A 49,860-nucleotide genomic window follows, 5' to 3' on the forward strand; every position below is an offset into this window, starting at 1 on the left:
CCTCAAACGCCGGCGGGGCTGGAGGGTGCCGGCGTTTGAGGCGCGGGGTCTGGGGTGGAGCCCCAGCAGCGGCGCCGCACCAGACCGGCCTCCTACCGGCGGAGCCAAGCGGTGGAGCCCCAGCAGCGGCGCCGCACCGGCCCGGCTACGCCGCCTCCAGCAGCGGGCTCGCGTGGTGGTGGAGCCAGGCTCGGTACGGCGGGGTGAGGAGGGCCACCTCGCGGTACGCGGCCCGCAGGTCCTCGTAGAGTTCCGGATGCGCACCGGGCCGGGTCGCCAGGAGCAGCCGTACCGCCAGGGGGTCGCCGGACAGCGGCCGGATCGCCATGTCCTCGCGCGGCCCGGACGTCGGCTGGCACGGAGCCACCGCCTCGCCGGAGACGATCAGCGAGCTCGCGGTGTGGTAGTCGGCGTGCAGCACCGGCGGGTCCAGCCCGGCCCCGGCGAAGACCCGCCGCAGCCCGTCCCATTCGCCGTCGACCGACGGGTCCACCATCCAGCGGTCGTCGGCCAGGTCCCGTAAGGACACCACCGCGTGCCGGGCGGCCGGGTGGTCCCGGGACATCGACACGAACTGCGGCTCGCGCTCCATCAGCACGCGCAGCTGCAGCCCGGCCGGCACCCGCAGCGGGCTGCCCTCCACCTCGTGCACGAAGGCCACGTCCAGCTGCCCCGAAGCCGCCATCCGCAGCAGCGCGTTGGCGGACACGTCCACCACCAGCGAGGTCTCGGTGTCCGGCAGCCGCCGGTGGATCCGCCGGAGCCAGCCCGGCAGCGCGCGACTGGCCGTGGAGCCGATCCGCAGCCGCGGCCCGTGGGCGAGAGCCCGGGCCTCCGCGACCAGCGCGGCCATCTCGGCGAGCAGCGGACGGGCCCGGCCCAGTACGGTGCGCCCGAAGGGGGTGGGCCGGCAGCCGGTGCGGTCGCGCAGGAACAGCTCGCCGTCCAGGGCCCGTTCGATCCGGCGCAGCTGGGTCGTGAGGGAGGGCTGGCTCACACCGAGCTGCCGGGCCGCTTTGTGCAGACTCCCGGCGTCGGCGATGGCGCACAGTGCGCGCAGGTGCCTGACCTCAAGCTCCATGACCCGAGAGTAGGCCGCGGCCGGTGGACCGCACCAGCCACCTATAGCCCCCCGAATCCCGCCATTCTCACACCAGTTGATCTGTCGAAATCTTCCCGATAGCCCCGCGCTATCGGGCAGTGACATCATCCGCAGCGCACTTCCGCTCCCTCAGACTCCGGTGCGAACGACCCACCCCCCACCGCACCGGACGAGTAGGAGCTCCCCCACATGCGCCACTCCCGTAAGGCCGTGCTGGCCGCCACCGTCGGCCTCGGCATGGCCGCCGCCCTCGGCGGCGTCGTCCCCACCGCCAGCGCCGCCACCCCCGGCAGCACCGCGAGTTACGCCGCCTACGAGCGCTCGCCTGAGAACCAGGCCGCCAACCAGGCCTTCTTCGAGGCCGTACAGCGCTCGGTCGCCGAGCAGCGCGCCGCGAACCCGGGCGCCCTGGCCGTGACCGTCACCTACAACACCCGCAACGCCCCGAGCTTCCGCACCCAGATAGCCCGTTCCACGCAGATCTGGAACAGCTCGGTGACCAACGTCAAGCTGCAGGAGGTCTCCTCCGGCGGGAACTTCTCCTACCGCGAGGGCAACGACTCGCGCGGTTCGTACGCGAGCACGGACGGCCACGGCCGGGGCTACATCTTCCTCGACTACCGGCAGAACCAGCAGTACAACTCCACCCGGGTGACCTCGCACGAGACCGGCCACGTGCTGGGCCTCCCGGACCGCTACTCGGGCCCGTGCAGCGAGCTGATGTCGGGCGGCGGCCCGGGCACCTCGTGCCAGAACGCCACCCCGAACAGCGCCGAGCGGGCGCGCGTCAACCAGCTGTGGGCCAACGGCCTGGTCGCCTCCGGCCTGGGGTCGAAGAGCTAGGACGAGGCCCGGGACGGACCCTTGCCGGAGCCGCGTACCGCGTGGCAGTCCCGGTTCCGGCAGGGTCCCGCCGCCCATTCGGGGACGAACACCCCGAGGGACTTGCGCCGTCGGACCACCGTCTCGACGGGGCTCCCGCAGGCCGGGCACGTGCGCTGCTCGTGCCCGGCCCGCGGGGCGACCGTCTCGTGCGCCTGCTGCTGTCTCACACCGGCCATACCTCCACGGTAGGCCGGTTTTCCGCGTCCCGCGGGTCAGCGCCTGCGTACGTACGTGCTCACGACCTGCCCTCCGCCGTAGCGCTTGAGGTCGGTCAGCTCCAGCTCGCGGGGGGCGAAGCCGGCGCGGGACATCGGGATGCCGGATCCGGCGAACACCGGGTACGTCTTCACGACGAACTCGTCGATCTCCTCGACCAGCTGCCCGGCCAGGTCGGCGCCGCCGCACAGCCAGACGCCCAGGCCCGGCTGCTCCTTCAGCCGCCGTACGCGCGCGGCCACGTCGCCCGAGACGATCTCGACGGCCGGGTCGGGCGAGGTGCCGAGGGAGCGGGAGGCGACGTACTGGTCCAGATGCGCGTACGGGCTGGTGATCCCCACCCGCAGCCCTGCGTCATAGGTGCCGCGCCCCATCAGGACCGCGTCGAAGTGCTTCCCCACCGCGCCTTCGAGCCCGAGCTCCGCCCGGACGTGGGTGGGCACCGTCTCCGGGAACTCGCCGAACATGTCCTCGGCGTAGCCGGGCTCCACCCAGCGGTTGAGGTAGTCGCCGTCTCCGTCCGGGTCGGCGATGAAGCCGTCGACCGACGTCGCGACGAAGTACGTGAGCTTGCGCAAGCGATTCTCTTCCGTTCGACAGTGCCACCGCACCGGGGCACGTCAATCAAAGTACTTCAGGTGAAGTGGTCACGCAAACCGCTTTCGCCCGCCCGCCTCCGCGCCGCACCCCGCAACCACCCCCGCCGCCGACCCGTCTCCGACCCGCCGCCGACCCGCCTCCGGCCCGCCTCCGACCCGCCGCCGACCGCGCGACTACCCCTGCGGCTTGCGCCACATCGGCCACATCAGCGGCCCGTCCGGCAGCCGGACCGCCTCGCCCTTGAACTCCCATCCGAGCCGCTCGTACAGCCCCTTGCTGCGCTCGCTGCTCGCCTCCAGGTACGCCGGCAGGCCCTCCCGGTCGCAGCGCTCCAGCACGGGCCGCATCAGCTCGGTGCCCAGCCCCTCCCCCTGCCGGCCCGGGTCGACGGCGATCATCAGCAGGTACTCGTGCTCCTCCGACGTCGGGTGCACCGCGCCCGTCAGCCGGCCGACCAGCTCGCAGCGCTCGTTGTCCGGGTCGGCCACCGCCCGCATCTTCGCGGGGATCTCGTCCTCCCCCTCCGGCTCGCCCGCCGGGATCCGCAGCCACAGCGCTGCCGCCGAGCCGTCCGCCGCGTAGTCGATCCGGCCCTCGGCCAGCGCCAGGTCCACGAACACCCCGAGGAACTTGCCGTGCACCGCGGCCCGGTGCTCCGGGTCCGGGAAGACCCAGCTGCTCACCGGGTCGGTGCGGAAGGCCTCGTCGAGCAGGCGCGCCACCGCGTCCCGGTCCGACTGATCCGCCTGACGTATGTCCAGCCCCATGGGCCACACCCTTCGCTCAATCACCAACAACCTTGAGCGATCCTAGAGTTGGGCCCAGAACGCGGACAGTCCGGTTCCGGCACCGAGGGGTGCCGGAACCGGACCGTCTACCACCGCGTACGGAGGCTCACCGCCCGCGTCGCGCCACCGCCCGCGTCGCGTCACCGCGTCCGGCGCCTCACCGCGTCCTGCGCGTCACGAACTCCGCGAGCGCCAGCAGTCCGCCCGCCGCCCCGAGGTCCGGTACGGCCCGGGACAGCTGCTGCACGGCCCGGCCCATCCGGTCCGCGGCATGGGCCTGCGCCCAGTCGCGCCCGCCGGCCCGGTCCACCGCTTCGGCCGCCCTGCGTACGCCGTCCCCGGTCATGGGACCCGCGTACAGGGCCGCCAGCTCCTCCCCCGCCTCGGTGCCCGAGGTGAGGGCGGCCACGACCGGGAGGGACTTCTTGCGGGCGAGCAGATCGGCCCCGGCGGGCTTGCCGGTGTGCCCCGGATCCCCCCAGATGCCGATCAGGTCGTCGATCAGCTGGAAGGCCAGCCCGGCCTCCCGCCCGAACGCGTCCATGGCGTCGACCTCGTCCGGCCCCGCGCCCGCGTACAGCGCGCCCAGGGCGCAGGCGCAGCCCAGCAGGGCGCCGGTCTTGGCCGTCGCCATGGTCAGGCACTCGTCGAGCGAGACGTACGCGCGCTGCTCGAAGGCGCAGTCCGCCTGCTGGCCCGCGCACAGCTCGATGACACAGGCCGCGAGCCGCGCCGAGGCCGCCGCCGACGCCGGGTGCGGGTCCTCCGCGAGCAGCCGCAGCGCGAGCGCCATCATGGCGTCGCCGGCGATGATCGCGTCCGGTATCCCGAAGACGGTCCAGGCGGTGGCCCGGCCGCGGCGCCGGGAGTCCTTGTCGATGACGTCGTCGTGCAGCAGCGTGAAGTTGTGCGCGAGCTCCACGGCCGCCGCCGCCCGGACGGGGTCCTCCACCCGCCCGCCCGGCCCTTGCAGGGCCTGGGCCGCGGCCAGCACCAGGGCAGGCCGGATGGCCTTGCCGGCGTTGCCCGCGGCCGGTGTGCCGTCCGCGTGCTCCCAGCCGAAGTGGTACATCGCGACGCGCCGCATCGAACCGGGCAGGCTCTCGACCGTCCGGCGCAGTTCCGGGTTGACCGTTTCTCTCGTCCGCTCGAGCAGGACCGAGGCCTCCTGGCCCTCGCCGGTCGTGGTCGCCTCGGTGGTCGCCATGGCGTGTCCGTGTCCCCGTCGCTCTTCGGCCGGCCGCCTCAGCGCCAGCGGCCGATCTCGACGTTCTCCAGCACGCCGAGCGCGTCCGGCACCAGCACCGCGGCGGAGAAGTAGGCGGTGACCAGGTACGAGATGATCGCCTGCTCGCTGATCCCCATGAAGCGGACCGACAGGCTCGGCTCGATCTCGTCCGGGATGCCCGGCTGGTGCAGGCCGATCACGCCCTGCTCCTCCTCGCCGGTGCGCATGCACAGGATGGACGTGGTGCGGGCGTCGCTGATCGGGATCTTGTTGCTCGGGAAGATCGGCACCCCGCGCCAGGCCGGCACGCGGTTGCCGCCGATGTCCACCGACTCCGGGTACAGGCCGCGCTTGTTGCACTCGCGGCCGAAGGCGGCGATGGCCTTGGGGTGCGCGAGGAAGAACTTGGAGCCGCGCCGCATGCTGAGCAGCTGGTCCATGTCGTCGGGGCTCGGCGCGCCGTCGTGCGGCTGGATGCGCTGGTCGTAGTCGGTGTTGTGGAGCAGGCCGAAGTCGCGGTTGTTGAGCATCTCGTGCTCCTGGCGCTCGCGCAGCGCCTCGACCGTGAGCCGCAACTGCTGCTCGGTCTGGTTCATCGGCTGGTTGTACAGGTCGGCGACGCGCGTGTGCACCCGCAGGACCGTTTGTGCAATGGAGAGTTCGTACTCGCGCGGGTGGGCGTCGTAGTCCACGAAGGTGCCGGGGAGCACGGCCTCGCCCTGGTGGCCGGCGGACAGGTCGATGGCCGCCTCGCCGTACTTGTTGGTGCGCTGGGCGGGCTGGGTCCGCACCTGCTCCACGTGCTCGCGCAGCGATTCGACGCGGTCGGCGAGCAGCTGGAAGTCCTGCCGGGACAGGACGAGCGCGGTGCCGGAGGTGGCGGCGCGGGCGGTGTACTCCCAGATGGCCTCCTCGTCGACGAGCGAGTCCTCGCCGAAGTACGCGCCGTCGGCGACGGTCCGCAGGACGGCGTCGTCCCCGTAGGGGCCGGGGCCGACGTGGTCGATGCGGCCGTGGGCGAGGAGGAAGACGCGGTCGGAGGCATTGCCGAAGGAGGTGAGCTCCTGGCCGGCCTCGAAGTCGATCTGCTGGCAGCGCTGGGCGAGCTCGCCGAGGACGTCGAGGTCCTCGTACTCCCTCAGCAGCGGGAGCTCACCGAGCTCGGCCGGGATCACCTGGACCTGGGTCCCGGTCTTGATGAACTCGACGCGCCCGTCGCCGACCGAGTAGCTCAGCCGCCGGTTGACGCGGTACGTGCCGCCCTGCACGGACACCCACGGCAGCATCTTCAGCAGCCACCGGGAGGTGATCTCCTGCATCTGCGGCGCGGACTTGGTCGTGGTTGCCAAGTTCCGTGCGGCCGAAGTCCCGAGACTGCGCTGCGGCGTCTGGGCTTCGGTTTCGGAACCTGCCTGGACCGACATGTATTTCCCTTTCGATCACTCCATGAATCTGCGATACGCAGCCTTCCAGTACGGAACGTGATGAGACCATTACACAAAAGGGTGGGACTACTCCGTCCGGGCGCGGGGCACCCTCTTGGGTTCACCTCCCTCCCCACCCATCTCCCTGAACCCACTGGTTCCGGCCACCCCGCAGCGCATATTTTGCATCGAGGATGCAAGTTTTCTACGCTGGACCCATGCGCCTGACCCGGTTCACCGACCTCGCCCTGCGCGTCCTGATGCGTCTGGCCGTCGAGGAGACCGACCTGCCGACGACGCGCGAGGTCGCGGCGACCATGGAGGTCCCTTACACGCACACGGCGAAAGTGGTCGCCAGGCTGCAGCATCTCGGCCTGGTCGAGGCGCGGCGCGGCCGCGGCGGCGGGCTCGCCCTGACCTCCGCCGGGCGGCGCGCCTCGGTGGGCGGGGTGGTGCGCGAACTGGAGGGCGCGGGCGACGTCGTGGACTGCGACGGCACCGTCCCGTGCCCGCTGGCCGGCGGCTGCGTGCTGCGCGGGGCGCTACGCCGGGCCCAGGAGGCGTTCTTCGCCGCGCTGGACCCGCTGACGGTGAACGACCTGGTGGCGGCCCCGACCGGGCCGCTGCTGCTGGGCATCTCGGGCAGTGCGCCGGCGGGGGCCGAAAGACCCTGACACCCCGGGCCGGATGGCCGGTTCGCGCCGGCGAGTGGCCCGCCTAGGCTGACCCCGACGGGGCGGCTCGAACAGAAGTCCCCATCGGCGGCTCCCTGTTCAAAAACATGCATTTCACATACCAATTAACGACCCGACCCACGAGGAGTCCCGATGCTTTCCGAGAAGTCGACCGCGACCGTACGAGCCACCCTGCCCGCCGTGGGCGCGGCGATCGGCGAGATCACGGAGCTCTTCTACGCGAAGCTGTTCGCGGCCCACCCGGAACTCCTGCGCGACCTGTTCAACCGGGGCAACCAGAACGCCGGCCTCCAGAAGCAGGCCCTCGCGGGCTCCATCGCCGCCTTCGCGACCCACCTCGTCGAGCACCCGGACACCCGCCCCGACGTGATGCTGGGCCGCATCGCCCACAAGCACGCCTCCCTGGGCGTCACCCGCGAGCAGTACCCGGTCGTGCACCGGCACCTGTTCGAGGCGATCGTCGAGATCCTCGGCGAAGCCGTCACCCCGGAGGTCGCCGAGGCCTGGGACGAGGTCTACTGGCTGATGGCCAACGCCCTCATCGCCATCGAGGAGCGCCTCTACGCCGAGCAGCAGGTCGTCGCCGGCGACGTGTGGCGCGAGTGGACCGTCACCGGCCGGCTCGAGGAGACCGCGGACTGCACGACCTTCCGGCTGACCCCGGCCGACGGAGCCCCGGCGCCGGCCTTCAAGCCCGGCCAGTACGTCTCGGTCCAGGTCGAACTCCCCGACGGAGCCCGCCAGATACGCCAGTACAGCCTCTCCACCTCCCCCGGCTCCCCGGTCCGCGCGATCACCGTCAAGCGGGTCCACGGCCCGGCCGCGGCGGGCCCGGACGGCGAGGTCTCGAACCACCTGCACGCCCACGTCCGGACCGGCGACACCCTGCGCGTCTCGGCCCCGTACGGCGACCTGGTCCTGCGCGACAGCGCCGCCCCGGTGCTGCTCGCCTCGGCCGGCATCGGCTGCACCCCGATGCTCTCGATGCTGGAACACCTGGCCGACACCGGGCACCGCGCGCCCGTCACCGTCCTGCACGCCGACCGGTCCCCGGCCGACCACCCGCTGCGCGCCGACCACCGGGCGCTCACGCACAAGCTGGCCGACGCGTCGGCCCGGTTCTGGTACGAGCAGTCGCCCGAGCCCGGCGACGGCACGGGACACCTCGACCTGGCCGCCGTCCCGGTCCGGCCCGGCACCCGGGCCTACCTCTGCGGGCCGCTGCCCTTCATGCGGTCCGTCCGCGAGCAGCTGCTGGCCAAGGGAGTGCCGGCCGCCGACATCCACTACGAGGTGTTCGGCCCGGACCTGTGGCTCGCCTCGGCCTGACGGCTGTCCGGATCGGCTCGCTCGCCGTACGAATCCACTGGCGTGGAAGCCCCTCCTCCACTACACCGGAGAGTAGCGACGTGGACACACTGGGTGTCCACGGGAGGAGGGGGCCATGGCCGCACCCATGTCCGCGGACCGGTTCGTCGGCGCACTGCGCGGCGAGGGTCTGACCGTCGTCGAGGTGGGCGCCTGGCGCACCCACAACCGCAACCACAAGGGCCCCTGGGGGCCGGTGCACGGGGTGATGATCCACCACACCGTCTCGAACGGCACCGCGAACACCGTCTCCCTCTGCCGCCGCGGCGACTCCGACCTCCCCGGCCCGCTCTGCCACGGCGTGATCACCAAGGACGGCCGGGTCCACCTGGTCGGCTACGGCCGCGCCAACCACGCGGGCGCCGGGGACTCCGACGTCCTGGCGGCGGTGATCGCCGAGAAGCGCCTCCCGCCGGACCACCGGGCGGACACCGACGGCAACCGCCACTTCTACGGCTTCGAGTGCGAGAACCTGGGCGACGGCGTCGACCCCTGGCCGGCGGCCCAACTCGACGCGATCACCCGCGCGGCGGCGGCCCTGTGCCGCGTCCACGCCTGGACCTCCCGCTCGGTGATCGGCCACCTGGAATGGCAGCCGGGCAAGATCGACCCCAAGGGCTTCACGATGGACTCCCTGCGCCACCGCATCGCGGAACGCCTGAAATAGGAATCCCGACCCGGCGGGCCCGGCTCCGGCGTGCGGCGGTGGGGGCGGGGCGGCGGACAATGGGCGGGTGGAACATCCTGTCGACGCCGGCGCGCTGCTGCGGCCCCGGCCGCCGTCCCCATTGCGGGAGATCCGTGACGAGCGGTTCGGGCGGTACGGGGTCCGGGTGCTGCTCAAGCGGGACGATCTCGTGCATCCGGAGCTGCCGGGGAACAAGTGGCGCAAGCTCGCGCCCAATCTGCGGGCCGCCGTGGCGGGCGGGCAGCGGGCCGTGGTGACCTTCGGCGGGGCGTACTCGAACCATCTGCGGGCCACCGCGGCCGCCGGGCGGCTGCTCGGGCTGGAGACCGTCGGCATCGTGCGCGGCGAGGAGCTGGCCCGGCGACCGCTCAACGAGTCCCTCGCGCGGTGCGCGGCCGACGGGATGCGGCTGCACTTCGTGCCCCGGTCGGAGTACCGCCGCAAGGCCGAGCCCGAGGTGCTCGCCCGGCTGCTGGACCAGGCGGGTGCGAGCGGGGCGTACGCGGTCCCCGAGGGCGGCAGCAATGCCCTCGCGCTGACCGGCTGCGCGGAGCTCGGCCGCGAACTGCGCGGTGCGGCCGATGTGGTGGCCGTGGCCTGCGGGACCGGCGGGACGCTGGCCGGGCTGGCCGCCGGACTGGACCCCGGGCAGCGGGCGCTGGGCGTCCCGGTGCTGGCGGGCGGCTTCCTGACCGCGGAGATACGTTCCCTCCAGCTGGCCGCCTTCGGAGGTCCGGCCGGCGACTGGGCCCTGGCCGAGGGTTTCCACCACGGCGGCTACGGCCGCGTCCCGGCCGCGCTGGAGGCCTTCGCCGCGGACTTCGAGTCCCGGCACGGGCTCCCGGTCGAGCGGATCTACGTCGCCAAGCTGCTCTGGGCCCTGACCGAGCTCACCGCCTCCGGCGCGTTCCCGCGCGGCACCACCCTGGCCGCCGTCGTCACCGGCCGGCCCTGACCGGCACCGACCGGCCCTGGCCGGCCTTGACCTGCCCGGCCCCGGCCCCGGCCATACTTGACCGACTCTGACCTGCCCCGACCCGCCCTGACCGGCCCCGGCCCCGGCCTCGGCCCCGGCCCCGGCCCCGGCCCCGGCCCCGGCCATCCTGGACCGGCTCCGACCTGCCCCGGCCGGCCCCGACCGGCCCCGCCCCGTGCCGCCCCCGTTCGTACGGACGGCGGCGCCGTCACGTCTCCTCGCGGTAGGCCGCCGCCTCCTCCAGGTCCAGTCGGCGCAGCAGCCCCCGCAGCATCTCGTCGTCGATCCGGCGCCGGTCCCGCAGCGATACGAAGACCTCCCGCTCCGACTCGATCATCTCCCGCGCGAGCCGCCGGTAGATCTCGTCCGCCGACTCCCCCGTCACCGGGTTGACCTCGCCCAGCCGCTCCCACACCGCGTTGCGCCGCCGCTCCAGGACCGTGCGCAGCCGGTCCGCCAGCGGTGGCGGCAGCTGGTTCTCGGGCGACTCCAGCAGTTCCGTCAGCCGCTCGTCCGCCGCCCGCGAGGCCTCGCTCTGCGCCTGCGCCTCCGCCAGCGTCTCGGCCTGGAGGTTGCGCGGCGGCAGCCGCAGCACCTTGATCAGCGGCGGCAGGGTGAGGCCCTGGACGACGAGCGTGCCGATGACCGTCGTGAAGGTGAGGAAGAGGATCAGGTTCCGGTTCGGCACGTCGGGCGGCACGGAGAAGGCGATCGCCAGCGAGACGACCCCCCGCATCCCGGCCCACCCCACGACCACCGGCGACTTCCAGTCCGTGTCCGGCTCCCGCGTACGGATCCGGTCCGACATCCAGCGCGGCAGGAACGTCGCCGGGAACACCCACACGAACCGGCTCACCACCACCGCGAGGAACACCAGGACCGCGTACCAGGCCACGGAACCGCCCTCGTACTCCGCCAGCCCCTCCAGCACCACCGGCAGCTGGAGTCCGATCAGCGCGAACACCACCGACTCCAGCACGAAGGCGACCACCCGCCACACCGCCTCCTCCTGGAGCCGGGTGGCGAAGTCGACCTGCCAGTTGCGGTGGCCCAGGTACAGCGCCACCACGACCACCGCCAGCACCCCGGAGGCGTGCACCCGTTCGGCCGCCGCGTACGCCACGAAGGGGATCAGCAGCGAGAGGGTGTTCTGGAGCAGCGGCTCCTTCAGCCGCTTGCGCAGGTGGTGGATCGGCACCATCAGCAGCAGGCCCACGCCGACCCCGCCCACCGAGGCCAGCAGGAACTCGACGATCCCGTCCGCCCAGCCCGCGCTCACCCCGATCGCCGCCGCCAGCGCCACCTTGTACGCGGTGATGGCCGTGGCGTCGTTCACCAGGGACTCGCCCTGGAGGATCGTCGTGATCCGGTTCGGCAGCCCGAGCTTGCGGGCGATGGCGGTGGCGGCGACCGCGTCGGGCGGCGCGACCACCGCGCCCAGCACCAGCGCGACCGGCAGCGACAGCCCCGGCACCATCAGGTACGCCGCGTACCCGACCGCGAGCGTCGCGAACAGCACGTAGCCCACCGAGAGCATCGCGATGGGCCGGCTGTTCGCGCGCAGGTCGAGGTACGAGCTGTCCACCGCGGCCGTGTGCAGCAGCGGCGGGAGCAGCAGCGGCAGCACGATGTGCGGGTCGAGCGTGTACGGGGGCACCCCCGGCAGATAGCCGGCGAGCAGTCCGGCGGCGACCAGCAGCAGCGGCGCGGGCACCGGTGTCCGGCGGGCCAGGCCCGCGACGGCCGCGCTCCCCGCGACCAGTGCCACCAGCGGCAAGACCTCCATCGAAGATCCCATCCGTAGTCGTCGGAGCCATCGCGCACGCGCACCCTGGCCGTACGCTGGCCATCATGAGCGAGTGCACCCACGTTGCCGAACTGCCGCGCCCCGAGCCAGTCCCCTCTGACCGGACCTGCGCCGAATGTCTGGCGGTCGGCGGCCATCCCGTGCAGCTGCGGATGTGCCTGGAGTGCGGGGAGGTGGGCTGCTGCGACTCCTCCCCCTACCGGCACGCCACCGCGCACCACGAGAAGACCGGCCATCCGGTGATGCGGAGCTTCGAGCCGGGCGAGATCTGGCGCTGGTGTTTTGTCGACGGTTCGATCGTCTGAGGCGGGGTAGGTCAACCCTCCGCCGGTTCCCCCGATTTGGGCCCGCAGACCCCTAGCCACTGTGCGTACCCATGGGCTTACCATCAGTCACTGGCCGTGGGAAGGGGTGCCCTCAGCGGGCATCACGAGGGGTGCCGCGACACGATCGCCCGGATCGCGGTAGCGTCACCGGCGAACAGAGCTCGTACCACCTTGGAGGTGAGGGTGTCCCAGATCGCAGGCGAGCCCGGGACCCAGGACTTCGTGGAAGTCCGGCTGCCCGCTGCGGGTGCCTACCTGTCGGTGCTGCGCACGGCCACGGCCGGTCTCGCAGCACGTTTGGACTTCACCCTCGACGAGATCGAGGACCTCCGCATCGCGGTGGACGAAGCCTGCGCGATCCTGCTCCAGCAGGCCGTGCCCGGCTCCGTCCTCAGCTGCGTCTTCCGGCTGGTGGACGATTCGCTGGAGGTGACCGTCTCGGCGCCGACCACGGACGGCCGTGCGCCTGAGCGCGACACGTTCGCCTGGACCGTACTGTCGGCGCTGGCCGGCAAGGTCGAGTCGACGGTCGAGGAGGACCGGACGGTGAGCATCAGTCTCTACAAACAGCGCGGCGCGGGACCAGGCCCGGCGTGAGCGGCGGGGAGATCCCGGTGCGGGGCGGGGATCGGCCCCGGGTACGGCACGAGGTCGACGGCGGCATCCCGGAGCAGCAGCACGCCCGGCCGCACCCGGCTGACACGGATGCGGAAGACGGCTTTTTGGACTCGGCGGAGCGACGGGCGGGCCCTATGAGCGACAACCAGCACGAACAACCACAGCCGGCGAAGCCACCGGCGGCCGCTGCCACGGCCCCGGAGGCACCGGTTCTGCCGGAGACACCGGCTCCCCCTGAGGTGCCCGCGTTCCAGGCGACCGCGCCGCTGCCGGATCCGCGTGACCGCAGCGGGGCGCGCGCCCTGTTCATCGAGCTGCGGGCGCTGCCCGACGGCTCGGTGGAGAAGGCCGAGCTGCGCAACCGGCTCGTACGGATGCACCTGCCGCTGGTCGAGCACCTGGCGCGGCGGTTCCGCAACCGCGGCGAGCCGCTCGACGACCTGACGCAGGTCGCGACCATCGGCCTGATCAAGTCGGTGGACCGGTTCGACCCGGACCGCGGGGTCGAGTTCTCCACCTACGCCACGCCCACGGTGGTCGGCGAGATCAAGCGGCACTTCCGCGACAAGGGCTGGGCGGTGCGCGTGCCCCGGCGCCTGCAGGAGCTGCGGCTCTCGCTGACGACGGCCACGGCGGAACTGTCCCAGCAGCACGGCCGCTCCCCCACGGTGCACGAGCTGGCCGAACGGCTGGGGATCTCCGAGGAGGAGGTGCTGGAGGGGCTGGAATCGGCCAATGCCTACAGCACGCTCTCGCTGGACGTGCCGGACACCGACGACGAGTCGCCGGCGGTCGCGGACACGCTGGGCGCGGAGGACGAGGCGCTGGAGGGCGTCGAGTACCGCGAGTCCCTCAAGCCGCTGCTGGAGGGACTGCCGCCGCGGGAGAAGCGGATCCTGCTGCTTCGGTTCTTCGGGAACATGACCCAGTCGCAGATCGCGCAGGAGGTCGGCATCTCCCAGATGCACGTCTCCCGCCTGCTGGCCCGCACGCTGGCCCAGCTGCGCGAGAAGCTCCTCGTCGAGGAGTAGCCGGCGAGGAGCCGGCGAGGAGCCGACCGGCGCGTCGGACTGGCGGACTGGCGGACTGGCGGACTGGCGGACTGGCGGACTGGCGGACTATCGGGCCTGTTGACCGGGCCCGATACCCAGGGCCTCGGTCGCCGTCGGATTCACCAGCAGGGCCGCGACCGCCACGGCCGCCAGCGCCAGGGCCACGGCGGCGACGATCATCGCGCCGCCGGTGTTGAACAGGGTCCAGGCCACCGGCAGCGCCATCAGCTGTGTGATCAGGGCCGGGCCGCGGCTCCAGCTGCGGCCCAGGCGCAGACCGCGGGCCGCGACCAGCGGCAGCGCGGCGAGCGCGAGCAGGGTGATGCCGCCCGTCTCCGCCTGCTGCGGGGAATCGGGGTCGCCGGCGATGCCCATGAACAGCATGTAGACACCGAGGCCGGCCAGCGCCAAGCCCTCCACGGCCGTCAGCACGGCGGCCGCGGTCAGCCGGCCGGGCAGCGCGGCGGTGCCTTCGGCGGTCGGAGTGCCGGTGGGAGTGCCGGTGGCCGTGGCGGCGGGGGCGGCGGCTTTCGCGGGCTGCTTCTTACTCACTCCAGCAGGGTAGCCGCGCACCCCGGACGCCGGAGGGGACGGGCAGTAGGGTCGCTCTTCGAAGGGGTGGGTAGTCTGGCGCTCATGCGTGCACTTCTCGTGGCCAACCCAGCAGCGACGACCACCAGTGCGCGCACGCGCGATGTCCTGACCCACGCCCTGGCCAGCGAGATGAAGCTGGAGGCGGTGACCACCGAGTACCGGGGGCACGCCCGGGACCTGGGACGGCGGGCCGCGCACCAGGGGCTCGACCTCGTCGTGGCCCTCGGCGGCGACGGCACGGTCAACGAGGTGGTCAACGGACTGCTGCACGACGGGCCCGATCCGGAGCGGCTGCCCCGGCTGGCGGTGGTGCCCGGCGGGTCCACGAACGTCTTCGCCCGTGCGCTCGGCCTGCCCAACGACGCGGTCGAGGCGACCGGCGCCCTGCTGGACGCACTGCGCGAACAGCGCGAGCGGACCGTGGGCCTGGGCCTGGCGGCCGGCACACCGGGCACGGAGGACGAATCGGTCCCGGCCCGCTGGTTCACCTTCTGCGCGGGCTTCGGTTTCGACGCGGGCGTGGTCGGACGGGTGGAGCAGCAGCGCGAACGCGGCAAGCGTTCGACGCACGCCCTGTACGTACGGCAGCTGATGCGCCAGTTCTGGGAAGAGCCCAACCGCCGGCACGGCACGGTCACGCTGGAGCGTCCGGGCGCGGATCCGGTGACGGATCTGGTGCTGTCCATAGTCTGCAACACCTCACCGTGGACGTATCTGGGCAATCGCCCGCTTTACGCCTCTCCGGAGGCATCGTTCGATACTGCGCTTGACGTACTGGCGCTCAACCGTTTGTCAACTCCGGCGGTCGCTCGCTACGCGACACAGCTCCTGACCTCGACTCCTGAACGAGGCCCACAGGGCAAGCACGCAGTGTCTCTGCACGATCTGACCGACTTCACCTTGCATTCCAAGGTTCCGCTTCCGTTCCAGATGGACGGAGACCACCTCGGTCTGCGCACCAGCGTTCGGTTCACAGGCGTACGGCGGGCACTGCGTGTGATTGTGTGAGTGGAAGAGCCAAAAGTCCTTTCACTCGAACGTTTACACGCTGGTCCACCCCCACGAAGTAGGGCTGTGACCTAGTAGACACCGACGAATCAAAAAAAACTTTCCGGAAGGGGTTGTATCCCCGTCCGAGGTTTGCGAATCTCTACATGGCGATCGGGACAGCCCGCAGAACCGGCACCCACACAGACCGCCAGAACCCCTCCACGAATCTTCGGACCACACCGGGCAACTGGGTGTCGGCCCTTCCCCCACGGGGGGATTCGTGAAAGCGTTCACATTCACAAGCAACGTGCATGTCACACAAGAGAGGTAGCAGCCATGGACTGGCGTCACAACGCCGTTTGTCGTGAGGAAGACCCGGAGCTGTTCTTCCCCATCGGCAACACCGGTCCTGCGCTGCTGCAGATCGAGGAAGCCAAGGCCGTCTGCCGCCGCTGCCCCGTCATGGAGCAGTGCCTGCAGTGGGCGCTCGAGTCCGGTCAGGACTCCGGCGTCTGGGGCGGTCTCAGCGAGGACGAGCGCCGTGCGATGAAGCGCCGCGCCGCTCGCAACCGGGCGCGCAACGCCAGCGCCTGACAACGACTTTCGAGCCTCGACGCGCAGCGCGTAGTACCCGTATAAGCGCTTAGCAACGTGCTCTTGGGCCCCGGATCGAGAACCATTCGATCCGGGGCTCAGTGCTGTCCGGGGACCGGCCCGGAGACCGGGCCGTCACGTTGAGTGACGCCCGGTCCGGCTATTTCTGCGGGCTGGACGGGATGTCGAGGACGACCTTGGTGCCGCGCGGCTCCGCCCGGACCATGTCGAAGGTGCCGCCGAGCTCCCCCTCCACGAGGGTCCGTACGATCTGCAGTCCGAGATTGCCGGCCCGCTGGGGGTCGAACCCCTCGGGCAGGCCGCTGCCGTCGTCGAGCACGGTGATCAGCAGCCGCCCGTCGGCGCGACCGGTTCCGCTGCGGATGGCCGACACCTCCACGGTGCCGCCCTCCCCCTGGACGAAGGCGTGCTCCAGGGCGTTCTGCAGGATCTCGGTCAGCACCATCGACAGCGGAGTGGCGACCTCCGCGTCCAGGATCCCGAACCGGCCGGTGCGCCGGCAGGCGACCTTGCCCGGCGAGATCTCGGAGACCATCGCGATCACGCGGTCGGCGATCTCGTCGAACTCGACGCGCTCATCCAGGTTCTGAGACAGCGTCTCGTGCACGATCGCGATCGAACCGACGCGGCGCACGGCCTCGTTGAGCGCCTCGCGGCCCTGGGGCGAATCCATGCGACGGGACTGGAGCCGCAACAGTGCCGCCACGGTCTGGAGGTTGTTCTTCACCCGGTGGTGGATCTCCCGGATGGTCGCGTCCTTGGTGATCAGTTCGCGTTCGCGACGGCGCAGTTCGGTCACGTCGCGGCAGAGCACCAGGGAACCGATGCGGGTGCCCTTCGGCTTCAGCGGGATGGCGCGCAGCTGGATGACCCCGCCGTTGCCCTCGACCTCGGTCTCCCTCGGGGCCCAGCCGCTGGCCAGCTTGACCAGGGCCTCGTCCACCGGGCCGCGGGAGGGCGCGAGTTCGGTGGTGGTGTCGCCGAGGTGCTGCCCGACCAGGTCGGAGGCGAGGCCGAGGCGGTGGTAGGCGGAGAGGGCGTTCGGGGAGGCGTAGGTGACCACGCCGTCGGCGTCGAGCCGGATCAGGCCGTCCCCGACGCGCGGGGAGGCGTCCATGTCGACCTGCTGGCCGGGGAACGGGAAGGAGCCCGCCGCGATCATCTGGGCCAGGTCGGAGGCGGACTGGAGGTAGGTCAGCTCCAGCCGGCTCGGTGTACGCACAGTGAGCAGGTTGGTGTTGCGGGCGATCACGCCCAGGACCCGCCCCTCGCGGCGCACGGGGATCGACTCGACGCGCACCGGCACCTCCTCGCGCCACTCCGGGTCGCCCTCGCGCACGATCCGGCCCTCGTCGAGCGCCGCGTCGAGCAGGGGGCGGCGGCCGCGGGGCACCAGGTGGCCGACCATGTCGTCCTGGTACGAGGTGGGGCCGGTGTTCGGGCGCATCTGCGCGACCGAGACGTACCGCGTGCCGTCGAGGGTGGGCACCCAGAGCACGAGGTCGGCGAAGGACAGGTCGGAGAGCAGCTGCCACTCCGAGACCAGCAGGTGGAGCCACTCCAGGTCGGTTTCACTGAGAGCGGTGTGCTGGCGTACGAGGTCGTTCATGGAGGGCACGTGGCGAGCGTACCCCGGGTACGCCGCATGACTTTCCCCACGGGAATACTCGGGAGTACACAGGAGGGGTGCGGGACGCGTACTGTTGGAGGAAGTGACGGCATTCAGGGTCCCGTCATTGGATGGACAGAACAGAATGGTCTAGTCCACAATTGCCTTAAGCTTCCGCCCTCCCCGCACAGGAGGACGGATCGAGGTAAGCCGCGCGCTCTGCCCTGACCGCGCAGGCACCTCCAACGGCCGCGGGAACCGCACACCCTCGGCCGTGAGTACTCCGGGCTACGGTGCCGGACGGGCTGAGGGTCCCGTCGGGCACCGTGGCCCAGAGGAAACTCCCGCCCCGGACGCACCGGGCAACCTCTCCGGCAGGCCCCGCTGCGGCCGACCCCGCCGCGGCCCGCCCCTCTCCGGCCGCTCCTCCCCCTTCGGCCCCGTACGACGGCTGGCCGGTCTCGGTCACGGCCTCGGCGAACAGGTACAGGGCGAACAGGTACAGGGCGAGCAGCCGAGCCCGCAGGGCAGTCCGTGGCCGACCTCGAGGAGGTACTTGGCGTAGAGCGCGGCGCGGTCGGAGCTCCCGCCCGCCGGGATGCGCCTGCGGGGATTCGGACCACCATGGGAATGGGCGCGAACCGGGGTGCGCAGGGCCCGGCTCTGCTAGATTGGTCTATACCACAATATGCCCACACTCCCCCTCGCTCCGCCGGGGGACACCACTCAGATCGGCAGGCCCCGCGTGGAAGTTGTCATCGTCCCGGACGCCAAGGCAGGCGGCGAGCTCATCGCGGAGGCCATGGCCGCACTGGTCCGCCGCAAGCCCGACGCCCTGCTCGGCGTGGCGACCGGCTCTACCCCGCTGCCCATCTACGAGGCCCTCGCCGCCAAGGTGAGCGCGGGCGAGGTCGACGCGTCGCGCGCGCGGATCTGCCAGCTCGACGAGTACGTCGGCCTGCCGGCCGGCCACCCCGAGTCCTACCGCGCGGTCGTGCTGCGCGAGGTCGTCCGGCCGCTCGGGCTGTCCGAGGCCTCCTTCATGGGCCCCGACGGCTCGGCCGAGGACATCGTGGGCGCGTGCGAGGCGTACGACCGCGCGCTCGCCGAGGCCGGGGGCGTGGACCTCCAGCTGCTGGGCATCGGCACGGACGGGCACATCGGCTTCAACGAGCCGTGCTCCTCGCTGGCCTCCCGCACCCGGATCAAGACGCTGACGGAGCAGACGCGCGTGGACAACGCGCGGTTCTTCGACGACGACATAGACCAGGTGCCGCACCACGTCATCACGCAGGGCATCGGCACCATCCTGGACGCCCGCCACCTGGTGCTGCTGGCCACCGGTGAGGGCAAGGCCGAGGCCGTCGCGCAGACGGTCGAGGGGCCGCTGTCCGCGCTGGTCCCGGCGTCCGCGCTGCAGCTGCACCGGCATGCGACCGTCGTCGTGGACGAGGCGGCGGCGTCGAAGCTGAAGCTCGCCGACTACTTCCGGCACACGTACGCGAACAAGCCGGCCTGGCAGGGCCTGTAGTCCCCGCACGCCGCGAAGGCCGGGCCCCCTGTGACGGGGGCCCGGCCTTCGTCGTACCCGGACCGCGGTCGCCGGCGCGGCTCAAGGATCCGGGGCTCCGCCCCGCACCCCGCGCCTCAAACTCCCCCAGCTACCGCTGGGAGGGGCCCCCAGGCGAGGCTGGATTTGCCTGCCGTCGCCTGGCAGGTGCGGCCCTTGCGAACTCAGGCGAGCCGAAATCCAGCCTCGCCGGCGTTTGAGGCCAGCATCCGGCCCCGGCCCCGTTACGCGCCCGTGAGGATTTCCGCGGCGGCCCGGCCGCAGACCGGGGAGGCACCGTACGTCGCGATGTACAGGCGGCCCCGCGGCGGCGACTGCGGCAGGCCCATCTCGACCACCACCGTGTCGGCCCGCGCCGCGACCAGCGCGTCGAGGACCTCCGCCATCCACGGGTGCCGGTGCGCGTCGCGCACCACCGCGACCACGGTCCGGCCACCGGCCGCCGCCAGGACGTCCGCCGCCGACACGCCCTCCGGGTAGACGCCCGAGGCCGTTCCCGGCATCAGCGCGGCCAGTTCGGCGGCCACGCCCCACGGGGTCTCGTCGCCGACCGCGAAGTTCGCGACCGGGGCCAGCGTGGCCACGTACGGGGCCTCCGTGAGCGGGCCCGCCGTGCCGGTGACGGCCACCGCCCGCCGGGCGGCCTCCAGGCCGATGCCGGACGCGCGGCTCCCCTCCGGTCGCGCGTCCGGCCGGGCCCCGCAGGTCCACTCGGCCAGCGCGCGGACCCGGGCGGCGGCCTCGGCCAGCCGCTCCTCGGGCAGCGCGCCCTCCCGTACGGCCGCGACCAGCGCGTCGCGCAGGCGCAGTACGGTCGCCTCGTCCGCGAGCCCGCCGCCGACACAGATCGCGTCGGCGCCGGCCGCGACGGCCAGGACCGAGCCGCGCTCGATCCCGTACGTCCCGGCGATGGCGTTCATCTCCATGCCGTCAGTGACGATCAGCCCCTCGTAGCCGAGCTCCTTGCGCAGCAGACCGGTCAGGATCTGCGGGCTGAGGGTGGCCGGGCGGGTCGGGTCCAGGGCGGGCACCAGGATGTGCGCGCTCATCACCGCCTTGGTGCCGGCCTCGATCGCGGCCCGGAAGGGCACGAGCTCGCGGGCCTGGAGGGTGTCGAGGTCCACGTCGATGCGCGGCAGCGCGTGGTGCGAGTCGACGTTGGTGTCGCCGTGGCCGGGGAAGTGCTTGGTGCACGCGGCCACGCCGGCGGCCTGGAGGCCCTCGACGTACGCGGCGGTGTGCCGGGCCGCGAGCCCGGTGTCGGCGCCGAAGGAGCGTACGCCGATGACCGGGTTGTCCGGGTTGGAGTTGACGTCCGCGGACGGGGCCCAGTTGAGGTTGACCCCGCACTCGGCGAGGCGCCGGCCCAGCTCGCGGGCCACCTCGCGGGTGAGGGCGGTGTCGTCGACGGCGCCGAGCGCCAGGTTGCCGGGGAAGGACGAGCCGCTGCGGACCTCGAGGCGGGTGACGTCGCCGCCCTCCTCGTCGATGGCGACGAGCACGTCGTCGCGCTCCGCGCGCAGCTGCGCGGTCAGCGCGGCGAGCTGCTCGGGCGAGGCGATGTTGCGGCCGAACAGGCCGACGGCGGTGAGGCCTTCGGCGACGCTGCGGAGCAGCCAGGCGGGGGCGGTGGTCCCCTCGAAGCCGGGCTGGAGGACGGCGAGGGCGTCGCGGGTGACCGTATCCGCCTTGTGCGCAAGGACAGTCATGGAGCCGTTATCCCTTCACGGCGCCGGCGGTCATGCCGCCGACGGCCTTGCGCTGGAGGAAGATGAAGATCAGCAGGACCGGCACGGCGAACAGGGAGGACGCGGCCATGGTGGCGCCCCAGTCGTTGCCGAAGGCGCTCTGGAACTCGGTGAGCCAGAGCGGCAGGGTCTGCGCGGACTTGTCCTTGTTCAGGATCAGGACCATCGCGAACTCGTTCCAGGCGGTGATGAAGCCGAAGAGCGAGGTGGACATCAGGCCGGGGGCCAGCAGCGGGAAGATCACCTTGCGGAAGGCCTGGCCGCGGGTGCAGCCGTCGATCTGGGCGGCCTCCTCCAGGGTCACCGGGACGGCGGCGATGAAGCCGCGCAGGGTCCAGATGGTGAAGGGGAGGACCATCACGAAGTAGATCGCGGTGAGCAGCGGGAGGCTGTTCAGCATCTCGCTGTCGCGGGCGATCATGTACATCGCGATGACCATGACCTCCCAGGGGGCCATCTGCGCCATCATCACGGCGAGTACGAGGCCCTTGCGGCCCTTGAACTTCATGCGGGCGATGGCGAAGCTCGCGGCGAGGGCGACGATCAGGGCCAGCAGTACGGCGCCGACGGTGACCAGGACGCTGTTGGTGACGTACGTCCAGAACTGGTCGACGCCGGTGGCCTTGGTGAAGTTGTCCAGCGTCGGGGTGAAGACGAAGACCGGGTCCTTGGTGAGGATCTCGCTGGACGGCTTGAGCGCCGAGGAGAACATCCAGTACACGGGGAAGACGAAGACGAGGGCCACCAGGAGCGCGCCCACGTTCTTGGCGACGGCTCCGGGGCGCAGCGGCCGGCGGGTACGGAGCTTCTGCGCCGGCTTCACGGGCGGCGCGGACGGGCCGGACGGCGCGGGCTTCGGGGCGGTGGTGGTGCTCACTGCTCCTCCTCCTGCTTCAGGATCAGGCGGAAGTAGAAGGACATGACGACCACGAGGATCACGATCGTCAGGACGGAGATCGCGGCGGCGAGGCCGTAGTGGGCCTGGCTCTGGCCCTCGACGTAGGCGAAGACCGGCAGGATCTCGGAGGCCCGGTCGGGGCCGCCCTTGTTCATCGCGTAGACCTGGGTGAAGGCCTTGAAGACCCAGATCACCTCGAGGAACGTGGTGACGAGGAAGAAGGGCTTGAGGTTCGGGAAGACGATCTTCCAGAAGGTCTGCCAGCCGTTGGCGCCGTCCATCCGGGCGGCTTCGTACAGCTCGGTGCTGACGGTGGTCAGTCCGGCGTACATGTTGAGCGCGACGAAGGGGATGGAGCCCCAGACCACCAGGATGGTGACGATGACCAGGGTGGAGAGGCCGGTCTCCATCCAGTTGTGCTGCTCGTAGCCGGCGAATCCGGCGGTGCGCATGAGCCAGTTCATGACGCCGAACTGCTCGTCGAACAGCCACTTGAAGACCTGGACGGAGGCCACGATCGGCATGGCCCAGGCCATCACCAGCGCCATCGACAGGACCAGGCGCATCTTCTTGCCGAGCTTGTTCAGCAGGATGCCGATGAGGCTGCCGAGCACCATGATCAGCGCGACGTTGCCCAGGGTGAAGGCGAAGCTCCGGACGACCACGGTCCAGAAGTTCGCGTCGCCGAGCAGCTCGGTGTAGTTGCCGAACCCGGCGAAGGGGTACTTCCGCTGGATGAACTCGATCTTGTTGATGTCCTGGAAGGACAGGATCACGTTCTTGATCAGCGGGTACAGCAGGAGGACCGCGAGGCTGAGCACCGCGGGCCCGATCAGCAGATAGGGCAACCACCCCGACGGGAGCGCCTTTCTGGCCCCGCGAGGAGACGTACGGCCGCGGTCGCCTCCGCCGGCCGGTGCCTTCGGCGGCGGCACGGCGGACTTCATCGGTGCGTCCTGTGGAGCGCTGGTCGCCGCCCCCTGGGAGTGCACAGTCATGGTCTTCGTTTCCTCGCGGTTGACTGTGGAGTCACATGCGCCACCGGGGGCGCGGCCGACGCTGCGGGCGCCTGCCGCACCCCCCGGTGCGTTCACACTGCTGGGTACTGCGCGTGCTGCGGGTGCAGCCGGTACTGCGGGGTGGGACTACTTGTTGATGCGGTTCGCGATTTCCTTGTCCGCGTCCGCGCCCGCCTTGGCGGCGTCCTCACCCTTCAGGACCTTGGTCATGAACTCCTTGATGGGGTTCGGCTCGGTCTCGACGTTCGCCCAGCCCGGGGTGACCGGGGTGATCTTGCCGTTGACGCCGGCCTTGCCCATGGCCTCCGCGAAGGAGCCCGCGGCGGGGGTGAAGTTGGCGCCGACCTGGTTCGGGAGCAGCGCACCCTTGGTCTCGGCGGCGTACTTGGTCATCTGGTCCTTGCCTGCGGCGAGGGCCAGCCACTCCTTGGCGAGCTCCTTGTTCTTGGAGCGCTCGGCCACCGCGAGGTTCGAGCCGCCGAGGAAGACGGTGCTGGTCTTGTCAGCGGTCTTGCCCGGGATCGGGAAGTAGCCGAAGTCGGCCTCCTTGCCCGCGTCCTTCAGCGCCTTCTCGGCACCGCCGGCCTCCCAGCCGAGACCGATCCAGGAGGAGACGCCGCCCTTGGGGACGATGTCGGTGGACTGCTGCGGGTTGGCCTCGTCCTTGTCCTTGGGGGCGGTGGAGAAGGACTGGAGCTTCTTGTAGAACTCCATGGCGGAGGCGGCCTGCGGAGTGCCCAGCCCGCCCTTCCACTTGTCGCCGTCCTTGACGGCGAGGTCGCCGCCCTCGTCCCAGATCAGGCCGGCGAGGACGTACCAGCTCTGGCCGGGCAGGTAGATCGGCTGCGAGGCCGGGTCGGCCGCCTTCAGCTTCTCGAGGCCGGCGATCCACTCGTCGCGGGTCTTCGGCGGGGTGACGCCGGCCTTCTCGAAGGCCTTCTTGTCGTAGATGACGACGCGGTTGGCGGCGTACCACGGGGCGGAGTAGAGCTTGCCGTCGACCTCGGCCGAGGCGAGCATGCTCTTCTGCCAGGCGTCGGCGCCGAGCTTGGCCTTGTCCTTGGTCAGGTCGGCGAGGCCGCCGGTGACCGCGTAGCCGGCGGTCTGGGTGTTGCCGAGCTCAAGGACGTCCGGAGGGGTGTTCTCGGAGAGGGCCGTGGTGACCTTCTCCTGGATGCCGGTCCACTTCTGCTCCTCGACCTTGACCGTGACACCGGGGTGCTTGGCCGAGAACTCCTTGTTGACCTCTTCGATCCAGGCCTTCGGCGCGGAGCCGTCCATGACCCAGACGGTGATCTCCTTGGGGCCCGCGTCGGCCTTGGCCTTGCCGTCGTCGCCGTTGCCGCACGCCGCGACTCCCGCCAACATGCCCGCGACACTGACCGCCACGATGAGCTTGCGCTTCACGCCACCCTCCTCAGGGATGCCTGCCTGCACTTCCCTTGCCCGCCGCGGTGACATACGCGAAGTACTGCCGTGGGGCTGGGATCTGATCCATATTGGTTTAGACCAGTAGCTGGAGCTTGGCCTAGACCTTTAGGGGTGTCAAGGGTCTAATGAGCGGGTGCTCGGTCCGTTATCGGACCGACACCTGGGGAGAGAGAAGGCCTGTCCCCCCGCACGTGTCACGATGTGACCGCACATATCGGAGGAGCCGGTGACGGCAGCGAAACTGGAGTCGGGAAGGCGGGCGGCGATGGCCACCGAAGGGGCGATCACGGAGCCGGAAGGCGGGGCGGCCACCCGCACGGCGCGTGTACCCAAGTACTACCGACTCAAGCGGCACTTGCTCGACATGACCGAAACGCTGCCGCCCGGCACCCCGGTGCCGCCGGAGCGCACGCTCGCGGCCGAATTCGACACCTCGCGGACCACCGTCCGGCAGGCCCTCCAGGAGCTCGTCGTCGAGGGACGGCTGGAGAGGATCCAGGGCAAGGGCACCTTCGTCGCCAAGCCCAAGGTCTCGCAGGCCCTCCAACTCACCTCGTACACCGAGGACATGCGGGCTCAGGGCCTGGAACCGACCTCCCAGCTCCTGGACATCGGCTACGTGACCGCCGACGACACCCTCGCCGGCCTCCTCAAGATCACCACCGGTGGCCGGGTCCTGCGCATCGAGCGGCTGCGGCTGGCCAGCGGTGAGCCGATGGCCATCGAGACCACCCACCTGTCGGCGAAGCGCTTCCCCGCCCTGCGCCGCTCGCTCGTCAAGTACACCTCCCTCTACACCGCCCTCGCCGAGGTCTACGACGTCCACCTCGCCGAGGCCGAGGAGACGATCGAGACCTCGCTGGCCACCCCGCGCGAGGCCGGACTGCTCGGCACCGACGTCGGCCTGCCGATGCTGATGCTCTCCCGGCACTCGCTCGACGCGGACGGGGAGCCCGTGGAGTGGGTGCGGTCGGTGTACCGCGGCGACCGGTACAAGTTCGTCGCCCGGCTCAAGCGGCCCGCCGTCTGAGGACGCGCGGGCGGCCGAAAACCGGCGTACGGCAGAAATCGGGCGGACGGCCGAGAACCGCCGGAGAACCGCCGGAGGCCGATCGGCGTTCCGCCTGACATCCGTCCGGCTTCCGTCTGACTTCCGTCCCTATATACCGGGAACCGGAATACCGGAATACGGACGGGGTCTTACGTTCACCAGGCAATCCCCCGTAGATTCCCTGCGCTTACGCAGATGATCGACGATGGGACGAGAGTCATGCCTGAACCGGAAGCAACTGGGACACAACGGAACGCGGCGAGTCCGGACAGCAGGCCGGGCTCGCTTTCCCCCAAGTCCATCGCCGCCTGGGTGCTCGTCGGACTCGTCGGCGCCATCGGCTGGGGCGTCCTGGCCCTCTCCCGCGGCGAGGAGATCTCCGCCGCGTGGCTGCTCGCCGCCGCCCTGGGCTCGTACGCGATCGGCTACCGCTTCTACTCGCGGTTCATCGCCAACCGCGTACTGAAGGTGGACAAGACGCGGGCCACCCCCGCCGAACGCCTTGACAACGGTGTCGACTTCCACCCCACCGACCGACGGGTGCTTTTCGGCCACCACTTCGCCGCCGTCGCCGGCGCCGGACCGCTCGTCGGGCCGGTGCTCGCCGCACAGATGGGCTACCTGCCCGGCACCATCTGGATCGTCGTGGGCGTGATCTTCGCGGGCGCCGTGCAGGACATGGTGACGCTGTTCTTCTCCACCCGGCGCGACGGCCGCTCGCTCGGCCAGATGGCCCGGGACGAGATCGGCCCCGTGGGCGGAGCCGCCGCCCTGCTCGCCGTGTTCGCCATCATGATCATCCTCCTGGCCGTGCTCGCCCTGGTCATCGTCAACGCCCTGGCGCACTCGCCCTGGGGCGTCTTCTCCATCGGCATGACGATCCCGATCGCCCTCTTCATGGGCTTCTACCTGCGCGTCCTGCGGCCCGGCCGGGTCACCGAGGTCTCGCTGATCGGCGTGGCCCTCCTGCTGCTCGCCATCGTCGCGGGCGGCTGGGTCGCGGAGTCCTCGCTGGCGGACACCTTCACCCTGGAGAAGGAGACGCTGGTCATCTGGATGATCGTCTACGGCTTCCTGGCCTCGGTGCTGCCGGTCTGGATGCTGCTCGCACCGCGCGACTACCTCTCCACCTTCATGAAGGTGGGCACCATCGCGCTGCTGGCCGTCGGCGTGTTCATCGCGATGCCCACCCTGAAGATGCCCGCGGTCACCGACTTCGCCTCGCGCGGGGACGGCCCGGTCTTCGCCGGATCGATGTTCCCGTTCGTGTTCATCACGATCGCCTGTGGCGCCCTGTCGGGCTTCCACGCCCTGGTCTCCTCGGGCACCACGCCGAAGATGATCCAGAAGGAGACCCAGGTCCGGATGATCGGCTACGGGGCGATGCTCACCGAGTCGTTCGTCGCCGTCATGGCCGTGATCACGGCCTGCATCCTGGAGCCCGGCCTCTACTTCGCCATCAACTCCCCCGGCGGCGTCATCGGCACCACCGTGGAGTCGGCCTCGCAGGCGGTCACGAACTTCGGCTTCGCCATCTCCCCGGAGGCCCTCGCCCAGGCCGCGAAGGACGTCGAGGAGACGAGCCTGCTCTCCCGTACGGGCGGCGCGCCGACCTTCGCACTCGGAATGTCGGAGATCTTCGCCTCGGTCATCGGCGGCGGCTCGATGAAGGCGTTCTGGTACCACTTCGCGATCATGTTCGAGGCGCTGTTCATCCTCACCACGGTCGACGCGGGCACCAGGGTCGGCCGGTTCATGCTCCAGGACACCCTGGGCAACGTGCACAAGTCCTTCAAGGACGTCAGCTGGAAGCCGGGCGTGTGGCTGGCCAGCGCCGTCGTGGTCGGCGGCTGGGGCTACTTCCTGTGGGTCGGCGTGAAGGACCCGCTGGGCGGCATCAACCAGCTGTTCCCGCTGTTCGGCATCGCGAACCAGCTGCTGGCCGCCGTCGCCCTGGCGGTGTGTACCACGCTGCTGGTGAAGTCGGGGCGCCTGAAGTGGGCCTGGGTGACGGCGGTGCCGCTGGCCTGGGACGCCACGGTGACGCTGACCGCGAGCTACCAGAAGATCTTCTCCGAGGACGTCCGGGTCGGCTTCTTCGCCCAGCGCGACAAGTACCAGGCCGGCATCGACGCCGACAAGGTGCTGCCGCCCGCCAAGAACATGGAGGAGATGCAGACGGTGGTCACCAACGCCACCGTGGACGGGGTCCTGTGCGCCCTGTTCGCCCTGCTGATCATCATCGTGCTGGCCGACGCGGCCCGCACCTGCTTCAAGGCGATCAGCAACCCGGAGTCGGCGAAGCTGGCCGAGGTCCCGTGGACCGAGTCGAAGATCATCGCGCCGGCCGGGCTGTTCCCGACCGCCGAGGAGCGGGCGGAGCTGACCGCGGCCGGGCTCGACTCGGGCGGCGGTCACGTCAAGGAGCCGGTGGCATGACCGCCCTGCGGGAGCGGCTGGCCAGGGTCCGGTACTTCGTACGCGAGTTCTCGGGCGAGGCGGCGTACGACCGCTACGTCGCCCACGCCCGCGGCCACGACCCGGACGCGCAGGTCATGACCCGTCGCGCCTTCGAACGCGCCCGCACGGACGCCCGCGAGGCCGACCCCCGCGAGGGCTTCGGCTGCTGCTGAACCCTGCCTCGCACACGAAGGCCCCGCCGCTGCACGCGGCGGGGCCTTCGTGCCGCTCAGCGCACCCAGTCCTTCAGGGACTCGGTCTGGAGGGTGACGTTAACCGGGTCGGGGAGTTCAACGTCGTTGCCGAACTCCACCGTGTGGGTGTTCGCATATCGGCGGCCGTCCGGCTCGCTGAACACGGTCACGTCGCAAGCCTCCCGGTCGATGAGCAGGTACACAGGGATGCCAGTCTGCGCGTAGGCGAGGGGCTTCTCCACGCGGTCGCGCCGGTCGGTGTCAGTGTCGTACGAGGTAACCTCGACGACCATCAGGACCGGGGCGGGGTCGGCCCACTCTCCCTGGCCGACGAACGCATCATCAAGCGCGAGAGCCGCATCAGGACGGGCGCGACCCGAGCGGTAGTCCCCGACAGCCAACCCCCGCTCCACGTGGAGCCACAACTCGGGCCGGTGCTGCATGCAGATGCGTGCTAGCCACAGAACGATACGGTCGTGATCTCCGTCCGGCACTGCCTTGCTCCTGATGACCCCGTCGATGAATTCCAGCCGCAGACCTTCGACCTCTCTTGCAGCTATCCGCGCCACGGCCTCGAAGTCCTCAGTCAGCATGTGGGGCCGGTCGGTCATCACGGTCATGCCTCACTCACCTTCATCGACGGTGCTGTCTCCGACGATAGCGCCGGGCGCCGACACCCGTCCTGCACACTCGACCACATGGACATCGTGATCAGGGCGGCGCTGCCCGCCGAGTACGAGCAGCTGGGTGAGATCACCGCGCAGGCCTATCTGGGCGACGGACTCCTGGGTTCCGGTGAGGCCTTCTACGCGGGCGTGCTGCGCGATGTCGCCGGGCGGGCCGCCGACGGGGAGGTGCTCGTGGCCGCCGAGGAGGGGGCCGTGCTCGGCGGGGTGACCTTCGCCCCGCCCGGCAGTCCGCTGGCCGACATCGCCGGCCCCGGCGAGGCCGAATTCCGGATGCTGGCCGTCTCCCGCGAGGCGCGCGGACGCGGCGCCGGCGAGGCGCTGGTGCGCGCCTGCATGGCCCGCGCGCGGGAGCTGGCGGGCGTCACGCACCTGGTGCTGTCCACCCAGCGCGGCATGACGGGGGCCCAGCGGATCTACGAGCGGCTCGGTTTCATCCGTACGCCGGAGCGGGATTGGGCGCCTGTTCCCGGGCTCACCTTGCTTACGTACCGTCTGGAGCTGTAGCCACACCGACACAACATGTGGGGGGTCACGCATCTGCGGCCCCCCACATGTATGCTCATGCCTGCTGTCGCCGCAGGGGAATCCGGTGTGAATCCGGAACTGTCCCGCAACGGTATGAAGTGTCCGCTTACCGGACATGAAGTCCGAGGACCTGCCGATGGTGCGCCCGGGTCGACCGAACCGGGTGCCGATACGTCCGGGCCTCGCGGTTGGGCCGGTGGACGCCGTGCGGTCTACGCGTGCCTGCCACGCCCGCATGCGCCTCCCCGTGCCCGCCCGCCGTCGATCCGGGCCGAGCGAGGGAGAGCTCCCGCCGTGACCATCGCGCCTTCCGCACCGCGCGCCGAGTCCGTTTCTGGCGACAACACCGAGGGCCCGGGGGCCACGCTGCTGCGTACCCTCACCGAACTGACGGCGGACCTCCCCGACACCGACCCCGGCCGGGTCGCGGCCGCCGCGCTGCGCGGCCGCAGCACCGCCGCCGACGAGGCCGAGCTGCGCGGCCTGGCCACCGAGGCCGCCGCCGGGCTGATCTCCGAGGACCCGGCGTACTCGCGGCTCGCCGCGCGCCTGCTGACGCTGGCCGTGCGCGACGAGGCCGCGAGCCAGGGCTCGACCTCCTTCTCGGCCTCCGTCGAGGTCGGCCACCGCGAGGGCCTCATCGCCGACCGCACGGCCGAGTTCGTACGGATCCACGCGAGCCGCCTGGACGCGCTGGTTGAGCACACCCTCGCCGAGGGCGCCGACGACCGCTTCGGCTTCTTCGGCCTGCGCACCCTGCACAGCCGCTACCTGCTGCGCCACCCGATCACCCGCCAGGTGATCGAGACCCCGCAGTACTTCATGCTGCGCGTGGCCTGCGGTCTGGCCGAGAACGAGTCCGTGCAGGCCCTCGAGGAAGTGGCCTCGCTGTACCGGCTGATGAGCCGCCTCGACTACCTGCCGTCCTCCCCCACGCTCTTCAACTCCGGCACCCGCCACCCGCAGATGTCCTCCTGCTACCTGCTGGACTCCCCGTTGGACGAGCTGGACTCGATCTACGACCGCTACCACCAGGTCGCCCGCCTCTCCAAGCACGCCGGCGGCATCGGTCTCTCGTACTCCCGCATCCGCGCCCGCGGTTCGCTGATCCGCGGCACCAACGGCCACTCCAACGGCATCGTGCCGTTCCTGAAGACCCTCGACGCCTCCGTCGCCGCCGTGAACCAGGGCGGCCGCCGCAAGGGCGCCGCCGCCGTCTACCTGGAGACCTGGCACGCCGACATCGAGGAGTTCCTGGAGCTCCGCGACAACACCGGTGAGGACCAGCGCCGTACGCACAACCTGAACCTGGCCCACTGGGTGCCGGACGAGTTCATGCGCCGGGTCAACGCCGACGCCCAGTGGTCGCTGTTCTCCCCGGCCGACGTGCCCGAGCTGGTCGACCTGTGGGGCGACGACTTCGACGCCGCCTACCGCAAGGCCGAGGCCGAGGGCCTGGCCCGCAAGACCATGCCCGCGCGCGACCTGTACGGCCGGATGATGCGCACCCTCGCGCAGACCGGCCAGGGCTGGATGACCTTCAAGGACGCCTCCAACCGCACGGCGAACCAGACCGCCGAGCCGGGCACCGTCGTCCACTCCTCCAACCTGTGCACCGAGATCATCGAGGTCACCAACGACGGCGAGACGGCCGTCTGCAACCTCGGCTCGGTCAACATGGGCGCCTTCGTCGTGGAGGGAGCCGACGGCGGGGAGATCGACTGGGAGCGCCTGGACGAGACCGTCCGCACGGCCGTGACCTTCCTCGACCGCGTGGTGGACATCAACTTCTACCCGACCGAGCAGGCCGGCCGCTCCAACGCCCGCTGGCGCCCGGTGGGCCTGGGCGCGATGGGCCTCCAGGACGTCTTCTTCAAGCTGAAGCTGCCCTTCGACTCCCCCGAGGCGAAGGCCCTGTCCACCAAGCTCTCCGAGCGCATCATGCTGGCCGCGTACGAGGCCTCCTGCGACCTCGCCGAGCGCAGCGGCCCGCTGCCGGCCTGGGAGCAGACCCGCACCGCGCGCGGCGTACTGCACCCGGACCACTACGACGTCGAGCTGAACTGGCCGGAGCGCTGGGAGGCGCTGCGCGCCCGGGTCGCGAAGACCGGCATGCGCAACTCGCTGCTGCTGGCCATCGCCCCGACGGCGACGATCGCCTCGATCGCGGGCGTGTACGAGTGCATCGAGCCGCAGGTCTCCAACCTCTTCAAGCGCGAGACGCTGAGCGGTGAGTTCCTCCAGGTCAACGCGTACCTGGTGGAGGAGCTGAAGCAGCTCGGCGTGTGGGACGCGCAGACCCGCGAGGCGCTGCGCGAGGCCTCCGGCTCGGTGCAGGGCTTCGGCTGGATCCCGGCCGAGGTGCGCGAGCTGTACCGCACGGCGTGGGAGATCCCGCAGCGCGGCCTGATCGACATGGCGGCGGCCCGTACCCCGTTCCTCGACCAGTCGCAGTCGCTGAACCTGTTCCTGGAGACGCCCACCATCGGCAAGCTCAGCTCGATGTACGCGTACGCCTGGAAGCAGGGTCTGAAGACCACCTACTACCTGCGCTCGCGCCCGGCGACGAAGATCGCCCGTGCGGCGTCCGCGTCCGCCGTCCCGGCCGCCGCCACCCCGCTTCCGCAGGCCGTCGACGCCGACGCGCTGGCCTGCTCCCTTGAGAACCCCGAGTCCTGCGAGGCCTGCCAGTAATGAGCTCCACCGACAACAAGAACCTCCTGGACCCGGGCTTCGAGCTCACGCTCCGCCCGATGCGCTACCCGGACTTCTACGAGCGCTACCGGGACGCGATCAAGAACACGTGGACGGTCGAGGAGGTCGACCTCCACTCGGACGTCGCGGACCTCGCGAAGCTGACCCCGGCCGAGCAGCACATGATCGGCCGTCTGGTCGCGTTCTTCGCGACGGGCGACTCGATCGTCTCGAACAACCTGGTGCTGACGCTCTACAAGCACATCAACTCCCCGGAGGCGCGCCTGTACCTGTCGCGCCAGCTGTTCGAGGAGGCCGTGCACGTCCAGTTCTATCTGACGCTGCTCGACACCTACCTGCCCGACCCGGACGACCGCGCGGCCGCCTTCGACGCGGTCGAGGAGATCCCCTCCATCCGCGAGAAGGCGCAGTTCTGCTTCAAGTGGATGGACTCGGTCGAGAAGATCGACCGGCTGGAGACGAAGGCCGACCGCCGCCGCTTCCTGCTGAACCTGATCTGCTTCGCGGCGTGCATCGAGGGGCTGTTCTTCTACGGCGCCTTCGCGTACGTGTACTGGTTCCGCTCGCGCGGCCTGCTGCACGGTCTGGCCACGGGCACCAACTGGGTGTTCCGCGACGAGACCATGCACATGAACTTCGCGTTCGAGGTCGTGGACACGGTCCGCAAGGAGGAGCCGGAGCTCTTCGACGACGCCCTCCAGCAGCAGGTCACCGACATGCTGAAGGAGGCCGTGGAGGCGGAGCTGCAGTTCGGCCGCGACCTGTGCGGCGAGGGCCTGCCGGGCATGAACACCGAGTCGATGCGCGAGTACCTGGAGTGCGTCGCGGACCAGCGCCTGGTCCGCCTCGGCTTCGCGCCGGTGTACGGCTCGCAGAACCCGTTCTCCTTCATGGAGCTCCAGGGTGTCCAGGAGCTGACCAACTTCTTCGAGCGCCGTCCGTCGGCGTATCAGGTCGCCGTCGAGGGCACGGTCGACCTGGACGAGGACTTCTGAGCCTTCCGGGCCCCGCCCGTCTCGCGGGCTTCTGATCGGCCGGCTGCTGCTTCGCGCAGCTGCCGGTCGATTCTGCGTTCCCGGGCCGTTCCGTACAGGGCGGGGGCGAGGAGGAGAGCGGCGAGGGCGAGGACGGCGAGGTAGTTCAGGAGCGTGTTCATGACTCCACTCTCGCGAGGCCGGGGAAAACCGGACAGTGGCAGGACTGTCATGAAGGAGCGAATTACTGCCACACTGGGCCCATGCCTCTGAACAACGTGGCCGTGGCGGTCGTCAACGGGGTCGCCCCCTTCGAGCTGGGCATCTTCTGCGAGGTCTTCGGGATCGACCGCAGCGCGATGGGCCTGCCGACCTATGACTTCGCCGTCTGTGCGGCCGAGGACGACCGGGTGGTCAGCGGCGACGGCCTGTTCGACCTCACGCTCCGCCACGGGCTGGAGCGGCTGGAGGAGGCCGACCTGATCTGCCTCCCCGCCGACCGGACGGCGCCCACCCGCGACTACCCCGAGCCGCTGCTGGCCGCCCTGAACCGGGCCGTGGACCGGGGCGCGCGGGTGCTGAGCGTGTGCAGCGGCGCCTTCGTGCTGGGCGCGGCCGGGCTGCTGGAAGGCCGGCGCTGCACCACGCACTGGATGCACGCGCCCACGCTGCGGCGCCGCTTCCCGAACGCCCTGGTCGACCCCGACGTGCTGTACGTGGACGAGGGCCCGGTGATCACCGCGGCCGGCACCGCCTCCGGGATCGACGCCTGCCTGCACGTCGTACGGCAGGAGCAGGGCGCCGAGGTGGCCAACACCATCGCGCGGCGGATGGTCGTACCGCCCCACCGCGACGGCGGGCAGGCCCAGTTCATCCAGCGGCCGCTGCCGCGCACGGCGTGCGACACGGTGGGCGAGGTGATCGGGTGGATGGCCCGGCACCTGGAGGACGAGATCACCGTCGAGCAGCTCGCCGAGCGCGCGCACATGTCACCGCGCACCTTCGCCCGCCGCTTCCTCCAGGAGACCGGCACCACCCCCTACCAGTGGGTGCTGCGCCAGCGGGTACTGCTCGCCCAGGAGCTGCTGGAGACCACCGACGAGACCGTCGACGCGATCGCGGGCCGCTGCGGCTTCGGGACCGCGGCCGCCCTGCGCCACCACTTCCTGCGGACGCTCGGCACCACCCCGAACGCCTTCCGGCGCACCTTCCGGGGCCCGCGGGCGGTGGCCTGACCGCCGGCCCGACCTTGGCCGAGAACCGGCAGCCTTTGGCCCAAAGCAGCCCCTTGCGTAGTCGGGCGGTGGCGTACCGTGATGACGCCCGGCCCCGTCGCCCCGCACCGCGCCCGGCCCGTGCACCGCTCGCTCGTCACAGCTCAGGAGGGCCCGTATGTCCCGTACCGCCCGCACCTTCACCGCTGCCGCGCCCGCCGACAGCGGCTGGGGCTTCGCGCAGAAGAAGTAGCAGCAGAAGTAGCAGCAGAAGTAGCAGCAGCAGCCGACAGCAGGCCGACGCGGCAGGGCCCCGCTCCCTCACGGGAAGCGGGGCCCTGCCGCACGTGCGCAGCGGTCAGTCGTTCGGGACCGTCTCGTAGCGGGGGGTGCCCTCCGCCATCTGCCGCAGGGCGTCCTTGCGGTCGCGCTTCGAGAGCCGGTCGATGTACAGGTACCCGTACAGGTGGTCGGTCTCGTGCTGGAGGCAGCGCGCGAAGTAGCCGGTGCCGCGCACCTTGATCGGGTTGCCCTGCGCGTCCTGGCCCTCGACCTCGGCGTAGTCCGGGCGGGCCAGCGAGGCGTACGCCGTCGGGACGGACAGGCAGCCCTCGTTCGAGTCGTCCAGCACGCGGGCGCCGGCCGGCAGCTCGACCAGCTTCGGGTTGACCACGATGCCGGTGTGCCGCTTGCCGTCGTCGTCCGGGCAGTCGTAGACGAAGACCTTGGCGTCGACGCCGATCTGGTTCGCGGCCAGGCCCACGCCCTCGGCCGCCCGCTGGCTGGCGAACATGTCGTCGATCAGCTGCGCCAGCTCGTCGCCGAACTCGGTGACGTCCTTGCACTCCCGGTGCAGGACCGGGTTGCCGACCACCGTGATCGGGCGGGCGGTGCCGCGCTCGCGGTGGGCGAGCTCGCGCTCCGCACAGTTCTCGGTGTCCACGACGTACCCGTCGTTCACCTCGCCCGCGACCTCGACAACCTCGTTCTCCTGCTGCGCCATGTCCGCCGTACGCCTTCCGTAAGTCACCGATGTGCCCGTACAGCCTACGGCCCCCGGCTCAGCAGACTTCCTCGAGATCCCGCCACTCACGGGTGTCCGGGCTGTCGGCGACCCAGCCGTCCAGCAGCCCGCGCACCAGCCCGGCCGGAGCCGCGATGCCGCACTCCCGCTCGGGCACCCACAGCGCACCCGACCCGGCCGTGCGGTGCCCCAGCGGCCCCGGGTGCCCGGGCTCGCTGTGGTCGTGCGGATCCAGGTGCTCCCCGTCGCCCTCGTCGCTCGGCATCTCGCTCTCCGAGCAGGTCCGGCACAGCAGCCGTACCGACGAGGACCAGTCCTCGGCGGCGAAGCCCGCGTCCGAGGCCAGCTGCTCCAGCGCGTTGCGGTCCGCCTCGCCGGCCGCCTCCAGCAGCACCACCCAGGTGGGCACCGGCGACGGAGCCCACAGCTCGATCTCGTCGAAGACGGGGTACGAGGGCCCGGCCGCGGTGACCCGCTCGCCGTGCGGGACCCCGTCGTGGAGGACCACCTCGCCCCAGCGCCGCCCCGAGGAGGGCAGCGGGATCGAGAGGACCTCCATCCGGGCCGGGTCCAGCCGGCGGCCCCAGACGACCTCGGCCTCGCCCTCGGGGGACAGCCGTACGGCGGCGCTGCCGAGCTCCATGCCCACCGGTTCGCCGCTGTTCTTCCCGCCCGCGCCGTGCGCGTCCCCGGGCACCTTCAGCCCGTACGCCTGCCAGGCCCGCCGGGCCAGCGGCCAGTCCTGGAGCGCGGTCGCGGCGATGCCCACGTTCCACCAGTCCGGGGCGCCCGTCTCGCGGTCCAGCAGGGCCACGGCCCGCAGTCCGGCGGCCCGCGCCTGTTCCCAGTCGTGCCGGAACTTGTGCAGCAGGGCCAGATTGAACCAGGACTCGGAGAGCCAGGGCTCCAGGTCCGCGGCCCTGGTCAGGAGCGCGCCCGCGTCCTCGTACCGCCCGTCCCCGATCAGCGTGAACGCGCGGTCGGTGGCCTGCCGCCACGAGGCGGAGGGCCGATGCCGTACCTTCCCGAAGATCCTCACGATTCCCGCCTGCCGGTCCGACGGTGCAGCCTTGCGGACACTCTCACTCTCACTCTTACTGGCATCCAACCATGCCCACTCGGACGGCCGCTCATTACCCATGGGTTACCCAGGTGGGACGGGAACAACTCTGTCACGTCCGCCCCTGGCCAGAACCCTCGCCAGACACTCCACGACCTCAGGCTGGTAGTCGTGCCCGGTGCCCAGGCGGAGCTCTTCCAGGGCCGCCAGTGAGCCGCTCGGGTGACGGTCCCCGCCCACCAGGTCGTCGTACGCGTTGACCGCGCGCACGATGCGCGCGGCGACGGGCTGCTCCCGGTACGGCTCGGCCTGCCGCTCGACGACCACGGCCACCTCGGGCGGCACCCCGGTCTGGCGGGCCACCTCCCCGCCGAGCCCGGCGATCCGGCGGGCCTCGGCGGCGGGCAGGACCGCGGTGGCGCCGTCCGGGACGGGGTCGACGAGGGAGAGCTGCCCGATGTCGTGCATCAGCGCCGCGTACTCCAGGACCGTGAGCTCCCGCTCCGACAGCCCCAGCTCCCGGCCGACGGCGCAGCTCAGCTCGGCGACCCGGCGGGCGTGGCCGGGCGGGGTGTAGCCGGCGATCTCCGTGGCCCGGGCCAGGGAGGTGATGGTCTGGCGGTAGGTGGTGCGGATCGCGGCGATCCGGTGGAAGGACATCTGGGTCAGCAGCAGGGGCACGCTGAAGACGGGCAGGGCCCACAGCCCGGCCCCCGCGACGCCGAGGGCCATCACCACGCCGGTGGCGCAGATCGCCGAGCCGATGCCGAGCTGGGCGCGCAGCTCGTCGCGCAGCAGGGGCCCGTACGGCCAGCCGGTGCGGGCCCCGGCGAGCAGGGCGGCGAGCACGGCGTCGCACAGGGCGGTCAGGCCGAGCAGGCAGAGCAGGAACAGGACGAGGTACGGGCCCTGGCCGACCCGCTCCTCCAGCCGGCCCGAGTTGTAGAGCGGCTGGAAACAGACGGCGGCGAAGGCGACGGTGAGGACCCGCCGGGCCACGTGGTCCGCGGCGGGCGCGTGGCCCCGGGCGACGTGCGGGACGATCCCGGCGAGGGCGGCCGCGACGACCACGACGACGACCTGGAGGACCCCGTGGTGGGTGGGCTGCCCGGCGTTCTGCCCGAGGAGGGCGTAGGCGAGGGCTCCGGCGGAGGCGAGGGGCGCGGGGCGGCGGTCGGTGGGGCCCGGCCGGCCGCCCTGGTCACGGCGGGCGAGCTCGCCGATGGTGATCAGGATGCCGAAGGCCAGGGCGACTCCGGGCTCGGCGAGGCCGTTCCACAGGGTGTGGCCGAGGGCGACGGCGGTGAGCGCACCGGCCGCGCCCCGCACGATCCGCGCGGCCGGCCCCCTCACGCCCCGCCCTCCGCCCGGCGGCGGGCCGACGCGTCGGCGGCCCCGGCCCCGGACCGGCCGTCGGCGGACCGGTCGTCGGCGGACCGGGCCTCGGCGGCGGACGACCGGGCCTCGGCGGCGGGCCGGGCGTCCGCGGTACGGGGCCGTCCGCCGGGGCCCGCGCCGGCGGCGTCGCCCTTGGCGGCCGGGCGGCCGCCCTGGGACGGCAGGCCGGCGAGGGCGGGCGGCAGCCCCGGCCCGGCCCCGTCGGGAGCGGACGGGCTGATGACCTGGAGGTCCGCGTCGGAGGTGACCACCGGGTGCCAGCCGTGCCGTCCGATGGCCCCGGTCAGGGCCTCCACCATGGCCGGGTCGAACTGCGCCCCCGCACACCGCTCCAACTCCGCGAGCGCGACCGGCACCGGCCGGGCCCGGCTGTACGAGCGGGTCGAGGTCATCGCGTCGAAGGCGTCGGCCACCGCCACCACCCGCGCCAGCACCGGGATCTGGTCGCCGGTCAGCCCGTACGGGTATCCGGAGCCGTCGACCCGCTCGTGGTGGTGCAGGATCGCGGCCCGGGCCTCCCCGAGGAAGCCGATGCCGCGCACCATCTCGTGCCCGTACTCGGGGTGCAGTTCGATGATCCTGCGCTCCTCCGGGGTGAGCGGCCCGTCCTTGCGCAGCAGCCGGGTCGGGACGCCGAGCTTGCCCACGTCGTGCAGGATCCCGGCGATGCGGACGGTCTCCAGGCGGTCCTCGGACATGCCGAGCTCGCGGGCGATCATCGCGGAGGCCTGGCCGACGCGTTCGCTGTGGCCGCGCGTGTAGCGGTCCTTGATGTCGACGGCTTGGACGAGGGCGCGGATGGTGGCCTGGTGGGCGGCGCGTTCGCGGTGGTACTGGGCGAAGACCCAGCAGGAGATGTACATCGGCAGCAGGACGAGGAGTGCGGCCGGAAGCCCGTACGGGCTGCGCCACATGACGGCCATCATCAGTCCGGCGAGGCCGTGCACGCAGTGCGGGGCGAGGGAGAGGGTGAGCAGTCCGCGCCAGGCGGTGGCGGCGGGCCGGCGTTCCGCGGCGGCCAGGATGCCCCCGTCGAGGGCGGTGAGCACCAGGCAGAAGACGACGGCCGCGGCCGCGGCGGGCAGCAGTACGTACGGGAAGTCGGCGACCCAGACGGCCGGGCCGGCCGCGGCCGCGGACGTGCCCGGCAGCCCGGACTCGGCCGAGGAGCCCAGGGCGGCCGGGCCGCGCAGCAGCCGGAACGTTTGCCCTGCGGTCCAGGCGGCCAGCGCCTGCTGGGCCCCGTGCCACACCCGGCGCACCGAGGCGGGCCGCTGCACCACGCTCCCAGCGAGCCCGCCGGGCAGCGCCACCAGGGCGGCGGCGGACGGCGGCAGCAGCAGGACGGCGGCGAGCACGACGGGGAAGAAGGAGCCGATGCCCTCCGGCACCCGGCTGCCCAGCAGCGGGCAGAACTTCACGAGCTCGCAGCCGAGGTAGAGCACGGCGAGCAGGGCGACGGCGGCCCAGGGGGTCGCGGGGTCGGTGAGGGCGGGCGCGGTGCACGCCAGGGCCGCGAGGACGGCGCACAGGATGTACGCGCGCGCCACCGGCGGAAGTACCCGCATGGCGCTCTCCTCCCCCGTGGCCGAGCCGGCAATCCAGGTACCGAATCAAACCAGCACCGAATGGGGAGAATAAGTGGGGCCCCTCGAGAACCGGGCCAGAATTCCGCATTGCGCCATACGGACGCCCCCGGATTAGCACCTTCGGGTGAACGAAGTGCTCTTCCGGGGGCGGTTGTTCAAACGGTCGGCCGTCAGCCGGTGGCGGGATTGTCCGCGGCGACGTCGGCGGTGACGTCGTGTTCGGGAACGGCCTGTCCCGACCGGATCAGTTCGATCCGGCCCATCACCTTGGACCGCAGGTCGGTCGGCACGTCGTCCGACCCGCAGCAGCGCTTCACCAGCTTCTTCACGGCCTGCTCCAGGCCGTACTTCTCCAGACAGGGGCTGCACTCGCCGAAGTGCGTCTCGAACTTCGTGCAGTCGCTGTCGGGCATCTCCCGGTCGAGGAACTCGTAAAGGTGGTCCAGGACCTCAGAGCACTCCGTCTCGTGCGGCTCTCCGCAACTCATGAGCCCGAGCCTTTCCGGTCGTTCGACTCTCCCGCGCCCGCGGGAACCAGCCCGCGCTCACGGGCATAGTCCTCCAGCATTCCGCGGAGTTGACGGCGGCCACGGTGAAGTCGCGACATGACCGTACCGATGGGTGTACCCATGATGTCGGCGATCTCCTTGTACGCAAAGCCCTCTACGTCGGCAAGGTAGACCGCGATGCGGAACTCCTCCGGAATGGCCTGGAGCGCTTCCTTCACATCCGAATCGGGCAGGTGGTCGAGCGCCTGCGATTCGGCGGAGCGCAGCCCGGTCGACATGTGCGATTCGGCGCGCGCGAGCTGCCAGTCCTCGATCTCCTCCGCGGCGCTGCGCTGGGGTTCGCGCTGCTTCTTGCGGTAGGAGTTGATGAAGGTGTTGGTCAGGATGCGGTACAGCCATGCCTTGAGGTTGGTGCCCTCGCGGAACTGGTGGAAGGACGCGTATGCCTTCGCGTACGTCTCCTGGACCAGGTCCTCGGCGTCGGCCGGGTTGCGCGTCATGCGCAGCGCGGCCGAGTACATCTGGTCGAGGTAGCCGAGGGCGTCCCGCTCGAAGCGCGCGTTGCGCTCCGGGGTCGTCTCCTCCGCGTGGCCTTCGTCGGTCCCAGCGACAGGACCCACCTCCTCCGACTGCGTGGCGGCTTCGAGAGCGGAGCCGCTCGAATCGGAGAATAGTCGACCATCCCGGCCCTCCGCCGCCCGAAGCGTGCTGCGCTTGGGGCTGGGAAGAACAGTCCAGTCCAGGTCAGCGGCCTGCCGACGGTTCTGACTGATGACCTGGGTCATGCGCTCCCTCTCCTCCGACAAGTTCCCGTACGTACCGACATCCGGCACAACAGACGCTGCGGGCCCCGCATTCCCCGGGGCGGGATCGGCTTTCGGCGCCGTCGCGGGGCGGGTGCGGGAGGGGTGACCGGGATCACCCGGTCCTCCGCCCGGCCTGGATCGGACCTCGAGCCCGGATCAGACCTCGAGCGCGGATCAGACCTCGAGCGCGGTGAGCCATTCGGCCACCGTCCCGGTGATCAGGCCGAGGGCCGCCTCCTGGGTGATGTCCGCCCTCTTGGGCACGGCGAAGCCGTGGTCCCCGTGCGGGACCTCCACCAGCGTGTACGTGCCGCCCTGCGGGAACTCCTCGGGCCGCCCGAAGGGGTCGCGGCCGCCCTGCACCACCAGCGCGGGCCGTCCGGCGCCCAGCAGCTCCTCGGCCCGGGACTTCTCCGGCCGACCCGGCGGGTGCAGCGGGAACGCCAGCGCCAGCACCCCTGCCGCGCCCAGCTCCGCCGCGGTCCGACAGGCGACCCGGGCCCCGGCGCTGCGGCCGCCGGCGACCACGGGCAGTCCGGGCTTCGCGAGGGCCGGCCACAGCCCGCGCCATCCCTCGTCGAGCACCTTGGGCGCGGCGGCGACCTTCTTCCCGGCGACCCGCCAGGGCTGTTCGACCAGGGCCACGGTGATCCGGTGCGCGGGCAGGGCGGCGGCCAGCGCCTGGAGGTCCCGGGCCTCGATCCCCCCGCCGGCGCCGTGGCTCACGGCGAGCACGAGCCTGGCTCCGCGGGCGGTGTGCCAGGTGATGCGGGCCTCGCCCGCCGGGGTGTCGACGCTCTGGGTACGGGTGCTCATGCGCCCCATCCTGCCCGGGTCAGAAGAGGGTGCCCTCTTCCGGCGCGGCCAGTTCCGCGAGCAGCTCCGGCGCGTTGTTGCGCACGTTGCTCACGGCGGTGGACACCGGGTAGGCCCGCATCAGGCCGCCCGGCGGCGGTGCCAGCAGTTCGCGCAGCGAGCCCTCGGTGTCGGTGTTCGCCGGGTCCAGCCAGGCGTCCCAGCGGTCGGGGGTCAGCATGAGCGGCATCCGGGGGTGGATGTCGGACAGCGAGCGCGGCCCCTCGGCGGGGGCCTGCCCCAGCGGCCCGGTCTCGGCCTCGGCGGTGATCACCGAGCAGGTGACCCACCAGGCGAGCGGGTGCTCGTCGGGCAGGGTCCGGTCGCGCCAGAACTCGTATATGCCGGCCATGGCGAAGACGGAGCCGTCGGTGGGGAGCACGAAGTAGGGCTGCTTGCGGGCCCGCTTCTTCTTCCCCTCCACCTCCAGCTGCCGCTCGTCGTGGGCGGTGACCCACTCGTAGTAGCCGTCGGCGGGGACGATGCAGCGGCGCTGCGCGAAGGGGCGGCGGAAGGAGGGCTTCTCGGCGAGGGTCTCCGACCGGGCGTTGATCATCCGGGCGGCTCCGTCGGGGTCCTTGGCCCAGGACGGTACGAGACCCCACTTCAGCGTGCGCAGCTGGCGAACCGGACGGGGGTCGGAGGCGTCTTTCAGGGGACGGTCGAGGACGACGTGGACCTGTTTCGTGGGCGCCACGTTGAAGTCGGGGGCCAGGGTCTCCTCCGGCTCCCATTTCTCGATGCCGAAGGCCTCCACCAGGTCCTCGGGCTTACGACTCGCTGCAAACCGTCCGCACATGCCTGCCACACTGCCATGGCACCAGCACCCCACCGCAAGGAGTCCTCCACTTCATGGACAGCAGCAGCACGGCCGGCCTGTGGGACCGGCTCACGGGTATACAGACCGCGCCCGACCTGTGGCTGGTGATCGCGACCGGTCTGGTCGCGCTGGCCGCCGTGGGCCCGCGCCCGCTGTGGCGGCTGTCGCGCAACGCGGTGACCATCGCGCACGAGGGCGGCCACGGCCTGCTGGCGCTGCTGACCGGGCGGCGGCTCGACGGGATACGGCTGCACTCCGACACCAGCGGGGTCACCGTCAGCCGGGGCAAGCCGACCGGGCTGGGCATGGTCCTGACCGCCGCCGCCGGGTACACCGCGCCCTCGCTGCTGGGGCTCGGCGGGGCGGCCCTGCTGTCCGCGCACCGGATCACGCTGCTGCTGTGGGTGGCCACCGCCCTGCTGGTGGCGATGCTGGTGATGATCCGCAACGCGTACGGGGCGCTGACGGTCGTGGTGACCGGCGGGACCTTCCTGCTGGTGTCCTGGCTGGCCCCCGCCGAGGTGCAGGCGGTGTTCGCGTACGCGGTGGTGTGGTTCCTGCTGCTCGGCGGCGTCCGGCCGGTCTTCGAGCTCGGGGCCAAGCGCCGGCACGGCGGAGCGCCCGATTCGGACGCCGACCAGCTCGGGCGGCTCACCCACGTACACCCGGTGGTGTGGCTGCTCCTGTTCCACGTCGTCGCGCTGTGCTCCCTGGTGGGCGGCGGCCGCTGGCTTCTCGACCTCTGAGACGGCCCAGCGATCAAGATCCGGGGCCGGGCGGAGCCACTAAAGTGGGGGCCATGACCGAGACCCCCGCGCTCCCCGCCCTCTGGCCCGCCCCGATCGCCGACGCCGCCGTCCGCGCCACCGTCACTGTGCCGGGTTCGAAGTCGGTCACCAACCGCGCCCTCGTGCTCGCCGCGCTCGCCGCCGAGCCGGGCTGGGTGCGCCGGCCGCTGCGCTCGCGCGACTCCCAGCTGATGGCGGACGCCCTGCGCGCGATGGGCGTGGGCATCGAGGAGACCGTCTCCTCCAGCTCCGCCCGGTCGGCCAACGGCGCGGTGGGCGGCGAGGCCTGGCGGATCATCCCGGCGGCCCTGCACGGCCCGGCCACCGTAGACGTCGGCAACGCGGGCACGGTCATGCGCTTCCTGCCGCCCGTCGCCACCCTCGCCGACGGCGACATCCGCTTCGACGGCGACCCGCGCTCCTACGAGCGCCCGCTGGGCCAGGTCATCGACGCCCTGCGCACCCTCGGCGCCCGCATCGACGACGACGGCCGGGGCGCGCTGCCGCTGACCGTGCAGGGCGGCGGGGCCCTGGAGGGCGGCGTCGTGGAGATCGACGCCACCAACTCCTCCCAGTTCGTCTCGGCGCTGCTGCTCTCCGCCCCGCGTTTCAACCAGGGCGTCGAGGTGCGGCACGTGGGCACCAACCTGCCGTCGATGCCGCACATCCGGATGACGGTGGAGATGCTGCGCGCGGCGGGCGCCCAGGTCGACACCCCCGAGGCGGGCGGCGAGAAGAACGTGTGGCGGGTGGCCCCCGGCGCGGTGCTCGGCCGCGACCTGGTGGTCGAGCCGGACCTGTCCAACGCCCAGCCCTTCCTGGCCGCGGCGCTGATCACCGGCGGTACGGTCACCATCCCGGACTGGCCGCGCCGCACCACGCAGCCCGGTGACGCGCTGCGCCGGATCTTCACGGAGATGGGCGGCTCCTGCGAGCTGACCGACGCGGGCCTGGTCTTCACCGGCACCGGCAAGATCCACGGCATCGACGTGGACCTGGGCGAGGTCGGCGAGCTCACCCCCGGCATCGCGGCGGTGGCGGCGCTGGCCGACTCGGAGTCGGTGCTGCGCGGGGTGCAGCACCTGCGGCTGCACGAGACGGACCGGCTGGCCGCGCTGACCAAGGAGATCAACGCGCTCGGCGGCGACGTCACCGAGACGGCGGACGGCCTGCGCATCCGGCCGCGCCCGCTGCACGGCGGCACCTTCCACACGTACGACGACCACCGGATGGCCACCGCGGGCGCGGTGATCGGCCTGGCGGTGGACGGCGTGATGATCGAGAACGTGGCGACGACCGCGAAGACCCTGCCGGACTTCCCGAAGATGTGGGCGGACATGCTCGCGGGAGATCCGGCTGCGGGAGCGGGAGCGTAGGGCCGCGTCATGCGCAGGTACGGCAAGCACACCGATGAGGACGACATCCGCCAGCGGCCCAACCCCAAGGGCAACCGGCCGCGGACGAACATCCGGCCCAAGCACGAGGACGCCTCGGAGGGCTTCGTCCTGACCGTCGACCGCGGCCGGCTCACCTGCCTGGTCGGGGACCGCACGGTGCACGCGATGAAGTCCCGGGAGCTGGGCCGCAAGGCGGCGGTGGTCGGGGACCGGGTCTGGATCGTCGGTGACCTGTCCGGCAAGAAGGACACCCTGGCCCGGATCGTGCGGATCGAGGAGCGCAAGTCCGTCCTGCGGCGCACCGCCGACGACGACGACCCGTTCGAGCGGGTGGTCGTCGCCAATGCCGACCAGCTGGCGATCGTGACGGCCCTGGCCGACCCGGAGCCGCGGCCCAGGATGATCGACCGCTGCCTGGTGGCGGCGTACGACGCCGGTCTGGAACCGCTGCTGGTGCTCACCAAGTCCGATCTGACCTCCGCCGACAAGATCCTGGAGATCTACTCGACGCTCGGCGTGAACTACGTGGTGACCAACCGCGAGGAACTCGCGACGGGCGACGCGGCCGACCGGGTGCGCGAACGGCTGCACGGCCGGATCACGGCCTTCGTCGGCCATTCGGGCGTCGGCAAGACCACCCTGGTCAACTCGCTGGTCGCCGAGGACCGCAAGCGCGCCACCGGGCACGTCAACGCGGTCACCGGCCGCGGCCGGCACACCACCACCTCGGCCCTCGCGCTGCCGCTGCCGGGCGGCGACGGCTGGGTCATCGACACCCCGGGCGTGCGCTCCTTCGGCCTGCACCACGTGGATCCGTCCCGGGTGATCCTGGCCTTCCCGGACCTGGTGCCGGGCACCGAGGAGTGCCCGCGCGCGTGCAGCCACGACGAGCAGGACTGCGCGCTCGACCAGTGGGTGGAGGACGGTCACGCGGACCCGGCGCGGCTGTATTCGCTGCGGCGGCTGCTGGAGACGCGGGAGCGCCGCGAGGGAGACTGACGCGTCATCGGGTTTGCCGAAGATCGTGTCTGGATAAATGCATAATCGCACCAAGTGGCGAGAATTCACGTGACGCGGGGAGGCATTCGACATGGCGTGGCTGCTCGTCGTGGTTGCGGGACTCCTGGAAACCGGGTTCGCCGTCTGCCTGAAGCTGTCCCACGGCTTCACCCGGCTGTGGCCGACCGTCGCCTTCGCCTGCTTCGCGCTCGGCAGCTTCGGCCTGCTCACCCTGGCCCTGAAGAAGCTGGACGTGGGTCCGGCGTATGCGGTGTGGACCGGGATCGGCGCGGCCGGGACGGCGATCTACGGCATGGTCTTCCTCGGCGACCTGGTCTCCACCCTCAAGCTCGTCTCGATCTCGCTGGTGATCCTCGGGGTCATCGGGCTCCAGCTGTCCGGTTCTGCGCACTGAGCAGCCGCAGCAGCTCCCCCGCCCCCGGCTCCTCCCCCGGGGCCACCACGTAGGACAGCGCGAGCCGCACGGCGAGCTCGCAGCGCTGCACGTCCTGGGCGGGCACGAGCGCGGCGGCCGCCCGGTCCCGGACGGCCCGGGCCAGCTCGCCGGGCACGGGCGCGCGGCCCGCGGCGGGCAGGCCCGGCTCCCAGAACCCGGTGAGCAGGGCCCGTACGAGGGGATGCGCGCGGGCCGCCCGCACGGTCCACTCCGCGACCGCGGCGAGCCGCTGGGAGGTGGGGGCGGGGGTGGACAGGGCCCGCTCGACCCCGTCGAGGTACCACTCGCTCTCGCGCCGGATCAGGGCGCGGCCCAGGCCCCCCTTGCCGCCGAACTCGTTGTACAGGGTCTGCCGGGACACCCCGGCCGCTGCCGCCACGTCGACCATCCGCACGGCCGGCCAGGGGCGTGCCGAGAGCGCCGCTCCCGCCGCCTCCAGCAAGGTCTCCCGGGCTGCCGGCATCGTCGCCTCCACTGGGCCGTTCCCGCTGGGCTCCCCGGCCAGAGTTGACGGGCCGACAGATCCTGTCAAGGGCGCGTCCCGGCCGCGCCACCGGCCGCGATACTGTTCGGCCATGTCCGAGTATGACGATGACCTGCGCCTTGCCCTCGAACTCGCCGACGCGGCGGACGCCGCGACGATGGAGCGTTTCCGTGCCCTCGACCTCCAGGTCGAGACGAAGCCGGACATGACCCCGGTGAGCGAGGCGGACCGGGCGGCCGAGGAGATCATCCGGGCCGGCATCGAGGCCGCGCGCCCCGACGACGCGATCCTCGGCGAGGAGTACGGCCTCAAGGGCGACGGCCCGCGGCGCTGGGTCGTGGACCCGATCGACGGCACGAAGAACTACGTGCGCGGGGTCCCGGTCTGGGCGACCCTGATCTCCCTGACGGCCGAGGGCGCGGACGGCGTCTTCCGGCCCGTGGTGGGCGTGGTGTCGGCGCCCGCGCTGGGCAGGCGCTGGTGGGCGGTGCGGGGCGGCGGCGCCTTCGCGGGCGGCGCGCTCGGCGAGACGGCGCCGGTCGGCGTCTCGAAGGTGGCCGCGCTGGGCGACGCCTCGTTCGCGTACTCCTCGCTGAGCGGCTGGGAGGAGCAGGGGCGCCTGGCCGGCTTCCTGGACCTGACCCGGGCCTGCTGGCGCACCCGCGGCTACGGGGACTTCTGGCCGTACATGATGGTCGCGGAGGGCTCGCTGGACCTGTGCGCCGAGCCGGAGCTGAACCTGTGGGACATGGCGGCCATCGCGGTCGTGGTCCAGGAGGCCGGCGGCCGGTTCACCAGCCTGGACGGGGTGGACGGGGTGCACGGCGGGAACGCGGCGGCCTCGAACGGGCTGCTCCACGAGGAGATGCTGGAGCTGCTGCGACCGCGCGGCTGAGCGGGCTCCGGGGCATGTCCCTTTGCGTGCCCCCTTGTTGACGGTGCATGCCCGTGGGAATCTGAGAATCCTCCGCTTGTGCGCTTGTGAATCCTTTCTCTAGGATCCCGCGGGCGCACCACACCCAAGCGGAGGGACTCACCCAGGAGGTGGCTCTCTTCATGCTCGTCCGTGACGCAATGAGCACCGTGATCCTCACCCTCGGACCCGCGCACACCCTGCGTCAGGCGGCCTGCCTGATGTCGGGGCGGCGCGTCGGCGCAGCCGTCGTACTCGACCCCGACCACAGCGGACTCGGCATCCTGACCGAGCGCGACATACTCAACTCGATCGGCGCGGGCCACGACCCCGACCGGGAGACCGTGGCGGCCCACACCACGAACAACGTGGTGTTCTGCACCCCGGAAGCCACCGTGCAGGAGGCCGCCGAGGCCATGGTCCACGGCGGCTTCCGGCATCTGATCGTGCTGGAGCACGGCGGCCCGGTGGGCATCGTCTCCGTGCGCGACGTCATCCGCTGCTGGGTGCCCGCGCGGCGCACCGTCGCGGCATGACGCGGCGACGGGCCGGAACCCCGTGGGGGTTCCGGCCCGTCGCCCTGCTACGGCAAGCGGTCCGCGTCAGCCGCGGAGGGCCTGGACCGCGGCGTCGAGCCGCTTGCCGAAGTCGTCGTCCGCCCGGCGGAAGTTGCCGACCGCGCGCTCGACGATGTCATCGCGGGAGACCTTGGCGATGAAGCCGGCCAGGTTCTCGATCAGGCGGGACTTCTCGTCCTCCGAATACAGGCGGTAGAGGTTCCCCGCCTGGACGAAGTCGTCGTCCTCGCTGTGCACGGCCGCGGGGTGGTTGCCGGTGCCGCCGGCCACCGCGACCGGCTGCCACAGCGGGCGGTCCGTCTGGTGCGGGCCGCCGAAGCTGTTCGGCTCGTAGTTCTTCGCGCCCTTGTGGCGGCCGTCGTACAGGTGGCCGTCGCGGGAGTTGGTGCGCGCCTCGGTGGCGTGCGGGCGGTTCACCGGCAGGTGGTCGGCGTTGATGCCGACGCGGTAGCGGTGGGCGTCGCCGTAGCCGAAGAGGCGGCCCTGGAGCATCTTGTCCGGGGAGGGGCCGATGCCGGGGACGAAGTGGGCGGGGCTGAAGATGCTCTGCTCGACCTCGGCGAAGACGTTCTCCGGGTTGCGGTTGAGCTCCAGCTTGCCGATCTCGACCGGCGGGTAGTCCTCGTGCGGCCACACCTTGGTGAGGTCGAACGGGTTGAAGCGGTAGGTCGCCGCCTCGGCCGCCGGCATGATCTGGACCTGCACGGTCCAGGTCGGGAAGTCGCCGCTCTCGATGGCCTCGCGCAGGTCGCGCTGGTGCGAGTCGGGGTCCTCGCCGGCGAGCTTGTTGGCCTCGGCCTGGGTGAGGTTCACGATGCCCTGGTCGGTCTTGAAGTGGTACTTGACCCAGAAGACCTCGCCGGCCTCGTTGTTCCACTGGAACGTGTGCGAGCCGTAGCCGTTCATGTGGCGGTAGGACGCCGGGATGCCGCGGTCGCCGAACAGCCAGGTCACCTGGTGGGTGGACTCGGGCGAAAGCCCCCAGAAGTCCCAGACGTTGTCCGCCTCCTGCGAGCCCGTGTACGGGTCGCGCTTCTGGGTGTGGATGAAGTCCGGGAACTTGATCGCGTCCTTGATGAAGAACACCGGGGTGTTGTTGCCGACGAGGTCGTAGTTGCCCTCTTCGGTGTAGAACTTCAGCGCCCAGCCGCGGGGGTCGCGCACGGCGTCGGCGCTGCCGAGGTTGCCCGCGACGGTGGAGAAGCGCAGGAAGGTCTCGGTCTGCTTGCCGACCTCGGAGAGGAACGCCGCGCGGGTCCACTGCGAGACGTCGCGGGTCAGCGTGAAGGTGCCGTACGCACCGGCGCCGCGGGCGTGCACCACGCGCTCCGGGATGCGCTCGCGGTTGAAGTGCGCGAGCTTCTCGAGCAGCAGCTGGTCCTGGACGAGTACGGGGCCGCCGACGCCTGCGGTCTCGCTGTTCTGGTTGTCGGCGACCGGAGCCCCGGCCTCCGTGGTGAGCGGTCCCTGCGTCACGTGCGCCTCCTGCGTCATTCCTGCCTGTCCTGTCCTTGGTGATTGCCGTACTCGATCCTACAATGGACAATGTCTAAGTCAAGTAAGCATCCAAGTCCGCACTGGTTCGGGAGTTACACCGAATCCCCTCACTGTTAGGCTGGCGTCCATGAGTGACCTGCTGGAACGACTTCGCGGACGCGGATGGCGCATGACCGCACAGCGGCGCGTCGTGGCCGAGGTGCTCGACGGTGACCACGTTCACCTGACGGCCGACGAGGTGCACGCGCGCGCCGTGGCGAAGCTGCCCGAGATCTCCCGGGCGACGGTCTACAACACGCTCGGCGAGCTCGTGAGCCTCGGCGAGGTGCTGGAGGTCGCCACGGACCGCCGCGCCAAGCGGTACGACCCGAACGCGCACCGGCCCCACCAGCACCTGGTGTGCGCCCAGTGCGGCGCGATCCGCGACGTCCACCCGGCGGGCAACCCGCTGGCCGACCTGCCCGACACCGAGCGCTTCGGCTTCGTGGTGTCGGCGGTCGAGGTGACGTACCGCGGGGTGTGCCCGAACTGCGCCGCCGCCTGACCCCGGACACGAGGAGGGCCCGGATCCCCTGGGGATCCGGGCCCTCCTCGTTCGTCCGCTTCAGGTGTGAAAA

General features: G+C 71.5%; 50 protein-coding genes and 1 riboswitch. Of the genes, 25 read left to right on the plus strand and 25 right to left on the minus strand.

The features are described from left to right. Positions 1–145 precede the first annotated feature (145 nt). A complete protein-coding gene (locus ACFWP3_RS27250; protein ID WP_384225989.1) occupies positions 146–1,081 on the minus strand; it encodes a LysR family transcriptional regulator in 936 nt (311 codons plus the stop codon). Between the two features lie 210 nt (positions 1,082–1,291). Here ACFWP3_RS27250 and snpA point away from each other — a divergent pair, with 210 nt between their 5' ends. Further along, entirely contained in the window at positions 1,292–1,945 is a 654-nt protein-coding gene (gene snpA, locus ACFWP3_RS27255) for a snapalysin (RefSeq protein WP_384225991.1), read from the plus strand. Here snpA and ACFWP3_RS27260 read toward each other — a convergent pair. The 5 genes from ACFWP3_RS27260 to ACFWP3_RS27280 all read right to left on the minus strand — a co-directional run bounded on the left by ACFWP3_RS27260 (position 1,942) and on the right by ACFWP3_RS27280 (position 6,243). After that, positions 1,942–2,163 carry a hypothetical protein gene (locus ACFWP3_RS27260; RefSeq protein ID WP_384225993.1) on the minus strand — a complete coding sequence of 74 codons (222 nt, stop codon included), beginning with the start codon at positions 2,161–2,163 and terminating at the stop codon, positions 1,942–1,944. The genes snpA and ACFWP3_RS27260 overlap by 4 nt on opposite strands. Before the next feature lie 36 nt (positions 2,164–2,199). Then, positions 2,200–2,781 carry a dihydrofolate reductase family protein gene (locus ACFWP3_RS27265; RefSeq protein ID WP_384225995.1) on the minus strand — a complete coding sequence of 194 codons (582 nt, stop codon included), beginning with the start codon at positions 2,779–2,781 and terminating at the stop codon, positions 2,200–2,202. Positions 2,782–2,976: 195 nt separating this feature from the next. Then, positions 2,977–3,570 carry a GNAT family N-acetyltransferase gene (locus tag ACFWP3_RS27270; RefSeq protein ID WP_384225997.1) on the minus strand — a complete coding sequence of 198 codons (594 nt, stop codon included), beginning with the start codon at positions 3,568–3,570 and terminating at the stop codon, positions 2,977–2,979. A gap of 178 nt (positions 3,571–3,748) precedes the next feature. Continuing rightward, positions 3,749–4,798 carry a family 2 encapsulin nanocompartment cargo protein polyprenyl transferase gene (locus tag ACFWP3_RS27275; protein WP_384225999.1) on the minus strand — a complete coding sequence of 350 codons (1,050 nt, stop codon included), beginning with the start codon at positions 4,796–4,798 and terminating at the stop codon, positions 3,749–3,751. 38 nt (positions 4,799–4,836) lie between these two features. Next, positions 4,837–6,243, minus strand: coding sequence for a family 2B encapsulin nanocompartment shell protein (locus ACFWP3_RS27280; RefSeq protein ID WP_384226001.1), 1,407 nt, complete (start codon positions 6,241–6,243; stop codon positions 4,837–4,839). A gap of 218 nt (positions 6,244–6,461) precedes the next feature. Here ACFWP3_RS27280 and ACFWP3_RS27285 point away from each other — a divergent pair, with 218 nt between their 5' ends. The 4 genes from ACFWP3_RS27285 to ACFWP3_RS27300 all read left to right on the plus strand — a co-directional run bounded on the left by ACFWP3_RS27285 (position 6,462) and on the right by ACFWP3_RS27300 (position 9,949). Further along, positions 6,462–6,917: an RrF2 family transcriptional regulator gene (locus ACFWP3_RS27285; protein ID WP_384226003.1), complete on the plus strand. Its 456-nt coding sequence runs from the start codon at positions 6,462–6,464 to the stop codon at positions 6,915–6,917. Positions 6,918–7,070: 153 nt separating this feature from the next. Further along, positions 7,071–8,267, plus strand: coding sequence for a globin domain-containing protein (locus ACFWP3_RS27290; RefSeq protein ID WP_384226005.1), 1,197 nt, complete (start codon positions 7,071–7,073; stop codon positions 8,265–8,267). Between the two features lie 115 nt (positions 8,268–8,382). Next, on the plus strand, positions 8,383–8,973 hold the full coding sequence (locus tag ACFWP3_RS27295; RefSeq protein WP_384226008.1) for an N-acetylmuramoyl-L-alanine amidase: 591 nt from the start codon (positions 8,383–8,385) through the stop codon (positions 8,971–8,973). A gap of 67 nt (positions 8,974–9,040) precedes the next feature. Beyond that, complete coding sequence (locus ACFWP3_RS27300) at positions 9,041–9,949, plus strand: 1-aminocyclopropane-1-carboxylate deaminase/D-cysteine desulfhydrase (RefSeq protein WP_384226010.1); 909 nt, start codon at positions 9,041–9,043, stop codon at positions 9,947–9,949. 229 nt (positions 9,950–10,178) lie between these two features. Here ACFWP3_RS27300 and ACFWP3_RS27305 read toward each other — a convergent pair whose 3' ends face one another. Further along, positions 10,179–11,756, minus strand: a complete 1,578-nt coding sequence (locus ACFWP3_RS27305) for a Na+/H+ antiporter (RefSeq protein WP_384226012.1) — start codon at positions 11,754–11,756, stop codon at positions 10,179–10,181. A 65-nt stretch (positions 11,757–11,821) separates the two neighbouring features. Between ACFWP3_RS27305 and ACFWP3_RS27310 the strand changes: the two genes are divergently transcribed. From ACFWP3_RS27310 to ACFWP3_RS27320, 3 genes are all read left to right on the plus strand, one after another. Then, positions 11,822–12,082 carry a UBP-type zinc finger domain-containing protein gene (locus ACFWP3_RS27310; protein WP_384226015.1) on the plus strand — a complete coding sequence of 87 codons (261 nt, stop codon included), beginning with the start codon at positions 11,822–11,824 and terminating at the stop codon, positions 12,080–12,082. Between the two features lie 204 nt (positions 12,083–12,286). Then, a complete protein-coding gene (locus tag ACFWP3_RS27315; protein ID WP_030153599.1) occupies positions 12,287–12,700 on the plus strand; it encodes an anti-sigma regulatory factor in 414 nt (137 codons plus the stop codon). Beyond that, positions 12,697–13,752: an RNA polymerase sigma factor SigF gene (locus tag ACFWP3_RS27320; RefSeq protein WP_384226017.1), complete on the plus strand. Its 1,056-nt coding sequence runs from the start codon at positions 12,697–12,699 to the stop codon at positions 13,750–13,752. Before ACFWP3_RS27315 ends, ACFWP3_RS27320 begins: the two co-directional genes overlap by 4 nt. A gap of 87 nt (positions 13,753–13,839) precedes the next feature. Here the strand turns inward: ACFWP3_RS27320 and ACFWP3_RS27325 are convergent, their stop codons facing one another. Continuing rightward, positions 13,840–14,325 (minus strand): hypothetical protein, encoded by a 486-nt coding sequence (locus ACFWP3_RS27325; RefSeq protein WP_384226019.1) that lies wholly within the window; start codon positions 14,323–14,325, stop codon positions 13,840–13,842. 84 nt (positions 14,326–14,409) lie between these two features. Between ACFWP3_RS27325 and ACFWP3_RS27330 the strand changes: the two genes are divergently transcribed. Beyond that, a complete protein-coding gene (locus ACFWP3_RS27330) occupies positions 14,410–15,375 on the plus strand; it encodes a diacylglycerol/lipid kinase family protein (protein ID WP_384226021.1) in 966 nt (321 codons plus the stop codon). Positions 15,376–15,693: 318 nt separating this feature from the next. Next, complete coding sequence (locus ACFWP3_RS27335) at positions 15,694–15,951, plus strand: WhiB family transcriptional regulator (RefSeq protein ID WP_003953983.1); 258 nt, start codon at positions 15,694–15,696, stop codon at positions 15,949–15,951. Between the two features lie 160 nt (positions 15,952–16,111). On the opposite strand, the gene ACFWP3_RS27340 is transcribed toward ACFWP3_RS27335, so the two are convergent. After that, positions 16,112–17,581 (minus strand): sensor histidine kinase, encoded by a 1,470-nt coding sequence (locus ACFWP3_RS27340; RefSeq protein ID WP_384226081.1) that lies wholly within the window; start codon positions 17,579–17,581, stop codon positions 16,112–16,114. 745 nt (positions 17,582–18,326) lie between these two features. Here ACFWP3_RS27340 and nagB point away from each other — a divergent pair. Next, positions 18,327–19,112 carry a glucosamine-6-phosphate deaminase gene (gene nagB, locus ACFWP3_RS27345; protein ID WP_384226083.1) on the plus strand — a complete coding sequence of 262 codons (786 nt, stop codon included), beginning with the start codon at positions 18,327–18,329 and terminating at the stop codon, positions 19,110–19,112. 263 nt (positions 19,113–19,375) lie between these two features. Here the strand turns inward: nagB and ACFWP3_RS27350 are convergent, their stop codons facing one another. From ACFWP3_RS27350 to ACFWP3_RS27365, 4 genes are all read right to left on the minus strand, one after another. Beyond that, positions 19,376–20,860 (minus strand): glycoside hydrolase family 3 protein, encoded by a 1,485-nt coding sequence (locus ACFWP3_RS27350; RefSeq protein WP_384226023.1) that lies wholly within the window; start codon positions 20,858–20,860, stop codon positions 19,376–19,378. 7 nt (positions 20,861–20,867) lie between these two features. After that, positions 20,868–21,722 carry a carbohydrate ABC transporter permease gene (locus ACFWP3_RS27355; RefSeq protein ID WP_384226085.1) on the minus strand — a complete coding sequence of 285 codons (855 nt, stop codon included), beginning with the start codon at positions 21,720–21,722 and terminating at the stop codon, positions 20,868–20,870. A gap of 50 nt (positions 21,723–21,772) precedes the next feature. Next, complete coding sequence (locus ACFWP3_RS27360) at positions 21,773–22,795, minus strand: carbohydrate ABC transporter permease (protein ID WP_384226025.1); 1,023 nt, start codon at positions 22,793–22,795, stop codon at positions 21,773–21,775. A 147-nt stretch (positions 22,796–22,942) separates the two neighbouring features. Continuing rightward, entirely contained in the window at positions 22,943–24,223 is a 1,281-nt protein-coding gene (locus tag ACFWP3_RS27365; RefSeq protein WP_384226027.1) for an extracellular solute-binding protein, read from the minus strand. A gap of 289 nt (positions 24,224–24,512) precedes the next feature. Between ACFWP3_RS27365 and ACFWP3_RS27370 the strand changes: the two genes are divergently transcribed. The 3 genes from ACFWP3_RS27370 to ACFWP3_RS27380 all read left to right on the plus strand — a co-directional run bounded on the left by ACFWP3_RS27370 (position 24,513) and on the right by ACFWP3_RS27380 (position 27,931). Next, complete coding sequence (locus ACFWP3_RS27370) at positions 24,513–25,277, plus strand: GntR family transcriptional regulator (protein WP_069921883.1); 765 nt, start codon at positions 24,513–24,515, stop codon at positions 25,275–25,277. A 216-nt stretch (positions 25,278–25,493) separates the two neighbouring features. Then, complete coding sequence (locus ACFWP3_RS27375; RefSeq protein ID WP_384226029.1) at positions 25,494–27,737, plus strand: carbon starvation CstA family protein; 2,244 nt, start codon at positions 25,494–25,496, stop codon at positions 27,735–27,737. Beyond that, positions 27,734–27,931 (plus strand): CstA-like transporter-associated (seleno)protein, encoded by a 198-nt coding sequence (locus ACFWP3_RS27380; RefSeq protein WP_384226031.1) that lies wholly within the window; start codon positions 27,734–27,736, stop codon positions 27,929–27,931. The genes ACFWP3_RS27375 and ACFWP3_RS27380 overlap by 4 nt, the downstream gene beginning before the upstream one ends. 56 nt (positions 27,932–27,987) lie before the next feature. Here the strand turns inward: ACFWP3_RS27380 and ACFWP3_RS27385 are convergent, their stop codons facing one another. Then, positions 27,988–28,572 (minus strand): Uma2 family endonuclease, encoded by a 585-nt coding sequence (locus ACFWP3_RS27385; RefSeq protein ID WP_384226034.1) that lies wholly within the window; start codon positions 28,570–28,572, stop codon positions 27,988–27,990. Positions 28,573–28,650: 78 nt separating this feature from the next. Between ACFWP3_RS27385 and ACFWP3_RS27390 the strand changes: the two genes are divergently transcribed. The 3 genes from ACFWP3_RS27390 to ACFWP3_RS27400 all read left to right on the plus strand — a co-directional run bounded on the left by ACFWP3_RS27390 (position 28,651) and on the right by ACFWP3_RS27400 (position 32,876). Then, a complete protein-coding gene (locus ACFWP3_RS27390) occupies positions 28,651–29,145 on the plus strand; it encodes a GNAT family N-acetyltransferase (RefSeq protein WP_384226036.1) in 495 nt (164 codons plus the stop codon). 30 nt (positions 29,146–29,175) lie between these two features. Next, positions 29,176–29,319: riboswitch (cobalamin riboswitch) on the plus strand. A gap of 141 nt (positions 29,320–29,460) precedes the next feature. Continuing rightward, positions 29,461–31,860 carry a ribonucleoside-diphosphate reductase subunit alpha gene (locus tag ACFWP3_RS27395; protein WP_384226039.1) on the plus strand — a complete coding sequence of 800 codons (2,400 nt, stop codon included), beginning with the start codon at positions 29,461–29,463 and terminating at the stop codon, positions 31,858–31,860. Continuing rightward, positions 31,860–32,876 (plus strand): ribonucleotide-diphosphate reductase subunit beta, encoded by a 1,017-nt coding sequence (locus ACFWP3_RS27400; RefSeq protein ID WP_384226041.1) that lies wholly within the window; start codon positions 31,860–31,862, stop codon positions 32,874–32,876. Before ACFWP3_RS27395 ends, ACFWP3_RS27400 begins: the two co-directional genes overlap by 1 nt. Here ACFWP3_RS27400 and ACFWP3_RS27405 read toward each other — a convergent pair. Continuing rightward, positions 32,831–33,037 carry a hypothetical protein gene (locus tag ACFWP3_RS27405; RefSeq protein WP_384226043.1) on the minus strand — a complete coding sequence of 69 codons (207 nt, stop codon included), beginning with the start codon at positions 33,035–33,037 and terminating at the stop codon, positions 32,831–32,833. The genes ACFWP3_RS27400 and ACFWP3_RS27405 overlap by 46 nt on opposite strands. Before the next feature lie 81 nt (positions 33,038–33,118). Here ACFWP3_RS27405 and ACFWP3_RS27410 point away from each other — a divergent pair, with 81 nt between their 5' ends. After that, a complete protein-coding gene (locus ACFWP3_RS27410; protein WP_384226045.1) occupies positions 33,119–34,090 on the plus strand; it encodes a helix-turn-helix domain-containing protein in 972 nt (323 codons plus the stop codon). A 337-nt stretch (positions 34,091–34,427) separates the two neighbouring features. Here ACFWP3_RS27410 and def read toward each other — a convergent pair whose 3' ends face one another. The 8 genes from def to ACFWP3_RS27450 all read right to left on the minus strand — a co-directional run bounded on the left by def (position 34,428) and on the right by ACFWP3_RS27450 (position 42,109). Then, complete coding sequence (gene def, locus ACFWP3_RS27415; RefSeq protein WP_384226046.1) at positions 34,428–35,072, minus strand: peptide deformylase; 645 nt, start codon at positions 35,070–35,072, stop codon at positions 34,428–34,430. 58 nt (positions 35,073–35,130) lie between these two features. Continuing rightward, positions 35,131–36,132, minus strand: coding sequence for a tetratricopeptide repeat protein (locus ACFWP3_RS27420; protein WP_384226048.1), 1,002 nt, complete (start codon positions 36,130–36,132; stop codon positions 35,131–35,133). Between the two features lie 105 nt (positions 36,133–36,237). Beyond that, entirely contained in the window at positions 36,238–37,506 is a 1,269-nt protein-coding gene (locus tag ACFWP3_RS27425) for an HD-GYP domain-containing protein (protein WP_384226050.1), read from the minus strand. Continuing rightward, positions 37,503–39,119: an HD-GYP domain-containing protein gene (locus ACFWP3_RS27430; RefSeq protein ID WP_384226052.1), complete on the minus strand. Its 1,617-nt coding sequence runs from the start codon at positions 39,117–39,119 to the stop codon at positions 37,503–37,505. The genes ACFWP3_RS27425 and ACFWP3_RS27430 overlap by 4 nt, the downstream gene beginning before the upstream one ends. Positions 39,120–39,310: 191 nt before the next feature. Further along, positions 39,311–39,628, minus strand: a complete 318-nt coding sequence (gene rsrA / locus ACFWP3_RS27435) for a mycothiol system anti-sigma-R factor (protein ID WP_384226054.1) — start codon at positions 39,626–39,628, stop codon at positions 39,311–39,313. Beyond that, entirely contained in the window at positions 39,625–40,269 is a 645-nt protein-coding gene (locus ACFWP3_RS27440; RefSeq protein WP_030709911.1) for a sigma-70 family RNA polymerase sigma factor, read from the minus strand. The genes rsrA and ACFWP3_RS27440 overlap by 4 nt, the downstream gene beginning before the upstream one ends. Before the next feature lie 360 nt (positions 40,270–40,629). Beyond that, positions 40,630–41,271, minus strand: coding sequence for an alpha/beta family hydrolase (locus ACFWP3_RS27445; protein ID WP_384226057.1), 642 nt, complete (start codon positions 41,269–41,271; stop codon positions 40,630–40,632). Between the two features lie 19 nt (positions 41,272–41,290). Next, positions 41,291–42,109 (minus strand): SOS response-associated peptidase, encoded by an 819-nt coding sequence (locus tag ACFWP3_RS27450; protein ID WP_384226059.1) that lies wholly within the window; start codon positions 42,107–42,109, stop codon positions 41,291–41,293. A 53-nt stretch (positions 42,110–42,162) separates the two neighbouring features. Between ACFWP3_RS27450 and ACFWP3_RS27455 the strand changes: the two genes are divergently transcribed. The 4 genes from ACFWP3_RS27455 (at position 42,163) to ACFWP3_RS27470 (ending at position 45,729) form a co-directional block, all read left to right on the plus strand. After that, positions 42,163–42,876, plus strand: coding sequence for a M50 family metallopeptidase (locus tag ACFWP3_RS27455; RefSeq protein ID WP_384226062.1), 714 nt, complete (start codon positions 42,163–42,165; stop codon positions 42,874–42,876). A 53-nt stretch (positions 42,877–42,929) separates the two neighbouring features. After that, positions 42,930–44,294: a 3-phosphoshikimate 1-carboxyvinyltransferase gene (aroA, locus tag ACFWP3_RS27460; protein WP_384226064.1), complete on the plus strand. Its 1,365-nt coding sequence runs from the start codon at positions 42,930–42,932 to the stop codon at positions 44,292–44,294. A 9-nt stretch (positions 44,295–44,303) separates the two neighbouring features. Beyond that, positions 44,304–45,314, plus strand: a complete 1,011-nt coding sequence (gene rsgA, locus ACFWP3_RS27465) for a ribosome small subunit-dependent GTPase A (RefSeq protein ID WP_384226066.1) — start codon at positions 44,304–44,306, stop codon at positions 45,312–45,314. 91 nt (positions 45,315–45,405) lie between these two features. Next, entirely contained in the window at positions 45,406–45,729 is a 324-nt protein-coding gene (locus ACFWP3_RS27470; protein ID WP_030011402.1) for a multidrug efflux SMR transporter, read from the plus strand. Here the strand turns inward: ACFWP3_RS27470 and ACFWP3_RS27475 are convergent. Beyond that, a complete protein-coding gene (locus ACFWP3_RS27475) occupies positions 45,695–46,234 on the minus strand; it encodes a TetR/AcrR family transcriptional regulator (RefSeq protein ID WP_384226068.1) in 540 nt (179 codons plus the stop codon). The two genes, ACFWP3_RS27470 and ACFWP3_RS27475, sit on opposite strands and share 35 nt — an antisense overlap. Positions 46,235–46,346: 112 nt before the next feature. On the opposite strand from ACFWP3_RS27475, the gene hisN reads away from it, so the two are divergent. Both hisN and ACFWP3_RS27485 read left to right on the plus strand, forming a co-directional pair. Further along, a complete protein-coding gene (gene hisN, locus ACFWP3_RS27480; protein ID WP_384226071.1) occupies positions 46,347–47,150 on the plus strand; it encodes a histidinol-phosphatase in 804 nt (267 codons plus the stop codon). A 161-nt stretch (positions 47,151–47,311) separates the two neighbouring features. Next, positions 47,312–47,704, plus strand: coding sequence for a cyclic nucleotide-binding/CBS domain-containing protein (locus tag ACFWP3_RS27485; RefSeq protein WP_384226073.1), 393 nt, complete (start codon positions 47,312–47,314; stop codon positions 47,702–47,704). A 66-nt stretch (positions 47,705–47,770) separates the two neighbouring features. Here ACFWP3_RS27485 and ACFWP3_RS27490 read toward each other — a convergent pair whose 3' ends face one another. Next, positions 47,771–49,240, minus strand: coding sequence for a catalase (locus ACFWP3_RS27490; RefSeq protein WP_384226076.1), 1,470 nt, complete (start codon positions 49,238–49,240; stop codon positions 47,771–47,773). 130 nt (positions 49,241–49,370) lie between these two features. On the opposite strand from ACFWP3_RS27490, the gene ACFWP3_RS27495 reads away from it, so the two are divergent. Then, positions 49,371–49,787, plus strand: a complete 417-nt coding sequence (locus ACFWP3_RS27495) for a Fur family transcriptional regulator (protein WP_384226078.1) — start codon at positions 49,371–49,373, stop codon at positions 49,785–49,787. Positions 49,788–49,860 lie beyond the last annotated feature (73 nt).

The sequence above is a fragment of the Streptomyces sp. NPDC058525 genome, assembly GCF_042719495.1.
In the GTDB taxonomy this organism is placed as follows: Bacteria; Actinomycetota; Actinomycetes; order Streptomycetales; family Streptomycetaceae; genus Streptomyces.

What these genes read in the sequence shown, in the direction of transcription:
- ACFWP3_RS27250 (WP_384225989.1), bottom strand. Translation starts at nt 1,081, where the DNA reads ATGGAGCTTGAGGTCAGGCACCTGCGCGCACTGTGCGCCATCGCCGAC.
- snpA (WP_384225991.1), top strand. Translation starts at nt 1,292, where the DNA reads ATGCGCCACTCCCGTAAGGCCGTGCTGGCCGCCACCGTCGGCCTCGGC.
- ACFWP3_RS27260 (WP_384225993.1), bottom strand. Translation starts at nt 2,163, where the DNA reads ATGGCCGGTGTGAGACAGCAGCAGGCGCACGAGACGGTCGCCCCGCGG.
- ACFWP3_RS27270 (WP_384225997.1), bottom strand. Translation starts at nt 3,570, where the DNA reads ATGGGGCTGGACATACGTCAGGCGGATCAGTCGGACCGGGACGCGGTG.
- ACFWP3_RS27275 (WP_384225999.1), bottom strand. Translation starts at nt 4,798, where the DNA reads ATGGCGACCACCGAGGCGACCACGACCGGCGAGGGCCAGGAGGCCTCG.
- ACFWP3_RS27280 (WP_384226001.1), bottom strand. Translation starts at nt 6,243, where the DNA reads ATGTCGGTCCAGGCAGGTTCCGAAACCGAAGCCCAGACGCCGCAGCGC.
- ACFWP3_RS27285 (WP_384226003.1), top strand. Translation starts at nt 6,462, where the DNA reads ATGCGCCTGACCCGGTTCACCGACCTCGCCCTGCGCGTCCTGATGCGT.
- ACFWP3_RS27290 (WP_384226005.1), top strand. Translation starts at nt 7,071, where the DNA reads ATGCTTTCCGAGAAGTCGACCGCGACCGTACGAGCCACCCTGCCCGCC.
- ACFWP3_RS27295 (WP_384226008.1), top strand. Translation starts at nt 8,383, where the DNA reads ATGGCCGCACCCATGTCCGCGGACCGGTTCGTCGGCGCACTGCGCGGC.
- ACFWP3_RS27305 (WP_384226012.1), bottom strand. Translation starts at nt 11,756, where the DNA reads ATGGAGGTCTTGCCGCTGGTGGCACTGGTCGCGGGGAGCGCGGCCGTC.
- ACFWP3_RS27310 (WP_384226015.1), top strand. Translation starts at nt 11,822, where the DNA reads ATGAGCGAGTGCACCCACGTTGCCGAACTGCCGCGCCCCGAGCCAGTC.
- ACFWP3_RS27330 (WP_384226021.1), top strand. Translation starts at nt 14,410, where the DNA reads ATGCGTGCACTTCTCGTGGCCAACCCAGCAGCGACGACCACCAGTGCG.
- ACFWP3_RS27335 (WP_003953983.1), top strand. Translation starts at nt 15,694, where the DNA reads ATGGACTGGCGTCACAACGCCGTTTGTCGTGAGGAAGACCCGGAGCTG.
- ACFWP3_RS27340 (WP_384226081.1), bottom strand. Translation starts at nt 17,581, where the DNA reads ATGAACGACCTCGTACGCCAGCACACCGCTCTCAGTGAAACCGACCTG.
- ACFWP3_RS27350 (WP_384226023.1), bottom strand. Translation starts at nt 20,860, where the DNA reads ATGACTGTCCTTGCGCACAAGGCGGATACGGTCACCCGCGACGCCCTC.
- ACFWP3_RS27360 (WP_384226025.1), bottom strand. Translation starts at nt 22,795, where the DNA reads ATGACTGTGCACTCCCAGGGGGCGGCGACCAGCGCTCCACAGGACGCA.
- ACFWP3_RS27370 (WP_069921883.1), top strand. Translation starts at nt 24,513, where the DNA reads ATGGCCACCGAAGGGGCGATCACGGAGCCGGAAGGCGGGGCGGCCACC.
- ACFWP3_RS27375 (WP_384226029.1), top strand. Translation starts at nt 25,494, where the DNA reads ATGATCGACGATGGGACGAGAGTCATGCCTGAACCGGAAGCAACTGGG.
- ACFWP3_RS27380 (WP_384226031.1), top strand. Translation starts at nt 27,734, where the DNA reads ATGACCGCCCTGCGGGAGCGGCTGGCCAGGGTCCGGTACTTCGTACGC.
- ACFWP3_RS27385 (WP_384226034.1), bottom strand. Translation starts at nt 28,572, where the DNA reads ATGACCGTGATGACCGACCGGCCCCACATGCTGACTGAGGACTTCGAG.
- ACFWP3_RS27390 (WP_384226036.1), top strand. Translation starts at nt 28,651, where the DNA reads ATGGACATCGTGATCAGGGCGGCGCTGCCCGCCGAGTACGAGCAGCTG.
- ACFWP3_RS27400 (WP_384226041.1), top strand. Translation starts at nt 31,860, where the DNA reads ATGAGCTCCACCGACAACAAGAACCTCCTGGACCCGGGCTTCGAGCTC.
- ACFWP3_RS27405 (WP_384226043.1), bottom strand. Translation starts at nt 33,037, where the DNA reads ATGAACACGCTCCTGAACTACCTCGCCGTCCTCGCCCTCGCCGCTCTC.
- ACFWP3_RS27410 (WP_384226045.1), top strand. Translation starts at nt 33,119, where the DNA reads ATGCCTCTGAACAACGTGGCCGTGGCGGTCGTCAACGGGGTCGCCCCC.
- def (WP_384226046.1), bottom strand. Translation starts at nt 35,072, where the DNA reads ATGGCGCAGCAGGAGAACGAGGTTGTCGAGGTCGCGGGCGAGGTGAAC.
- ACFWP3_RS27430 (WP_384226052.1), bottom strand. Translation starts at nt 39,119, where the DNA reads ATGCGGGTACTTCCGCCGGTGGCGCGCGCGTACATCCTGTGCGCCGTC.
- rsrA (WP_384226054.1), bottom strand. Translation starts at nt 39,628, where the DNA reads ATGAGTTGCGGAGAGCCGCACGAGACGGAGTGCTCTGAGGTCCTGGAC.
- ACFWP3_RS27445 (WP_384226057.1), bottom strand. Translation starts at nt 41,271, where the DNA reads ATGAGCACCCGTACCCAGAGCGTCGACACCCCGGCGGGCGAGGCCCGC.
- ACFWP3_RS27450 (WP_384226059.1), bottom strand. Translation starts at nt 42,109, where the DNA reads ATGTGCGGACGGTTTGCAGCGAGTCGTAAGCCCGAGGACCTGGTGGAG.
- ACFWP3_RS27455 (WP_384226062.1), top strand. Translation starts at nt 42,163, where the DNA reads ATGGACAGCAGCAGCACGGCCGGCCTGTGGGACCGGCTCACGGGTATA.
- aroA (WP_384226064.1), top strand. Translation starts at nt 42,930, where the DNA reads ATGACCGAGACCCCCGCGCTCCCCGCCCTCTGGCCCGCCCCGATCGCC.
- rsgA (WP_384226066.1), top strand. Translation starts at nt 44,304, where the DNA reads ATGCGCAGGTACGGCAAGCACACCGATGAGGACGACATCCGCCAGCGG.
- ACFWP3_RS27470 (WP_030011402.1), top strand. Translation starts at nt 45,406, where the DNA reads ATGGCGTGGCTGCTCGTCGTGGTTGCGGGACTCCTGGAAACCGGGTTC.
- ACFWP3_RS27475 (WP_384226068.1), bottom strand. Translation starts at nt 46,234, where the DNA reads ATGCCGGCAGCCCGGGAGACCTTGCTGGAGGCGGCGGGAGCGGCGCTC.
- hisN (WP_384226071.1), top strand. Translation starts at nt 46,347, where the DNA reads ATGTCCGAGTATGACGATGACCTGCGCCTTGCCCTCGAACTCGCCGAC.
- ACFWP3_RS27485 (WP_384226073.1), top strand. Translation starts at nt 47,312, where the DNA reads ATGCTCGTCCGTGACGCAATGAGCACCGTGATCCTCACCCTCGGACCC.
- ACFWP3_RS27490 (WP_384226076.1), bottom strand. Translation starts at nt 49,240, where the DNA reads ATGACGCAGGAGGCGCACGTGACGCAGGGACCGCTCACCACGGAGGCC.
- ACFWP3_RS27495 (WP_384226078.1), top strand. Translation starts at nt 49,371, where the DNA reads ATGAGTGACCTGCTGGAACGACTTCGCGGACGCGGATGGCGCATGACC.